Source organism: Ruegeria sp. CDSA241 (genome assembly GCF_059611265.1).
Map to the genome: position 1 here is coordinate 54,264 of NZ_JBXWPF010000007.1, position 55,554 is coordinate 109,817.

The 55,554-nt window shown below is 57.9% G+C and carries 58 protein-coding genes (2 of these 58 running past the window's edge); 37 read left to right on the forward strand and 21 right to left on the reverse strand.

The genetic code is table 11. From position 1 onward, the window contains the following. The 4 genes from AC2FJV_RS08130 to AC2FJV_RS08145 all read left to right on the forward strand — a co-directional run. Positions 1–149 carry the end of a hypothetical protein gene (locus AC2FJV_RS08130; protein ID WP_142637143.1) on the forward strand. The gene continues 340 nt to the left of window position 1, outside the view, so 149 of the gene's 489 nt are visible here — the last part of the coding sequence; its start codon lies off the left edge, out of view; its stop codon occupies positions 147–149. Between the two features lie 109 nt (positions 150–258). Beyond that, positions 259–876 (forward strand): ribonuclease HII, encoded by a 618-nt coding sequence (gene rnhB / locus AC2FJV_RS08135; RefSeq protein ID WP_496694180.1) that lies wholly within the window; start codon positions 259–261, stop codon positions 874–876. A 106-nt stretch (positions 877–982) separates the two neighbouring features. Continuing rightward, a complete protein-coding gene (locus tag AC2FJV_RS08140) occupies positions 983–2,086 on the forward strand; it encodes a site-specific DNA-methyltransferase (protein WP_142637139.1) in 1,104 nt (367 codons plus the stop codon). Between the two features lie 145 nt (positions 2,087–2,231). Then, positions 2,232–3,614, forward strand: a complete 1,383-nt coding sequence (locus tag AC2FJV_RS08145) for an adenylate/guanylate cyclase domain-containing protein (protein WP_496713343.1) — start codon at positions 2,232–2,234, stop codon at positions 3,612–3,614. 84 nt (positions 3,615–3,698) lie between these two features. Here AC2FJV_RS08145 and AC2FJV_RS08150 read toward each other — a convergent pair whose 3' ends face one another. Next, positions 3,699–4,835 (reverse strand): alkane 1-monooxygenase, encoded by a 1,137-nt coding sequence (locus AC2FJV_RS08150; protein ID WP_496677844.1) that lies wholly within the window; start codon positions 4,833–4,835, stop codon positions 3,699–3,701. A gap of 58 nt (positions 4,836–4,893) precedes the next feature. Then, on the reverse strand, positions 4,894–5,949 hold the full coding sequence (mutY, locus tag AC2FJV_RS08155; protein ID WP_496713345.1) for an A/G-specific adenine glycosylase: 1,056 nt from the start codon (positions 5,947–5,949) through the stop codon (positions 4,894–4,896). An 81-nt stretch (positions 5,950–6,030) separates the two neighbouring features. Between mutY and AC2FJV_RS08160 the strand changes: the two genes are divergently transcribed. Further along, a complete protein-coding gene (locus AC2FJV_RS08160; protein ID WP_496713347.1) occupies positions 6,031–6,537 on the forward strand; it encodes a DUF721 domain-containing protein in 507 nt (168 codons plus the stop codon). 14 nt (positions 6,538–6,551) lie between these two features. Then, complete coding sequence (locus AC2FJV_RS08165) at positions 6,552–7,214, forward strand: DsbA family protein (protein WP_271949636.1); 663 nt, start codon at positions 6,552–6,554, stop codon at positions 7,212–7,214. Between the two features lie 36 nt (positions 7,215–7,250). Here the strand turns inward: AC2FJV_RS08165 and lpxK are convergent, their stop codons facing one another. Genes lpxK through AC2FJV_RS08185 form a run of 4 tightly spaced genes read right to left on the reverse strand, consistent with a single transcriptional unit; the run spans position 7,251 to position 11,601 of the window. Next, positions 7,251–8,249, reverse strand: a complete 999-nt coding sequence (gene lpxK, locus AC2FJV_RS08170) for a tetraacyldisaccharide 4'-kinase (protein WP_496694175.1) — start codon at positions 8,247–8,249, stop codon at positions 7,251–7,253. After that, complete coding sequence (locus AC2FJV_RS08175) at positions 8,236–9,471, reverse strand: 3-deoxy-D-manno-octulosonic acid transferase (protein ID WP_496694174.1); 1,236 nt, start codon at positions 9,469–9,471, stop codon at positions 8,236–8,238. Before AC2FJV_RS08175 ends, lpxK begins: the two co-directional genes overlap by 14 nt. After that, complete coding sequence (locus tag AC2FJV_RS08180; RefSeq protein WP_142637123.1) at positions 9,468–10,268, reverse strand: inositol monophosphatase family protein; 801 nt, start codon at positions 10,266–10,268, stop codon at positions 9,468–9,470. The genes AC2FJV_RS08175 and AC2FJV_RS08180 overlap by 4 nt, the downstream gene beginning before the upstream one ends. Continuing rightward, entirely contained in the window at positions 10,255–11,601 is a 1,347-nt protein-coding gene (locus AC2FJV_RS08185) for a TldD/PmbA family protein (protein ID WP_496694173.1), read from the reverse strand. The genes AC2FJV_RS08180 and AC2FJV_RS08185 overlap by 14 nt, the downstream gene beginning before the upstream one ends. A 164-nt stretch (positions 11,602–11,765) precedes the next feature. Here AC2FJV_RS08185 and AC2FJV_RS08190 point away from each other — a divergent pair, with 164 nt between their 5' ends. Beyond that, complete coding sequence (locus tag AC2FJV_RS08190) at positions 11,766–12,500, forward strand: FkbM family methyltransferase (protein WP_496689934.1); 735 nt, start codon at positions 11,766–11,768, stop codon at positions 12,498–12,500. A 35-nt stretch (positions 12,501–12,535) separates the two neighbouring features. On the opposite strand, the gene AC2FJV_RS08195 is transcribed toward AC2FJV_RS08190, so the two are convergent. Further along, positions 12,536–14,065 (reverse strand): DUF2125 domain-containing protein, encoded by a 1,530-nt coding sequence (locus AC2FJV_RS08195; RefSeq protein ID WP_496713349.1) that lies wholly within the window; start codon positions 14,063–14,065, stop codon positions 12,536–12,538. A 139-nt stretch (positions 14,066–14,204) separates the two neighbouring features. Between AC2FJV_RS08195 and AC2FJV_RS08200 the strand changes: the two genes are divergently transcribed. From AC2FJV_RS08200 to AC2FJV_RS08210, 3 genes are read left to right on the forward strand one after another with little or no spacing between them, the layout of a single operon-like run. Beyond that, on the forward strand, positions 14,205–14,948 hold the full coding sequence (locus AC2FJV_RS08200) for an SDR family oxidoreductase (protein WP_271949652.1): 744 nt from the start codon (positions 14,205–14,207) through the stop codon (positions 14,946–14,948). Continuing rightward, the gene (locus tag AC2FJV_RS08205; protein ID WP_271949654.1) at positions 14,945–15,553 is read left to right on the forward strand and encodes an enoyl-CoA hydratase/isomerase family protein; all 609 of its coding nucleotides are present in this window, start codon (positions 14,945–14,947) and stop codon (positions 15,551–15,553) included. The genes AC2FJV_RS08200 and AC2FJV_RS08205 overlap by 4 nt, the downstream gene beginning before the upstream one ends. Next, positions 15,550–16,287 (forward strand): VOC family protein, encoded by a 738-nt coding sequence (locus AC2FJV_RS08210; protein WP_496713351.1) that lies wholly within the window; start codon positions 15,550–15,552, stop codon positions 16,285–16,287. The genes AC2FJV_RS08205 and AC2FJV_RS08210 overlap by 4 nt, the downstream gene beginning before the upstream one ends. Here the strand turns inward: AC2FJV_RS08210 and AC2FJV_RS08215 are convergent, their stop codons facing one another. Then, on the reverse strand, positions 16,288–16,584 hold the full coding sequence (locus AC2FJV_RS08215) for an HNH endonuclease (protein WP_496713353.1): 297 nt from the start codon (positions 16,582–16,584) through the stop codon (positions 16,288–16,290). A gap of 47 nt (positions 16,585–16,631) precedes the next feature. Between AC2FJV_RS08215 and AC2FJV_RS08220 the strand changes: the two genes are divergently transcribed. Then, complete coding sequence (locus tag AC2FJV_RS08220; protein ID WP_496713355.1) at positions 16,632–17,804, forward strand: TIGR03862 family flavoprotein; 1,173 nt, start codon at positions 16,632–16,634, stop codon at positions 17,802–17,804. Here AC2FJV_RS08220 and holA read toward each other — a convergent pair. The 4 genes from holA to AC2FJV_RS08240 form a co-directional block, all read right to left on the reverse strand. Then, complete coding sequence (gene holA / locus AC2FJV_RS08225) at positions 17,801–18,829, reverse strand: DNA polymerase III subunit delta (RefSeq protein WP_496702708.1); 1,029 nt, start codon at positions 18,827–18,829, stop codon at positions 17,801–17,803. The genes AC2FJV_RS08220 and holA overlap by 4 nt on opposite strands. Continuing rightward, positions 18,826–19,329, reverse strand: coding sequence for an LPS assembly lipoprotein LptE (gene lptE, locus AC2FJV_RS08230; protein ID WP_142637105.1), 504 nt, complete (start codon positions 19,327–19,329; stop codon positions 18,826–18,828). Before lptE ends, holA begins: the two co-directional genes overlap by 4 nt. Then, positions 19,316–21,973, reverse strand: a complete 2,658-nt coding sequence (gene leuS, locus AC2FJV_RS08235) for a leucine--tRNA ligase (protein WP_496713357.1) — start codon at positions 21,971–21,973, stop codon at positions 19,316–19,318. The genes lptE and leuS overlap by 14 nt, the downstream gene beginning before the upstream one ends. A gap of 71 nt (positions 21,974–22,044) precedes the next feature. Then, positions 22,045–22,533, reverse strand: a complete 489-nt coding sequence (locus AC2FJV_RS08240; protein ID WP_142637277.1) for a DUF3576 domain-containing protein — start codon at positions 22,531–22,533, stop codon at positions 22,045–22,047. A 283-nt stretch (positions 22,534–22,816) separates the two neighbouring features. Here AC2FJV_RS08240 and AC2FJV_RS08245 point away from each other — a divergent pair, with 283 nt between their 5' ends. Together AC2FJV_RS08245 and AC2FJV_RS08250 are read left to right on the forward strand one after the other, a co-directional pair. Further along, positions 22,817–23,851 (forward strand): porin, encoded by a 1,035-nt coding sequence (locus tag AC2FJV_RS08245; RefSeq protein ID WP_496713359.1) that lies wholly within the window; start codon positions 22,817–22,819, stop codon positions 23,849–23,851. A 102-nt stretch (positions 23,852–23,953) separates the two neighbouring features. Next, the gene (locus AC2FJV_RS08250; protein ID WP_496713361.1) at positions 23,954–24,613 is read left to right on the forward strand and encodes a YggS family pyridoxal phosphate-dependent enzyme; all 660 of its coding nucleotides are present in this window, start codon (positions 23,954–23,956) and stop codon (positions 24,611–24,613) included. On the opposite strand, the gene AC2FJV_RS08255 is transcribed toward AC2FJV_RS08250, so the two are convergent. Further along, entirely contained in the window at positions 24,597–25,097 is a 501-nt protein-coding gene (locus AC2FJV_RS08255; protein ID WP_496694165.1) for a L,D-transpeptidase family protein, read from the reverse strand. The two genes, AC2FJV_RS08250 and AC2FJV_RS08255, sit on opposite strands and share 17 nt — an antisense overlap. Beyond that, positions 25,094–26,188 carry a GTP cyclohydrolase II gene (ribA, locus tag AC2FJV_RS08260; RefSeq protein WP_271949672.1) on the reverse strand — a complete coding sequence of 365 codons (1,095 nt, stop codon included), beginning with the start codon at positions 26,186–26,188 and terminating at the stop codon, positions 25,094–25,096. The genes AC2FJV_RS08255 and ribA overlap by 4 nt, the downstream gene beginning before the upstream one ends. 163 nt (positions 26,189–26,351) lie before the next feature. On the opposite strand from ribA, the gene AC2FJV_RS08265 reads away from it, so the two are divergent. The 6 genes from AC2FJV_RS08265 (at position 26,352) to AC2FJV_RS08290 (ending at position 30,360) form a co-directional block, all read left to right on the forward strand. Then, the gene (locus tag AC2FJV_RS08265) at positions 26,352–27,038 is read left to right on the forward strand and encodes a response regulator transcription factor (protein WP_142637092.1); all 687 of its coding nucleotides are present in this window, start codon (positions 26,352–26,354) and stop codon (positions 27,036–27,038) included. Positions 27,039–27,266: 228 nt separating this feature from the next. Next, positions 27,267–27,659, forward strand: coding sequence for a GFA family protein (locus tag AC2FJV_RS08270; RefSeq protein WP_281995419.1), 393 nt, complete (start codon positions 27,267–27,269; stop codon positions 27,657–27,659). A gap of 71 nt (positions 27,660–27,730) precedes the next feature. Continuing rightward, a complete protein-coding gene (locus AC2FJV_RS08275) occupies positions 27,731–28,519 on the forward strand; it encodes an exodeoxyribonuclease III (RefSeq protein WP_142637090.1) in 789 nt (262 codons plus the stop codon). A 75-nt stretch (positions 28,520–28,594) separates the two neighbouring features. Continuing rightward, positions 28,595–29,509, forward strand: a complete 915-nt coding sequence (gene trxA, locus AC2FJV_RS08280) for a thioredoxin (protein WP_281995418.1) — start codon at positions 28,595–28,597, stop codon at positions 29,507–29,509. 27 nt (positions 29,510–29,536) lie between these two features. Beyond that, positions 29,537–30,178, forward strand: coding sequence for an LON peptidase substrate-binding domain-containing protein (locus AC2FJV_RS08285; protein WP_142637086.1), 642 nt, complete (start codon positions 29,537–29,539; stop codon positions 30,176–30,178). Beyond that, complete coding sequence (locus AC2FJV_RS08290) at positions 30,175–30,360, forward strand: Trm112 family protein (RefSeq protein ID WP_142637084.1); 186 nt, start codon at positions 30,175–30,177, stop codon at positions 30,358–30,360. The genes AC2FJV_RS08285 and AC2FJV_RS08290 overlap by 4 nt, the downstream gene beginning before the upstream one ends. Here AC2FJV_RS08290 and AC2FJV_RS08295 read toward each other — a convergent pair. Next, positions 30,357–31,583 carry an FAD-dependent monooxygenase gene (locus AC2FJV_RS08295; RefSeq protein ID WP_496713416.1) on the reverse strand — a complete coding sequence of 409 codons (1,227 nt, stop codon included), beginning with the start codon at positions 31,581–31,583 and terminating at the stop codon, positions 30,357–30,359. The two genes, AC2FJV_RS08290 and AC2FJV_RS08295, sit on opposite strands and share 4 nt — an antisense overlap. A gap of 89 nt (positions 31,584–31,672) precedes the next feature. On the opposite strand from AC2FJV_RS08295, the gene AC2FJV_RS08300 reads away from it, so the two are divergent. The 4 genes from AC2FJV_RS08300 (at position 31,673) to AC2FJV_RS08315 (ending at position 37,829) form a co-directional block, all read left to right on the forward strand. Continuing rightward, entirely contained in the window at positions 31,673–33,001 is a 1,329-nt protein-coding gene (locus AC2FJV_RS08300) for an amidase (protein ID WP_496713418.1), read from the forward strand. 107 nt (positions 33,002–33,108) lie between these two features. Next, positions 33,109–34,290: an aminotransferase class I/II-fold pyridoxal phosphate-dependent enzyme gene (locus tag AC2FJV_RS08305; RefSeq protein ID WP_496713363.1), complete on the forward strand. Its 1,182-nt coding sequence runs from the start codon at positions 33,109–33,111 to the stop codon at positions 34,288–34,290. A gap of 14 nt (positions 34,291–34,304) precedes the next feature. After that, the gene (locus AC2FJV_RS08310) at positions 34,305–37,193 is read left to right on the forward strand and encodes a DNA translocase FtsK (RefSeq protein WP_496713365.1); all 2,889 of its coding nucleotides are present in this window, start codon (positions 34,305–34,307) and stop codon (positions 37,191–37,193) included. A 39-nt stretch (positions 37,194–37,232) separates the two neighbouring features. Next, a complete protein-coding gene (locus AC2FJV_RS08315) occupies positions 37,233–37,829 on the forward strand; it encodes a LolA family protein (RefSeq protein ID WP_142637078.1) in 597 nt (198 codons plus the stop codon). Between the two features lie 12 nt (positions 37,830–37,841). On the opposite strand, the gene AC2FJV_RS08320 is transcribed toward AC2FJV_RS08315, so the two are convergent. Both AC2FJV_RS08320 and AC2FJV_RS08325 read right to left on the reverse strand, forming a co-directional pair. Next, positions 37,842–38,423, reverse strand: coding sequence for a transglycosylase SLT domain-containing protein (locus tag AC2FJV_RS08320; protein WP_142637077.1), 582 nt, complete (start codon positions 38,421–38,423; stop codon positions 37,842–37,844). 60 nt (positions 38,424–38,483) lie between these two features. Then, positions 38,484–39,365: an AEC family transporter gene (locus AC2FJV_RS08325; protein WP_496713367.1), complete on the reverse strand. Its 882-nt coding sequence runs from the start codon at positions 39,363–39,365 to the stop codon at positions 38,484–38,486. An 80-nt stretch (positions 39,366–39,445) separates the two neighbouring features. On the opposite strand from AC2FJV_RS08325, the gene hspQ reads away from it, so the two are divergent. After that, positions 39,446–39,772: a heat shock protein HspQ gene (gene hspQ / locus AC2FJV_RS08330; RefSeq protein ID WP_142637073.1), complete on the forward strand. Its 327-nt coding sequence runs from the start codon at positions 39,446–39,448 to the stop codon at positions 39,770–39,772. 34 nt (positions 39,773–39,806) lie between these two features. On the opposite strand, the gene AC2FJV_RS08335 is transcribed toward hspQ, so the two are convergent. The 3 genes from AC2FJV_RS08335 to AC2FJV_RS08345 form a co-directional block, all read right to left on the reverse strand. Continuing rightward, the gene (locus AC2FJV_RS08335; RefSeq protein ID WP_142637071.1) at positions 39,807–41,384 is read right to left on the reverse strand and encodes a gamma-glutamyltransferase family protein; all 1,578 of its coding nucleotides are present in this window, start codon (positions 41,382–41,384) and stop codon (positions 39,807–39,809) included. Between the two features lie 212 nt (positions 41,385–41,596). Next, entirely contained in the window at positions 41,597–42,037 is a 441-nt protein-coding gene (locus AC2FJV_RS08340) for an ATP-binding protein (protein ID WP_496694160.1), read from the reverse strand. A gap of 32 nt (positions 42,038–42,069) precedes the next feature. Continuing rightward, the gene (locus AC2FJV_RS08345; RefSeq protein ID WP_142637067.1) at positions 42,070–42,408 is read right to left on the reverse strand and encodes an STAS domain-containing protein; all 339 of its coding nucleotides are present in this window, start codon (positions 42,406–42,408) and stop codon (positions 42,070–42,072) included. A gap of 100 nt (positions 42,409–42,508) precedes the next feature. On the opposite strand from AC2FJV_RS08345, the gene AC2FJV_RS08350 reads away from it, so the two are divergent. The 3 genes from AC2FJV_RS08350 (at position 42,509) to AC2FJV_RS08360 (ending at position 44,804) form a co-directional block, all read left to right on the forward strand. Further along, positions 42,509–43,681 carry a thiolase family protein gene (locus AC2FJV_RS08350; RefSeq protein WP_142637066.1) on the forward strand — a complete coding sequence of 391 codons (1,173 nt, stop codon included), beginning with the start codon at positions 42,509–42,511 and terminating at the stop codon, positions 43,679–43,681. 73 nt (positions 43,682–43,754) lie between these two features. Next, a complete protein-coding gene (locus AC2FJV_RS08355; protein ID WP_271949692.1) occupies positions 43,755–44,222 on the forward strand; it encodes a GAF domain-containing protein in 468 nt (155 codons plus the stop codon). Positions 44,223–44,279: 57 nt separating this feature from the next. Continuing rightward, a complete protein-coding gene (locus AC2FJV_RS08360; protein ID WP_142637062.1) occupies positions 44,280–44,804 on the forward strand; it encodes a GNAT family N-acetyltransferase in 525 nt (174 codons plus the stop codon). A gap of 39 nt (positions 44,805–44,843) precedes the next feature. Here the strand turns inward: AC2FJV_RS08360 and AC2FJV_RS08365 are convergent, their stop codons facing one another. Then, positions 44,844–45,113 (reverse strand): DUF1294 domain-containing protein, encoded by a 270-nt coding sequence (locus AC2FJV_RS08365; RefSeq protein WP_142637060.1) that lies wholly within the window; start codon positions 45,111–45,113, stop codon positions 44,844–44,846. Between the two features lie 117 nt (positions 45,114–45,230). Here AC2FJV_RS08365 and AC2FJV_RS08370 point away from each other — a divergent pair, with 117 nt between their 5' ends. From AC2FJV_RS08370 to rarD, 10 genes are all read left to right on the forward strand, one after another. Continuing rightward, on the forward strand, positions 45,231–45,800 hold the full coding sequence (locus AC2FJV_RS08370; protein WP_142637059.1) for a helix-turn-helix domain-containing protein: 570 nt from the start codon (positions 45,231–45,233) through the stop codon (positions 45,798–45,800). Beyond that, positions 45,800–46,423, forward strand: a complete 624-nt coding sequence (locus tag AC2FJV_RS08375) for a LysE family translocator (RefSeq protein ID WP_281973074.1) — start codon at positions 45,800–45,802, stop codon at positions 46,421–46,423. The genes AC2FJV_RS08370 and AC2FJV_RS08375 overlap by 1 nt, the downstream gene beginning before the upstream one ends. A gap of 5 nt (positions 46,424–46,428) precedes the next feature. Beyond that, positions 46,429–46,809 carry a GFA family protein gene (locus AC2FJV_RS08380; RefSeq protein WP_142637055.1) on the forward strand — a complete coding sequence of 127 codons (381 nt, stop codon included), beginning with the start codon at positions 46,429–46,431 and terminating at the stop codon, positions 46,807–46,809. Positions 46,810–46,824: 15 nt separating this feature from the next. Then, entirely contained in the window at positions 46,825–49,275 is a 2,451-nt protein-coding gene (locus AC2FJV_RS08385) for a GcvT family protein (RefSeq protein ID WP_496713369.1), read from the forward strand. 19 nt (positions 49,276–49,294) lie between these two features. Next, positions 49,295–49,771, forward strand: coding sequence for a cupin domain-containing protein (locus AC2FJV_RS08390; protein WP_142637051.1), 477 nt, complete (start codon positions 49,295–49,297; stop codon positions 49,769–49,771). Positions 49,772–49,773: 2 nt separating this feature from the next. Continuing rightward, the gene (locus AC2FJV_RS08395) at positions 49,774–50,826 is read left to right on the forward strand and encodes an alcohol dehydrogenase family protein (protein ID WP_496689918.1); all 1,053 of its coding nucleotides are present in this window, start codon (positions 49,774–49,776) and stop codon (positions 50,824–50,826) included. Positions 50,827–50,838: 12 nt separating this feature from the next. Beyond that, a complete protein-coding gene (locus AC2FJV_RS08400) occupies positions 50,839–51,729 on the forward strand; it encodes a homocysteine S-methyltransferase family protein (RefSeq protein WP_142637049.1) in 891 nt (296 codons plus the stop codon). Positions 51,730–51,740: 11 nt separating this feature from the next. Further along, complete coding sequence (locus tag AC2FJV_RS08405) at positions 51,741–52,715, forward strand: GlxA family transcriptional regulator (RefSeq protein WP_496713371.1); 975 nt, start codon at positions 51,741–51,743, stop codon at positions 52,713–52,715. A gap of 89 nt (positions 52,716–52,804) precedes the next feature. Then, positions 52,805–55,258 (forward strand): GcvT family protein, encoded by a 2,454-nt coding sequence (locus AC2FJV_RS08410; protein WP_496713373.1) that lies wholly within the window; start codon positions 52,805–52,807, stop codon positions 55,256–55,258. A 142-nt stretch (positions 55,259–55,400) separates the two neighbouring features. Continuing rightward, positions 55,401–55,554, forward strand: partial view of an EamA family transporter RarD gene (gene rarD / locus AC2FJV_RS08415; protein ID WP_496713375.1) — the 5' portion only. Its footprint extends 749 nt past the window's final position; only the first 154 of its 903 coding nucleotides appear in the window; its start codon is at positions 55,401–55,403; the stop codon falls past the right edge of the window.

The following is a 55,554-nucleotide window of genomic DNA, read 5'->3' on the forward strand; positions in this document are numbered from 1 at the left end:
TGGGGACGCGCTGCCTGGATAAGCACTACAAATACGCCAATAGCCTGCCCAAAAAGTGCAAGGTCGGTTTCTGGAATGGCAATAAGGTCAAGCGGGCCTATGAACCCGCCTGCCTGCGCCAACAGGGATACCGCGTCGTTTACAAGTAACACGGTTCGAGCAGGAGTGGTGCCTTAGAAGCATCACGTCGGAGAGGGCAGCGATTGCTGTCCTCTCTTTTTTCTTGCGCAATGGGGGAAAACAGGATTTTCCCAAAACATGACCACACCGGATTATGAGATTGAAAAAGCCGCGCTTGCGCAGGGATATCTGCGGATTGCCGGCGTCGATGAGGTTGGGCGGGGGCCGCTGGCCGGTCCTGTTGTGGCTGCTGCAGTGATCCTGAATCCTGCGGACATGCCCGAAGGATTGAATGATTCAAAGAAATTGTCGGCCAAGCGCCGGGCCGCATTGGATACTGCCCTGCGTGGCTGCGCCGAATTCGCGGTGGCCGAGGCTTCGGTGGCCGAGATTGATGAGCACAACATCTTGCGTGCCTCGCATCTGGCGATGGAGCGCGCGGTGGCGGCGCTGGATCCCCCCCCGGATTATCTGTTGATCGACGGAAATATGATTCCGCGCGGACTGGCCATTCCGGCGCAGGCAGTGGTCAAAGGCGATGCCCATTCCGTGTCGATCGCCGCAGCTTCGATCCTTGCCAAAAACTGGCGCGATCAACTGATGGTGGATTTGGCGCAACAGCATCCGGGATACGGCTGGGAGACAAATGCCGGTTATCCGTCAAAACAACACAAGGATGCGCTGCGAAATCTTGGTGTGACCCCTCACCATAGAGTTTCGTTCAAGCCCGTCCACAATATGTTGTATCAAGAGTAAATCGTAAGCCGCTGATTCAAAAAAGAAATTGACGGCGAATCGTCTTTGACTCATCCTTGTCTCAACCAAATGAGCGCATAAGCGCCGTGGAACTTGAGGCAGCGATATGACAACGACTACCAAAAAGGGCGCGACAGCGCTCCCTGTAAACACGATCCTATCCGGGGACTGCATCGAAGTGATGAACAGTCTGCCCGAGGCTTCGGTTGACCTGATTTTTGCCGATCCCCCATATAATCTGCAGTTGAAAGGGCAACTGCACCGCCCCGATAACAGCCAAGTGGATGCAGTCGATGATCACTGGGACCAGTTTTCCAGCTTTGGCGTCTACGACCAGTTCACGCGGGAATGGCTGAAGGCGGCCCATCGCCTGCTGAAGCCCAATGGCGCGATCTGGGTGATTGGATCGTATCACAACATTTTCCGTGTTGGGTCTGCGTTGCAGGATGCTGGGTATTGGATCCTCAACGATGTAGTTTGGCGCAAATCGAACCCGATGCCAAATTTCCGTGGCAAGCGGTTCACCAATGCGCATGAGACAATGATCTGGGCCTCCAAGCGTGAAGGGGCGAAATACACCTTCAACTATGAGGCACTGAAAGCGTTGAACGAAGGCGTCCAGATGCGCAGCGACTGGGTGCTGCCGATCTGCACTGGCCATGAACGGCTCAAGGATGAAAACGGCGACAAGGCGCATCCGACACAGAAACCGGAATCATTGCTGCACCGCGTGCTGGTTGGATCAACCAATCCGGGTGACGTTATTCTGGACCCGTTCTTTGGCACCGGGACTACAGGGGCCGTGGCCAAGATGCTGGGTCGCGAATTCATCGGGATTGAGCGCGAAGAAAGTTATCGCAAAGTGGCCGAAAAGCGCATCGCGAAAGTGCGTAAATTCGACCGCGAGGCGCTGGAGGTCAGCGCCAGCAAACGCGCCGAGCCACGCGTGCCCTTTGGCCAGTTGGTCGAACGCGGCATGCTACGCCCGGGCGAGGAACTCTATTCCATGAACCAGCGTCACAAGGCCAAGGTCCGCGCCGATGGGACACTGGTGGGGCAAAATATCAAGGGTTCGATCCATCAGGTTGGTGCCCATCTCGAGAATGCGCCCTCCTGCAACGGCTGGACCTACTGGTGCTTCAAGCGCGACGGCAAAACCGTGCCGATCGACGTCTTGCGTCAGCAGATCCGGTCCGAGATGCACAACTGATAGACCAATACCGCCGGTGCCTGTGGCCTGACACAAGGCACTAAGCCTTGCCCCGCCGATCAACGGCGGGGTCTTTTGTTTCTTTCCCTGATGAGTTCCGATATGAGCCTATTGAAGCAATCGGCGCAGTGTAGGAGCTTTCGCAATGTCGGACACAGCAGCCAGCGAACCTCGGGCTAGGCGGTTCTTTTTCACCCGTCCGAACGAAGTAGAAATCGAGAATAAATACACCGAAGCTGCGCTGGAACGGCACAAGCGCGAGGGGCTGGAGCTTGCTGTCCGGGCCCGCTGGATCGCAATGGGTCTGACTGGCCTTTTGCTGATCTACCTGAACCCGCATTGGGAGGTCCTTTGGTATCATTTCATCCTTTTGCTGATTTGCGCAAATGGTTGGATGATCCGACGGGCAGGCCGTGTGGGGCAATCTCGGACAGAGTTGCTACTAATCTTTGTTGACCTTTTGATTATGACTTTGGGGATGATCATTCCCAACCCGTTCAGCGATGATGTGCGCCCGTTGGCGATGCAATTCCGGTTTGACAACTTTCAGTATTTCTTCGTCATTCTTGCAGCAGGAACCATGGCCTATTCCTGGCGCACGGTGATTGCCATAGGCACATGGACTGCAATAATCTGGACTACCGGATGGGTGATCGCCTGGTGGGTTGCGGTTCCGATCCCCGGCATAAGTGAGAAAGTGGCCGAGGCCTTGCAGGGGTATCCGGATGTAGCCGAGATGTTGGATCCAAATAGTTTCAGATCTTCGATCCGAATCCAGCAAGTGATTGTGTTCCTGATGGTGGCGGTGACGCTGGGCGTGTCGATGCGGCGGCTCAATCATTTGCTGATGACCAATGCTGGGTTGGAACGGGAACGAGCGAACCTGTCGCGATATTTCTCACCAAATGTGGTGGAGGAACTGAGCCAAAATGACGATCCGCTCAAACAGGTGCGAAAAGAGAATGTCGCAGTGCTCTTCATCGATATTGTGGGGTTCACCAAATATGCGGCGGGTCGTGATCCTTATGACGTGATCGAGGTGCTGCGTGGATTTCATGCTAGGATGGAGGCCGAAGTGTTCCGCCATCATGGGACATTGGACAAGTACTTAGGCGATGGTCTTATGGCAACTTTCGGGACCCCGGTGACGACACCGTTGGATGCGACCAACGCGGTATCCTGCGCGCGCGGCATGGTGACTGTGATTGACCGGTGGAACATAGAACGTAGACGTGCCGGAGAGCCCGAGATTCATGTTGGCATCGGTGTCCATTATGGCTCGGTTGTTCTGGGGGATATTGGTGCCAACCGTCTGGAATTTGCTGTGATCGGTGATGCGGTAAATGTCGCTGCGAAACTTGAGGCAATGACCCGCGAGCTGCAGGCCCGGATCGTGCTGAGTGATGCGGTGCGCCTGCAGCTTGAGCAGGAAGGGAGCAGTGCCTCCGAACTGACAGCCGAATTTACCGAAAACAAGGGCCACCCTGTGCGCGGTGTCGAATATCCGATGGATATCTGGGTGATGTAGCTCAGGGCTCTCTGGCCGATGGACCATGCATCAAAAACGCAGGGCCAGTCGTTGGGCCGGGCAGCGCGCCGAGGCGCGCTGCGGTCAGGACCCTGGCATCGGGTTTTGTGACTTGTTGTAGGGTTGCCAGTCTGTGACTTCGGGGTAGTACCGGCGCCGCCAATCCCGCACACGGGGGTTCATGACACGCCGCCAGAGCGGTGGGATCATCGCGGCGATCGTCATCACTGGGTATCCGTAGGGCAGTTGTGGTGCGGTGTTCTGATCGTGATGTTGAAGCAGTGGAAATCGACGGTTGGGTTTGTAGTGATGGTCCGAGTGGCGCTGTAGATTGATCAGCAGCCAGTTCGACGCTTTTTGCGACGCGTTCCACGAATGACAGGGCAGGACGTGTTCGTATTTCCCCTGGCCCAGATATTTTCGGGTCAGCCCGTAATGTTCGACATAGTTCACCAGTTCAAGCTGCCAGATGGCGACGCCGGCCTGAATCAGGAACAGGACAAGGCCGGACCATCCTCCAATCAAACCTGCCAGGGTCAGCATACCACACTGTAACATCCAATACCGCCAGAACGGGTTTGCGCGGTCAGTCCAGGGTTGGTTCTTGCGCGCCAGTTTCTCGCGCTCGGCATGAAAGGCGGAGGCCAGGCATTGCCACAGAACACGCGGATAGAAGCGATGAAAGCCTTCGTTGTATCGTGCTGTTACCGGATCGCGCGGGGTTCCGACATAGCGGTGGTGAACCAGCAAATGTTCGGACCGGAAGTGCGAGTACAAGACCATGGCCAGCAGGATGTCGCCAAGCCCGCGCTCCAGTCGGCCCTTCTGGTGCATCAGTTCGTGGCTGTAGTTGATTCCAATCGTCCCCGAGATCACACCCATGCCAAAGAACAGGCCGATCTTTTCTGGTGAAGACAGGTGAGAGCTGTGCGTCACATACCAAAGCAGCCCGTAAAGGGTCAGGAACTGTACCGGAACCCAGGCTTTGGTCAGCAGGATATACCAGCGCAACATGCTGTCCGGCGTATCTGGGTCCGCATTTTCGAGGTCGAGCCCGGTGAGCTGATCCAGCGCGGCAAATATCCACCATGTTGAAAGCGGCACCAGCAAGACCCACCAGCCACCCACAAAGGCCGTGGCCCAAATCAATGGAATCAGCAAAAACGAGACCCAGAATGGAAGGGTGGATTGCCAGCGAGTCAATGTTTCAGATGCGATCATCAAAAGCTCCGGTCGACGCGGGACAGACTATCCGTAGGTCGTGTTTCAGCATAATGTGTTACTGGTTGCGCCAGAGGTCAAATGCCTTGCGCATGACCGTCGGCAGATCGCTGGGCCGAAAGGCATGTTTATCAAGCAAGATCATGTCCTCCGGTGCCGCACCGGGCGGTAAAGAGGTTGCCCAAACCTGCAGGATCAGGTGGAAATGCGTGAACGTGTGGCGCACTTCGCCCGGTAGAACGCGCCAGTCCGCCGCAAACGGCGCGGTGTCAGACGGCGCATCGGACCATTCGGATCCCGGCCATCCCAGCATACCGCCCAAAAGCCCTTTGTCTGGGCGGCGTTCAAGCAACATCGCCCCGTCCGCTGTCTGGGTGATGTAGACATGGCCATAACGTGTGGGTTTTGGCTTTTTCGGTGTTTTGCGGGGCAGATCGGCCTGGGTACCCGCCGCGTGGGAGCGGCAACGCGTGCGCATTGGACATATCCCGCATGCCGGGGATCTTGGGGTGCAGACAGTCGCACCCAGATCCATCACGGCCTGTGCATAGTCGCCCGGACGCACCGCTGGGGTCAATGCAGCTGCCCGTTGCTTGAGTTGTGGTTTTGACCCCGGCAGCGGATCGTGAATGTCGTATAGGCGGGCCATGACACGTTCGACATTGCCGTCCAACACGGTTTCCGGACGATCAAAGGCAATGGCTGCAATCGCGGCGGCTGTATACGGGCCTATGCCCGGCAGGTTTAGCAGCTCATCGTGTGAGTCGGGAAAACAGCCATCATGACTTTCAGCCACAACGCGCGCGCATTTCAGCAGATTGCGGGCGCGGGCATAATATCCCAGACCGGCCCATTCTCCCATGACCTGCTCGTCAGGCGCTGCGGCCAGTGATTCAACTGTCGGCCACCGGGATGTGAACCGCAGGAAATAGTCGCGCACCGCTGCCACAGTTGTCTGCTGTAGCATGACTTCGGACAGCCAAACCCGATAGGGGTCAGGACGCATTCCGGAAGACCTATCGGCAGGACCGATGCGCCATGGCATTTCACGGGCATTGCGGTCGTACCAGGCCAGCAACTCATTGCTGAAGTCAATTTCGTGGGTGTCACGCAAGTTTTACATATCTCCTTGTCGGGTTTCGCTGGCGCCCGGTGTTCTGCCCTTTACAATAGAGAGACAGGAGTTGGAAACCAGATGCAGCCCAGACGTTCTTCGACACGCGGCTTTAAACGTACTGCGACATTGCTGAACGGCCAGATCAGGCGCGCCGGGGAAAGCCGGGGATTCGCCGTTTCACGCCTGTTGACCCATTGGGCCGAGATCGTCGGACAGGATGTGGCCTCGATCGCGCGGCCGGTTAACGTGGGCTATGGCAAGGGCGGTATGGGGGCCACGCTGACGGTGCTGACCACCGGTCCGCAGGCGCCGATGCTTGAGATGCAAAAGGAACAGCTGCGCGGCAAGGTGAATGCGGTTTATGGCTATAATGCCATCAGCCGGGTGCGCATCACCCAGACAGCTCCGACAGGATTTGCCGAGGGGCAGGCCAGTTTCGACCACAAGCCGAAACAGGCGAAACCCACAATCAAACCAGAAATCATAGCCGAGGCAGACCGGGCCGCGCAGGGTGTCCATGATGGCGATCTGCGCGCAGCCCTTGAACGTCTGGGCCGTAACGTTTTATCCAAGCAAAAATGCTGAGAAAGGGCTGATTCATGAGCCGTATTGCAACCGGAATCTGCGCCGCCATCGCCATAGCCGCAGGCGGCTATTGGCTGACGCAGTCGAATTCTACTCCGTCCAACCCGCTGGTTGGCAGCGCCGAGGCACAACAGACCGATCTGGATACCTCGACCATCATCGAAATGGTTCAGGGCTCGGCGGATGCGCCGGTCGAGATCGTCGAATATGCGTCCTACACCTGCCCCCATTGCGCGACCTTCCATCAGGGGACGTATAAAGAGCTGAAGAAGAACTATATCGACACCGGCAAGGTCAAATTCACCTACCGTGAGGTGTATTTTGACAAATACGGACTTTGGGCCTCGATGGTCGCGCGCTGCGGCGGCCCCGAGAAGTTCTTCGGCATTTCTGATCTGATCTACAAGGATCAGTCCAAATGGACTCGCGCCGGAGGACCTGCGGAAATCGTGGACGAGCTGCGCAAGATCGGACGTTTGGCCGGAATCAGCAACGACCAGCTTGATGCCTGCCTGCAGGACGGAACGCGTGCGCAGACGCTGGTGGCCTGGTATCAGGAAAACGCCGAGCGCGACGACATCAGAGCAACCCCATCCTTTATTGTGAACGGCAAGAAGGTCGACAATCAGTCTTACGAAGAATTCAAAAAGCTGATCGACGCCGAACTGGGCAGCTAAATCCAAACACGACCGGCCTGTCAGGGCCGGCCGCCTTCAGGGCGAAGGCGCGACCTGCAGTAGCAACTGTTTGACCCGGTCGCCCTCGTCCATATTCAGCCGGACGGGCAGGGTGATGACTTTGCTGCGAAAGGCGGCTGGCAGGCGGACCGCATCTTTTTCCGTCGTGACCATCTGAGCGCCGAGCAGGTGTGCTTCATTCTCTAGCCGTGTCATCAGGGCCGGTGTCAGGGGCTGGTGATCGTCCAGCGCTTCGGCCCGCAGCAATTTGGCGCCCTGTTGGCGCAGGGTGGCAAAGAACTTCTCCGGATGGCCGATACCGGCAAAGGCGAGAACCGGCGTGTCCGTCCAATCCATTCCTGTCTGCAGCGGTTCGACCGCACCGGTCGCATGTGGAACCGTCAGATTTCCCCCCCAGCGGGCGGCGAACTGTGTCTGCGCGTCTGTACCGCCCAGCGACAGCACCAGATCGGCCCGTTGCTGCCCCACATCGACCGGTTCCCGCAGTGGACCCGCAGGCAGGCACAATCCGTTGCCGAACCCCCGCTCGGCATCCACCACGATGACCGAGAAATCCTTGGCGACCGAGGGATTCTGAAACCCGTCATCCAACAGGATTACGGTTGCCCCGGCCTGGGCTGCGGCTTTTGCGCCCTCGGCGCGGTCCTTGGCCACCCAGACATCCGCAAATGCGGCCAGCAGCAGCGGTTCATCCCCGACTTCTGCGGCCGTATGTTTGCCAGGATCGACGCGCACAGGTCCTGTCAGTGCGCCGCCGTGGCCTCGGGTGACAACATGGGTCTGATGCCACGCGTCCCGCAGCTGTTCGATCATCCAGATCACGGTTGGTGTTTTGCCGGTCCCGCCTGCATTCAGGTTTCCAATGCAGATAACGGGGACGCCTGCGTTGAAACCTGTTTCCGAGGCCAGCCTGCGGGCTGTCGCCGCCGCATAAACCCGTCCCAATGGGGACAGCAGCCGGGCCCTGAGGTCCAACTGATCCGGAGCGGTGTTCCAAAAGTCAGGTGCCCGCATCGTCGGTGCTCCGTTCGTCCAGATAGTCCTGTACCAGTTCGATCAGCTGATCTGATTGCGGCGCGCCGTCGGTCACGATCTGCCAGCCTGCCAAAGCCATATCCGCCGCGCGGTCAGGCGCAAGTAACTCTACCACGGCATCCCCAAGTTCGGTTGCGGTTCTGACCGTCAAAGCGGCGCCTGCCTGGTCCAGCTGATCGTAGGCTGTCTGATGCTGGTCAACATGTGGGCCATGTATGACAGCCGATCCCAGGGCGGTCGCACCAAACGGATCCTGTCCCCCGTCGCCCCGTTCGAGCGAGTTGCCGATAAAGGACACTGCCGAAACACGGTACCACAAGCCCAAATCCTCTGGGTCCGAGGACAAGACGACCTGTGTGGTATCTTCAATCATGCCGCCATCGTCCCAGTTGATGCAGCGCAAGTCCATGGCTTCGAGCCGCCGATGCAGTGGGGCGGCTTCCTGTATGTCGGCGACATGCAGGATTAAGGTCAACCGGGGCAGCATCCGCATGGCCTGACGGTGGGCGCTGAGGACCGAGATGAACTCTTTATCCTTCACCCAGGCCGCAAGCCATATGGGTCTGCTTGAAAAGGCGTGATTGGTTTCGATCAGTTCGTCTTCGGGCCACGGAGAAGGGTTCGGACTTATCAGCAGAGGAGGCGCCTCGCTGACCTTGGTGAAGGCGATTCCCAGTTTGCGGATCTGCCGGGCCGTTTCGTTGCTGGTAGCCAGAATTCGTTGAAAGCAATCGAGAGTGTACCGGCTGATATCGGGCAGCCACCGGGTCCCACGCGCGGTGTTCAGGTCGATTTCAGCTTCGATCAGGATCAACGGCACTTCGCGCTCGTGGGCACGGGTAATCACATTGGGCATCAGCCCGCCGCCAACCCAAATGCCAATATTCGGGCGCCAATGGTCCAGAAACACCCGCGCGGCGCCGGTTTGTTCCGAAGGTAGGTTCACAAGTATGTATTTCGCGCAGTCCCACTGACTCAGGTCCGCTTCGGGTGGGGCCGACAGGACAACCGACAGGCCCAGGCGCGACTGCAGCAGTCTGTGGCAGAAATCCATCATCGCGTGAAGGCGACCCGGGTTGGCAATGTGAATCCAGATCAGATCTCCTGATGGTCGGGGCACATAGGGTTGGTCCCCGTTGCCGGGTACGCCCCACGAAAGCACGCGATAGGCCGCCAGACTAAGGGATCGCGGTTTGCTCATGGCGCAATGCCCGCACTGTCTGGGTCAATCTGATCCGCCAGTTGCCGGTGCAATGGCGGGTTTGCCGCGATGACACCATTCAGGCGCGGATGTGGGTTGTTAAGGCGCAGTGGGGCGCCAAGCCGGTCCGTACATATGCCACCTGCCTCTTGGACGATCAAATCCCCTGCCGCGATGTCCCATTCCCAGCTGGGGCGCAGTGTCAACATTCCGTCAAAGCGACCCTGCCCGACCAATGCCAACCGATAGGCAAGCGACGGGCGATAGTTTCGACGGAATTGAGGAACCCGGCCCTGACACCAGTGCCGGCTGTCCAGATTGGGTTTCGCGGCCAGGATCTCGGCCGTCGTGATGTCTTGGGTGTCCGATACGACAATCGGCGCGCCGTTTAGTGTGGCCCCTTGGCCCTTGGCCGCCGCATACAACAGGTCACGCAAGGGCAGGTAAATGACCGCCGCCGTCACCTGACCGTGTTCCGCCACAGCCAGAGAATGCGCCCAGGTCGAGGAACCTTCGGTGAAGCTACGGGTGCCGTCGATCGGGTCAATGATAAAAACCCGGTCCCGGGACAGGCGGTGCTGGGTGTCTTCGGTCTCTTCGCTGAGCCATCCGTAACCCGGTCGGGCAGAGGGCAAACGCTGTTCGAGCATCGCGTTCACGGCCAGATCAGCCTCGGTCACCGGGCCTGCGCCATCGGGCTTGTCCCAGCGTTGTGCTTTTGACCCGGAATACCGGGTTGCGATCTTTCCGGACTCGCGCGCGGCTTCAATCAGCAGGGGCAGGTCAGTTGCCGGCAAGTGTCATTCCCTCGATCAGCAGCGATGGAACCACGCGCGACAAATAGGGGCGGGCGTCATTGGCCGGAATGATCCGCAGCAGCATATCGCGCAGGTTCCCGGCGATGGTGCATTCGTTGACCGGGTGGGTAATCTCGCCATTCTCGATCCAAAACCCCGAGGCACCACGGGAATAATCCCCGGTATTGGGGTTGATGGTCGATCCGATCATCGACGTGACCAACAATCCAGTACCCATATCGCGCAGCAGCTCTGCACGGCTGCGCTCGCCCTGAGTCAAGCTGAGGTTCCAGTTGCTTGGGGACGGAGGCCCAGACACGCCCCGCGTAGCATTTCCTGTCGAGGCCATCTTGAGCTTGCGTGCGCTGGACAGGTCCAATGTCCAGCCCGTCAATACACCGTTTTCGATGATCGCCCGGCGTTGTGTGGGCAGGCCTTCGGCATCAAAGGGGCGCGACCCGGACATGCGCCGGCGATGTGGGTCTTCGATCAGCGAAAGATGTTCCGGCAGAACCTGTTGTCCAAGACAATCCGACAACCAGGACGAGCCGCGCGCGATGGAGATACCGTTGCTGGCGCCCAGAAGATGCCCGATCAACGAAGATGAAATCCGTTCATCGAACAGAACCGGATAGACGCCTGTTGCAGGCTTGCGCGCGCCAACCTGCGCAACAGCACGTTCGCCTGCGGTCCGGCCAATCTGGTCCGGGTTGCGCAAATCGCTTTGGAAGGTGCGGCTGTCGCCGTCATAATCGCGCTCCATTCCGGTACCTTGGCCCGAGATCGCTACGCAGGAGGTAGACCGGCTGCTGCGCTCATACCCGCCGGAAAAGCCGTTTGTGGCTGCCAGATGCACCCGATGGGTACCATAGGCGGCCGCGGCGTCCGAAACCTGTGAGACGCCTTCAACCGCCAGCGCCGCAGATTCCGCCGCCAGCGCATCATTCAGAAGATCTTCAGCAGTGGGCTCCGGCGCGGGATCGCACAGTTCCAATGCCTGAATGTCCCAATCCCGGATCAACTGAGCCTCATTCGCCAGGCCGGTAAACGGGTCTTCGGGGGCTTCGCGGGCCATAGCGACGGCGCGTTCGGCCATGGCTGTCAGAGTTTCGGACCGGCTGTCTGAACTAGAGACGATGGCCTGTCTTTGGCCCAGAAACACCCGCAGCCCCAGATCGGTACCCTCGGACCGTTCGGCGGCCTCAAGCGCACCGGATCGTACCTCGACCGAGACCGAAGACTCCTCCAGCACAATGGCATCCGCGGCCTCGGCCCCGGCCTTACGAGCCGCATCCAGCAGGTGTTGGCTGATCTCTTCGGGTGTGCGCATCATGTGGCCTCCGGTCTTGTTTCTTTGGACCTATCGTCCGCCCGTCCGTCCCGCAAGACCTGCGGTCATTTTCGGGGTTTTGCAGAAAGGCCAGAAAGGCGAATTTCGCATGTGGCTGCAATAATTCCGCTGTTTTGTCCGTAGCCGTAGGTTAGTAGTTGATCCAAGTGGATGAGAATGAGACGACTGGGCAGGAAGAACGGGCAGGCCAGAACATGCAGAACAATCTATCGCTGCGCGGGGTTACGATCCCCGATGATCCGCAGATCATTACGCCTAAGGTCAAGCGTTCAATCCTGGCCGAGCGTTACGAAAAAGACGAAGTGACCGGTCTGCCGAAATTCATCGACGCGAAGGATCGAGTGGTAGAGCTGGGCGCTGGGATCGGCTTCATCTCGTCCTATCTGGTGACACAACTTGGTGTACGCCACGCAAAGTGCATCGAGGCGAACCCGACGCTGTGTGAATTCATCGGCCGTGTCCACAAGGCAAATGACATTGCGAATGTCGAGGTGGTGAACGCGGTTGCTCTCGGCGATACACGGGTTCCCGGAACCGCCCGATTTTACATACGTGAACCGTTCTGGTCCTCATCTCTGGACCCTGATCCGGACTATGTCAGTGAGGTCAGCGTGCCGGAACGTCCTCTGTCAGAAATTCTGCGGGACTTTGAAGCCAACGTGCTGATCGTCGATATCGAAGGGGGCGAGAAGTTTCTGTTCGACGGGGTCGATCTTGTGAATGTCCAGAAAGTCTATCTTGAGGTCCACACCCGTAAGATCGGATTGCATGGGATCAAGGCTTGTTTCGATCATCTTTCGGCACTTGGGTTTGCCTACGATCAACGTGTCAGCAGCGGTGGGTCGGTGCTGTTCCGGCGTGTTCGCCGGCGCTCGTCGTAAAAGGGAAGGCAGCCGGGCCGCCTTCCCTGTTTCTTTTATTTGATGCGCTGTCCATTGGCCAGAATTTGACCATCTTCCTTGAACTCGATTGTCGAATTCAGCGTGTCGGGCTCTTCCCCTGGCACTGCCATGAGACCCATCATCATTCGCGCGCCCATTGCGTCTTGCTCGGCAATCAGACCCATACCGATCAGAGTGTCGATCAGGGCATTCGCTCCAACCAGTTGCAGGTTCGCAACGCCAGCGGGCGTCGGCAGACCGCCCAGTTCCTCAGTGTTGGAATTGTCGAAGGTGAAGTCGCCATCGCCGGACAGTTCCGCACCGACCATAGAGACCAGCAACTCGTTGATTGTCAGAGAGTGCAATTCACCCGGCGCTTCGTCCGCAAACTCAAGCGCCTCTACGGCCTCGGGGTCAAAGAAGTTGGTCAGCACTTTGGCCGTACCGGAAAGGTCCAGCGCAATCGTGGCCGGATCGCGTGGCAGGGCGGCTGCGGGGTCAAAAATGCTCCACAGTACGTCTGACATAGTGAAGTCCGTCAAGTTTATCGCCAGCCCAAAGGGTTGAATCTCTTCGGATTCCTGTACCGGGAATTCGAACTTGAAACCGCCACTTTCCATGGCAATTTCGATTGGAAAGGGCAGTTCCGCCGTAGTTACAGCAATCTTGGCGCTGTTTTGTTCGACGTCATAAGCAATTCGGTTCGCGTCGATGCTGCCGGAAAGCCGTCCACCTTCGGATTCGCTGGCCATCGAAAAGTCTTCGCCTTCGCTGCTGCCCGCCATCGAAGACTGGCCCGATCCGTAAGTAAAGAGACCCGAGAAGGCAAAGCCAGCGTCATAGAATGCCTGCGGGTCAGAGAAATTGAAATCTGAAGGGATAATGCTGGTGCCGTCGAAGGCCAGATCGCCAAGCGTGCCGTCGAATTTCCCGGCGTCTTCGCTTTCGGGATCCTGAAATGCCAAGCTGTAGGTCATCTCTGATGCGGTAAAGCTTTGGTCGATATCGCGGTTTTCGCCGATCTTCATTTGCGAGCTGCCGCTCACATCTGCCATTTCAAGGTAGCCACCAACCACTTCGGGCGGCAACGTTTCACCGTCGACTTCGATGTTACCCAGTTTGATTCCAAGGCTGTCTGCAGAGTAATCGTAAGTCACATCATCCGGATCGCCAGAGACGGTCATAACAAGCCCGCTGTGGACGTATTCGATATCGACTGTAAATGACTCGTCCTGACCATCGACATTGCCGGTGACGGTCATGGGGAAACTTTCCGGGACACCAATATTGACGCTACCGTCGCCATTGTCGGTGAGGGTCATTTCAGGCATGGCCATGCTGAACGATCCCTCTTCTTCCGGGAGGTCCATCGACATCGTCAGGTTTTCGATGGTGATACCATTGCCGGTATCTGTCTGGTCACCTGAAACAGTATAGCCCATCTGCGCCAGATAGGACTGCCAGTCATCCCAGACTTCCTGTGGAGTAACGTCGGCAAGCGCCCCCTGCGAAATGACAGTGTAGGCCAGAACTGCGCCGCAGGTGCGGCGGAGAAAAACGGACATCATAGAACCCTTCTTGATCAAATTTGCGCGCATGGTGATGCCGGTGGCGGCGGGCGTCAAGGGGGAAGGGCTGGACCCATTCCCCGTTCGCAGGATAGAGGTTCATTAATTCTCAGGACAATGGAGGTACTGGAACCTTATGCAGGGGAAAACCGTACTGATCACTGGGGCCAGTCGCGGCATCGGGGCCGAGGCAGGGCGCGTATTTGCCGCAGCAGGGGCTAATGTCGTGCTAGTGGCGCGTAATCGGGATCAAATTCAGGTACTGGCGTCGTCGCTTGGTGAAAACGCTATTGCACTGGCCTGCGACGTCAGTGACTTCGCCCAGGTCGAGCTGGCCGTGGCAGAGTGCGTAAACAAGTTTGGCGGGCTGGATGTTCTGATAGGCAATGCTGGTGTCATTGACCCGATTTTCCATTTATCCAGCGCCGATGTCGCGTCCTGGGGTAAAGCGATCGACATCAACCTCAAGGGCGTATTTCATGGAATGCGCGCCGCGCTGCCGGTCATGCGTGCCGCGGGTGGCGGCACTGTCCTGACGGTCTCTTCCGGTGCGGCGTCGAACCCAGTCGAGGCCTGGAGCCATTATTGCGCCTCGAAGGCAGGGGCCAAGATGCTGACGGAATGTCTGCATCTTGAAGAATCCTCCCATGGGATCCGCGCCATGGGCCTGTCGCCCGGCACGGTTGCAACCGATATGCAGCGGGTCATCAAGGCCAGCGGGATCAACGCCGTCAGCCAGTTGGATTGGACCGATCATATCCCCGCCGATTGGCCGGCGCGGGCGCTGTTGTGGATGTGTTCGTCAGACGCGGATGAGTTTCTAGGCACCGAAATTTCGCTGCGACGTGAGGATATTCGGCAAAGGGTTGGATTGACGTGATTGAATTGAACAAGGCGGACGGGCTGTGGACAGTCACGCTCAACAACCCCGACAAGGCAAATGCGCTGACCGGTGCGATGCTGACCGAGCTGTGCGAGATTGCCGAGGCCGCGACCGGCGCAAGTGCGCTGATCCTGACCGGGGCTGGCAAAGTGTTCAGCGCCGGCGCCGATCTGGAAGAGGCGCGCGCCGGCCTGGCGACCTCGGATCTGTGGGAGCGGTTGTCGGCTGCTATCGCCGCGTTACCCTGCCTGACGGTTGCCGCACTGAATGGAACGCTGGCTGGTGGGGCCAATGGCATGGTTCTGGCCTGCGATATCCGCATTGCCGTACCGGAAGCCAAATTCTTTTATCCGGTGATGAAGCTGGGTTTTCTGCCACAACCCTCTGATCCCGCACGCATGGCGGCCCTGATCGGTCCGGCTCGGACAAAGATGATCTTGATGGCCGGGCAAAAGATCACTGCGGATGAGGCTTATGCCTTTGGGCTGGTCGATCGCGTGGTTGCACCTGAAGACCTGATGCAGACCTCCCTTGATCTGGTGGCTGACAGCGTCGCCGCCAATCCTGAAATTGCGACCGGTATCGCGCGGTTATGTTCATGAGGTTGTCTGCCCTGCGTCTGCGCGTGGCTGACACGGATCGTCTTGCCGAGTTTTACGGGGATGCAATGGGTATGACTGCACGCCGGCATGGCGCAAGCCTGCGATTGGGATATGTCGGGCAGGATGCCGATCTGCTTTTGATGCCGGGCGGCGGCGGGTACACACATGATCGGGGCCAGAGATATTGGAAGATCGGCATCACCCTGCCGGATGTTGATCTGGCTGCCGCTTTTTTGCGCGAAAAAGGCATCGAGGTTTCAGAGCCGGACCAGTTTCTGGATATCGGCTATATGTGCCACCTGACTGATCCCGAGGGTTTCGTGATCGAACTGCTGCAACACGATTTCCGTGGCAATCGCCCGGACGGTATCGCCGATCCCAAGACCCCTTTCGCGGATGCGCGTATTGGACAGATCACCTTGCGCACCGGGAATATCGCGGCCGAGGATGCCTTTTGTCGTGCACAGGGGATGCAGCTGCTATCTGTGCAGGATGTGGCACAATATGGGTTCGATCTGCACTTTTATGCTTTCACTGACGAGGTTCCCCCTAATGCCGACCTTTGGTCTGTTGAGAACCGCGAATGGCTCTGGAAACGCCCCTATACCACGCTTGAGTTTCAGCACACCGCCGGGGCCGCGTTTGTTCGGACTCCCGATTTCCGCGGGCTCGAGATGCAGGGCCTGGCCCAGCCCGGCCATGATGCCTTTGGCGACCCGGTCCTGCCAGGTTGATCACTGGCCACGCCGTTTTCCTGGCACTTTCGATCGAAACCCGGCGGGGCGTTTGCGGACCCAGTTTAGGAATCTCTCAAGACGAGGGTGGGTGCGCAAAGCTTCAACCGTGTTGAAATCCCGCGCCAGTTCCGCTTCGGTCAGGGTGGCGTGGATCTCTTTGTGGCAGATCACATGCAGAAAAACCGTGGGACCGCCCTTGCCCCCTTTCAGTTTTGGGATCAGATGGTGCTGGCTGCCGTTCCCATCGGGGATCGGCCGGTCGCAGAGGGGGCAGATCGGGTCGCGGTCGGTCATATCAGCGTAACGTCGCGCCGCAGGGCGCAAAAGGCAAGAGGACAGCAATGGCACAAGCCGTCGTGATCGGAGGCGGGCCAGCGGGCCTGATGGCGGCGGGTGAACTGGCCGCCGCAGGTCATGATGTGCTGGTGGCCGAGGCCAAACCCTCGGTCGCCCGAAAGCTTTTGATGGCGGGCAAGTCCGGCCTGAACCTGACCAAGGATGAATCGCTGGAAACATTCCTGTTGTCTTATGGCCCCGGTGCTGAGTGGCTGCGCCCCATGCTGGCGGAGTTTGATGCCACCGCCGTTCAGGACTGGGCGCGCGATCTGGGGCAAGAGGTGTTTACAGGCTCAACCGGGCGGGTGTTTCCAAAGGCGATGAAGGCCTCACCTCTGTTGCGGGCTTGGCTGGGGCGTCTTGATGCGGCTGGTGTGCAAATCAAAACCCGATGGCGGTGGACCGGATGGAACGGCGATGCTCTGGAATTCGATACTCCGGAAGGTCACCGGCAGATTGAGGCTGACACGACGATTCTGGCCATGGGCGGCGCAAGCTGGGCGCGATTGGGATCGGATGGAGCTTGGGCCCCACTGTTGCAAGGGGCGGGTGTCGACCTGTCGCCATTTGCCCCGGCGAACTCGGCCCTGTCAGTGGATTGGAGCGCACATATGCAGCCGCATTTCGGCGCTGCGATCAAATCCGTTGGGTGGACTGCCGGGGATGTGATCAGTCGCGGCGAGGCGACGATTTCATCCAAAGGCCTTGAAGGCGGAGGGCTCTATTCCCTGACGCCCGCTTTGCGAGAAGGTGCGCCGTTGAGTGTTGATCTGGTTCCCGATCTGGATGCAGCTACCTTGCAGCAGAAAATTGCAGCCAAGAAATCCAAGACGACGCAGTCGCAATGGATGAAGAAATCTCTGCATCTGTCTCCGCAAAAGATCGCTCTGTATCACGAGATGAACAGGGGAAGCGGTCTGAGTGTCGAAACGTTGAAATCTCTGCCCCTCAGCCACGCGGGGTTGCGGCCAATGGATGAGGCAATCTCAACCGTTGGAGGTGTTCGGCAAGGCGCTTTGGACGAAGGGTTGATGCTGAAATCCAGGCCCGGAATGTTCTGCGCCGGCGAGATGCTGGATTGGGAAGCTCCGACCGGTGGCTATCTGCTAACTGCCTGTCTGGCGACAGGGCGATGGGCTGGGCGATCAGCTGCAAACTGGCTGGCGCGGACCGCTTAACGCGACTTTGCCAGCATCGCCAGACGGATCATGGCACGTTCGACCAAAGCCATGGCTGGGGCCGTTTGCCCAGCTGACCGCAATGACAGATCCGTATCAGTCAGAACGGTCAAAGCGGTCTGCAGTTTGGGTGCTCCCCATCCCTGTGCTTGTCGCAGAATACGATCACGCCGCTTTCCATAGACGGGTGGGCGCAACTTGCCGACGCCCTGTGCCGCACCACCGGGATCGGCGGCACAGGCGTAAAGCGTTCGAAAGTGCCGGGTTGCTCCGATACACAGGCTGACCGCATTTGTACCTTGCGATTGCAGCCGTCGTATCAGCGGGCTAATCTCTCCGGCTCTGCCTTCGGCGACCACGTTCAGGACATCGTCCAGAGCGGCCTCGGTCGAGCTGGGTGCACAGGCCTCGATATCTTCGAGAGCCAATTCAGTATCGTCTCCGCGCTTGTAAAGAGACAATTTTTCAATGGTTTGCGTAAAGTCCCCGGGGCTGATGGCCGTGGCAAGTTCGGTGATGGCCGACATTGCATCCGGTGGAATGTTATTGACTCCGGCCTGTGCCAGAACCCGTTCAACCTCGGCCCTAGAGGGCGGATCGTCATAGATCCCAACGGCATAGGCTGCGGGATGCAACTCGAATGCCTTACGGATCTTTGAGCTGGGTTTGAGCTGCCCGGCAGTCACGATGATCTGAGCGTCGCCCGTTGCCCAATCCTCGAATGCGGTAATGATGGCTGGGGCGGCGACATCAGTTGCATCTTCGACGAAAACTGCACGTGGGCCGGGGAAGAACCCGACAGCCTTGACCGCGTCCAGCAACAGTGCCGGTTCCCCGCGCAGATCACCACCTGGCATTCGGGTCAGGCGCATTTCCTCTTCGGCGCCTTCTCCCAGCAGGGCTGACAAGACCTGTTGCCGTTTCAAGGCCACACGCATCGCATCGGATCCGTAAATCAACAACCCTGCCTTGCCCGCGTCCGGTTTGGCGAAATACCCCTCAGCCTCGCGCGGGCTGAGCTTCATTGGGTCAGGCCCGGTGCTGCATAAAGGCGGTTCACGATTTGATCGGACAGGATGATCATCAGCCGCTCGGTCGCGTCACGTTCGTCCGCAAGCGTTGAGACGGTTGAGCCTGCAGCGGAATAGCCCACGAAATCATGGACATTTCCTGATACCAGAATCCGCCCGGTTTCAGCGGACCTGAGGGAAAATTCCGCGCGCCCTTCGATTGTATACCGGTTCGTCTCGTTGGTAGTCGTGATCGCTGCAGATTGCGTGGCCGTAGCAACCTTAACATCCAGATCATACAGCTTTTGTGCGCTCGCATCCCGGCCCAGCCGCTGTTCCAAATTCTGGACAAGCAAATAGCTTTCCACGGAATTTGGCTCAGTTACAGCAACTTTACCATGCAATGCTTCACCTGTTCCGCCCGGCGCGTAAACGGGTTGGAACCCGCATGCGGCCGCCAGCAAGCAAGCAGCCAGCGGCATCAACAAAAGGCTTCTGCGATTAAACAACGACATTCACGATCCGACCTGGAACAACGATCACTTTCTTCGGCGCGGCACCGTCCAGTGCCTTTTGCACAGCTTCGGTGCTGAGCGCGATTTTTTCAACCTCTGCCTTGTCCATATCTTTTGGAACGCTGATTTCCGCGCGGCGTTTGCCGTTGATCTGGATCGGCAGGGTTACAGTGTCATCGACCAGCATAGCTTCGTCCGCGACAGGCCAGGGGGCTGTTGCGATCAAACCTTCGCCGCCCTGATGCGCCCAGATATCTTCGGCCAGATGTGGTGTCATCGGCGACATCAACTGTGCCAGCGTCTTTATCGCCTGCTTTTGGGCCGCTGCACCCGCTTTGGATTTTGCCAACGTATTGGTAAACGCATAGAGCTTTGCAATGGCGGCATTAAAGCCGAAGCTTTCAACACCAAGCGTCACATCATGGATGGCTTTGTGCATCTCGCGCAGCAGGTCTTGATCCCCGTCGCCTTTTGCCTCGGGGTCCATCGCGCCGATCTTGTCGCAGAGGTTCCAGACACGGTTCAGGTGCTTGAATGCAGCCTCTGCGCCTGATGCTGTCCACTCCACATCCCGCTCGGGCGGTGAATCGGATAACACGAACCAGCGCGCGGTATCCGCGCCGAAGGCCGAGATAATGCTGACCGGGTCGACCACGTTTTTCTTGGATTTCGACATCTTGGCCGAGGGGATTATTTCGACAAGGCGGCTTGGATCTTTCATTTTTGCGATAATCGCGTTTTCGCCAAAGCTAACGCTTTCGTCGTAGTCTTCCTTCAGAACGCCACAGTATAGATTATCCCAATTGCCTACGATTACTTCCTCCGGAAGATGAAACTTTGTATATTTCTTTCCACGCAGGATTTCGTTCGGATCATTTTCAGGAACGACCCTTGTCGTCTGATAAATCTCATGCGTGACCATGCCTTGGGTAAACAAGGCATCAAAGGGCTCGATGGCCTTTTTCGGCAAATGGCCAGTGATCTGCATCGCCCGCGCAAAGAAGCGGGAATAGAGCAAGTGCAGGATAGCGTGTTCGATGCCGCCGATATATTGATCGACATTCATCCAGTATTCAGCCTCGGCCAGATCGGTCGGGGTTTCCGCGTGCGGAGCCGTAAAGCGGGCGAAATACCACGACGAATCGACGAACGTATCCATCGTGTCGGTTTCTCGCTTGGATGGCGCACCGCAAGACGGGCAGGCGCAGTCGCGCCAGGTCGGGTGGCGGTCCAGAGGATTGCCCGGTTTGTCAAAAGTGACATCGTCGGGCAGGCGGATCGGCAAGTTTTTTTTCTTTTCGGGCACCACGCCGCAGGATTCGCAATGCACCACGGGAATCGGGCACCCCCAATAGCGCTGACGCGACAGACCCCAATCGCGCAGACGGTATTTGGTAACGCCTTCGCCCCAGCCCGCTTTTTCGGCGAAATCGACGGTGGTGTTGATTGCGTCATCACCCGTGGCGTCGGTCAGCCCGGCAAAATGGTTTACCCAGCGGACTTTTTCGGTTTTCGGCGGAACGAATGCGGTTTTGTCGACCGGCGTGTCATTATCAAGCGCAAAGAACGTGTCGACGACGGGCAAACCGTACTTACGGCAGAAATCCAGGTCGCGCTGGTCGTGGGCCGGGCAGGCAAAGATGGCGCCGGTGCCGTAATCCATCAGGATGAAATTGGCGATCCAGACCGGCAGCTCCCAATTCGGATCCAGCGGGTGTTTGACCTTGATACCAGTGTCATAGCCCAGCTTTTCGGCGGTCTCTATGGCCTCTTCCGTGGTGCCGCCCTTGCGGCATTCGGCAACGAACTCAGCAACTTCGGGGTTTTCGGCCTCAAGTTGCTTGGCAATCGGATGGTCCGGCGAGATGCCGACGAAAGACGCCCCCATCAGCGTATCGGGGCGCGTTGTATAGACGGTGATTGGCTCACCACTATCGACGCGTTCAAAGCCAAACTGCAATCCACGCGACTTGCCGATCCAGTTTTCCTGCATCAGGCGCACTTTTGCCGGCCAGTTCTCCAGCGTGTCCAGCGCATCCAGCAATTCCTCAGAGTAATCGCTGATCTTGAAGAACCATTGCGTCAGCTCGCGCCGTTCAACCAATGCGCCCGAGCGCCAGCCGCGCCCGCCTTCGACTTGTTCATTGGCCAGTACGGTCATATCGACCGGGTCCCAGTTCACCACTGCGTTCTTGCGGTAAACCAGACCGGCCTGCAGCATATCCAGGAACAGCGCCTGTTGCTGGCCGTAATATTCTGGGTCACAGGTGGCGAATTCGCGGGACCAGTCGATGGACAGGCCCAGAGGCTTCATCTGGCTGCGCATGTCGGCGATGTTGCCATAGGTCCAGTCTTTCGGGTGACCACCAATAGCCATCGCAGCGTTTTCTGCAGGCATCCCGAACGCGTCCCATCCCATCGGGTGCAGCACGTTATGGCCGGTCGCAAGCTTGTGGCGCGCGATTACGTCGCCCATCGTATAGTTGCGCACATGTCCCATATGGATCCGGCCAGACGGGTAGGGGAACATTTCAAGCACATAGTATTTCGGCTTGTCCGCCTTGTGGTTGGCGGTGAAGATTCCGGCCTTGTCCCAGGCCTCTTGCCATTTTGCTTCGATTTCTGTGGCCGAATAGCGCGACATCGTGCGGTCCTTCGTAATGAAAACGCCGGGCATGAACCCGGCGTGGTAATATTGCGATTTGAAGCGGGTTGCTAGAGCTTGTTGTCCGCAATGCGCAGCTGACGGGCGCGGGACAGGATTGCATCTTCGATTGCGCGTGTGGTTGCCGCGCTGACCGGTGCACCCCCGCTGGTCTGCAGCGCAACCGACAAGGATCGTGCCGCCAGGGCGGGATCGCTGATGTGAACCGTGGCCCTGTATTGCCGTCCACCACCCGGAGGCGTGCCGTAACCTGTTACGATTACACCGGTAAAGGGATCGACTTCCTGCACAGGCAGAAAGTTAAGGACATCCAGCGAGGCAGCCCACAGATAGCGGTTCACATTGGTAACCTGCTCGGCGTCTGCGGTGTTGAATACATCCCAGATCGTTGAGCGATTCGGATCGTTCAGCTCACGCTCGTCCGAGCGACCGCCATCCACATTGAGTGGCGTTGCACTGGGTTCTGCGTTGCGATTCTGTCCGCAAGCCGACACCGCGGCTGTCACTATGATCAAACCGAAAATTGTCTGCAGGCGCATGTTGGACAGGTTCCGTTTCGTTGGTTTTAGGTTATTCACGTTACTCCTAGACAAGGTCTGGTTCGTCAACAAGCTTAATCTTGTCACATCCAGAGCAGGCTTCGGGGTTGATTCAGTGGGCAAATCAGACTGTGGCATCCTTGCACCAATTCTAGGCCAATGCGCGTCAGTTTTTATGCCAAGCTTGCGTGACAGGGGCAAAAAGGGCGAAACGGTTCCCGTGCTGAGACATGTGCCTAAGCACGTGTCGAGTTAAAAAACTTTTGAAACCGAGGGAAACAAGATGAAAAAAGTTCTCTTCGCATCGACCGCACTGATTGCAACCGCAAGTGTTGCAGCGGCCGAAGTTAAGTTCAGCGGCTACGGCCGTTTTGGTATTGGTTATCAGGAGGACCGCACAGCGGCCACCACCACCACTACCACCACCACTACTGCAAGTAGTGCAACTGTTCAGAACGTTAACGTGTTCGCGAACGACACTGACGACGCAATCCTGGTCTCGCGCTTCCGCTTGAACATCGACGGCACAGCCGAAACCGATGGCGGCGTTGAGTTCTCGGCTCGTGTACGTCTGCAGGCTGACGAAGACTCGTCCACCGGCGAAGCCAACTCGGCTGGCCTGAACGGCGCGCGCTTCTCGGTCATCTACGGTGGTCTGCGTGTTGACGCCGGCAACGTTGCTGGTTCTTTCGACAACTTGGCAAACTACTACGGTAACGAGCCTGGCCTGGAAAACTTCATCGGTCAGTATTCTGCCGTTGACTATAGCTTCCTGGGTTACTCGTCGACCGGTTCGGGTTCGAACGCTGTGTTCTTCCAGTACGCAGTTGGTGACTTCGCCTTTGGTGCGTCGTACGACCAATCAACTCTCTTTAACGGTGGTGGCAGCACAACCGACGCGGATCGTTGGGACGTAAGCGCGACTTACACATTCAACAACATCACTGCAGCGCTGGCCTATGGTCAAACTGACGCGGGCACTGGTGGCGACGATCCAAGCCTGCTGGTCTTCACCCTGGGTGCAGAATTCGGCGACTTCTCGGGTACGCTGTTTGTTGCTGACGATAAAACCGAAGTTGACGCCACCGACGGCACTGCTTGGGGTGTATCGGGTGCCTACAATGTTGGCGCAGCGACCACTCTGACCTTCGCCTACGGTGACGGTAACGCTGATGCGGACACGCAGCAGTACGGCATCGGCGCCATCTACGACCTGGGTGGCGGTGTATCGCTGCGCGGTGGTGTAGGTGTCAGCGACTGTGACGTCTGCGACGACTCGACCACACGTGCCGACTTTGGTGCACAGTTCAACTTCTAAGTTGATCTGAGCCGCAAGGTTTAAGGGCAGGTCTTCGGACCTGCCCTTTTCTTTTTGTCCGACATAGTGTTTTTCTTCGCCCATAACTGATCGAGGACCCAAATGTCGCTGCAAGAAATATCTGCCCGGATAACCAAAGCCGAAACTGCCTCGGGGCGGGACGTCGGGGCCGTGAAGCTGATCGCCGTGTCAAAGGTTCAGCCGAATGAGCGTGTAGCGGAAGTGCTTGCTTTAGGGCATCGCTGTTTCGGTGAAAACAGGGTTCAAGAAGCCGTCGGAAAATGGCCGGAATTCAAGCAGCAATATCCAGATGTCGATTTGCATCTGATTGGCCCCCTGCAATCGAACAAAGCCCGCCAGGCGCTCGAGCTGTTCAGCACGATCCATTCCGTTGATCGTCCGAAACTGGCCAGCACTCTGGCCCGGCTTGCGCAAGAGGTCGGCACTTGCCCGGACCTGTTCATTCAGGTCAATACCGGTGAAGAGGATCAAAAGGCAGGAATTCTGCCCACCGAGGCGGATGCATTTATTGCCGATTGCCGCGGGCTCGACCTTCCGATTCAGGGCCTGATGTGCATTCCGCCTGTCGAGGAAGAGCCATCTCTGCATTTCGCCTTGCTTGCCAAGATAGCTGAACGCAATGGTCTGAAAGGGCTATCCATGGGGATGAGCAGCGATTTCGAGCAGGCCATTGCACTTGGCGCTACCCATGTGCGCGTCGGCTCGGCCATTTTCGGTGAACGAGTTAAGCCTGAGGGATAATCAACCGCGTGCCTGGCTCGATTCGACGTGCGATCCACCGCAGATGGTCGCGCCGAAAGGCAACGCAGCCTTCTGTAGGAAAACCGGGCCGTCGCCATTGATGCAGGAAAATTGCTGAACCGCGCCCAGCCACCGCATTGGGCCAGTTCCAGTCAGTGATCAGAACCAGATCGTAAAGCGGGTCCGCGCGGCGGAGTTTTTCGTGGCTGAAAGGATAAGGTGCGCTGACCATATGATTGTACTGCGTGTCTTGCACATCATCTGACCAGAGGTCCTGAGGACCGATTGGGATGGCCCAAGGCGACGGTCTTGCGAGCCGGTCGGGCCGGTACAGCATACCAACGATGTTGAGACAGCCGGTCGGCGTGGCGCCGTCCCCCTCACGCTTGCTGTTGCTTAACCCACCTTTCCCGATCGAACAGGGGAAATACCCGCCGCGAAAACGAACGCCGTGTCGGGTTAGAACCAGATCTGCGGGTGTCACAGCAAATGTCCCGACTTGGCTGCTTTGGTGGCCAGATAGTCGCGGTTATGGGCAGTTTCGCCGACTTTCAGCGGGACGCGCTCGGTGACGGCGATGCCGGTCTTCTCCATCATCGCGATCTTGGCGGGGTTGTTGGTCAACAGCCTTACGGAACTGAAGCCGAGCAATTTCAGGATGTCCGAGCCCAGACGGAAATCGCGCTCGTCATCCTCGAACCCGAGACGGTGATTGGCCTCGACTGTATCGAACCCTTGATCCTGCAGGAAATAGGCGCGCATCTTGTTGGCCAAGCCAATCCCGCGGCCTTCCTGATTCAGATACAGAAGTACTCCTGCCCCTTCAGACCCCATCTGGGCCAGGGCCCCACGCAGTTGTGGCCCGCAATCACATTTCAAGCTGCCCATCAGATCACCGGTGAAGCAGGCCGAATGCAGCCGAGCCAATACCGGTTTGCTGCGGTCGGGGCGGCCGATCTCTATTGCGTAATGTTCCTCGCCGCCATCTTCAGGGCGAAAAACGTGCAGGCGCCCGGCTTCGGATACCTCCATCGGCAGTCGGGCGGCCACGACCTCATTCAAAAGGCTTCGATCCGACAGATGTGGCGCGGCGCGGGTATGGTCAATACATGTCAGGCCATGTGCAGTAGCGAAGGTTCGACCATCTTGAACAGGAACAACGATTGCCGCCGGCAGAAGGTGGGCTGACTTGGTCAAAGCAATGGCAATGCGATGCAGATTGGCGTTGCCCTGACGCTCTGTCATCAGTGGGCCTTTCATAGGCGCGTTCAGATCGTCCGAGGGATCGGCCACCGCCTGCACCCAGGCAACATCGGCATCTGCCGGAACGATCACACGCGCCAGGTCACCGTCATAGGCCCGTGCCTTTAATGTCTCGGCCCGTCGGACAGTCACTGCGACTACAGGATCGCCACCCAGACCTTGCAAGTCGGCAAGCCGCTGTGCGCTCAGCGTTTCCGACGCAATGGCCAGTACGCTAAAGCCGGTGTCATCCGTCAGGGCGACCGGCAAGCCCATGCGCAGGTCAGCCCGTGCCCGAGCAAGCAGTTCCGAGATATCCGGGATAAGACTCATCTATTGTTACCCTGTAACGATCAGCCCTTCATGTAGCCTGATCAAAAGGAAATGTGAAACAATTCCTCATCCTGGGACACGAGGGCGTGAAACGGTTGCAGCAAACCTTGTTGATTGCATCTTTCGCGCGCAAGTGGTGGAAAAGGGCTTAGGAGGACCGGATATGGCACAGCTAAAGAAAATCCTGCTAGTGGATGATGATGAGGATCTGCGCGAAGCGTTGAGCGAACAGCTCGTGATGACCGAGGATTTTGATGTATTCGAAGCGTCGGACGGGGCATCAGCCATGGAGCGGGCTCGCGAGGCGATTTACGATCTGGTCATTCTGGATGTTGGCTTGCCCGACACGGATGGGCGCGAGCTGTGCCGCCTGATGCGCAAGCAAGGTGTGAAAAGCCCGATTCTGATGTTGACCGGTCATGACAGTGACGCGGACACCATCCTGGGTCTGGATGCCGGTGCCAATGACTATGTTCCCAAGCCGTTCAAGTTTCCGGTTCTTCTGGCACGTATCCGTGCACAGCTTCGCCAGCATGAACAATCAGAAGACGCGGTATTTGTGCTCGGGCCTTATACTTTCAAGCCGGCGATGAAGATGCTGATCACCGACGAAGACCGCAAGATTCGACTGACCGAGAAGGAAACCAATATCCTCAAGTTCCTGTACCGGTCCGCCGACGGTGTCGTCGCCCGTGACATTCTGCTGCATGAGGTCTGGGGCTATAATGCCGGTGTCACCACACATACGCTGGAAACTCATATCTATCGCCTGCGTCAGAAGATCGAGCCCGATCCATCCAACGCGCGCCTTTTGGTCACAGAATCGGGTGGATATCGCTTGGTATCGTAACTTGATGTGGATTGACTTGGATCAAAGTGATACCCTGTAGACATCTTTAAGTTACTCCCAACCCGTACATGTCCGGGTAATGACATGTACCTCCCTGTTGGACTGCCGGGCCTGATGGCCCGGCCTTTTTTGTTTGTGCTGCAAAATGTTTTGCGGCTCCTAGCGGATTGCGACAAAGTATATGTTCATGTAATGTTCTATTTCTGGAGTGCAAAATTGGAGGCGAAAGTGATTCATGGAAGTTGCCTGTGTGGCGCCGTAAAATTCCAACTTACCAGTGAACCTTCGGTTATGGGAACATGCCATTGTTCGCGTTGTCGGAAGGCAGGTGCAAGCACTGTTGTCTTCGTCAAGAAAGATGATGTTGTTTGGCTGGACGGTAAGGACCGAGTTGTCACTTACCAACCTGAACCGCCCTATAAATATGGCAGGTGTTTCTGCGATACCTGTGGGACGTCGTTTGGTGAAATTCTGGCTGATGCGGACAGTTTTCCGATTGCGGCCAATGCGCTGGACACTCCGTTTGATCTGAAAGTCCAGTTTCACGAATCCGTATCTGAGAAACCGCATTGGTACGAGATTTGCGATGATGCGCCCCAATCCTCAGGGCATCCGTCCTGATAATTTCTTTTACGATGGTACCTGTGAAAGCACCGCGTTAGGGTGCGCCAACCGCGACAGAGGAATTCCCTATGCCTTTTACTCTTGCCACATGGAACATCAACTCGGTCCGCCTGCGCGAGCCTATCGTGCTGAAATTGTTGCGCGAAGAGGCGCCGGATGTTCTGTGCCTGCAGGAATGCAAGTCTCCGGTGGACAAGATCCCCACCGAAGGGTTTGCCGAACTGGGTTACACTCACATGGTTGCGCGCGGGCAAAAGGGCTACAACGGCGTTGCGATCCTGTCTCGCCTACCGATGGTCGAGGCGGGCGACATGGATTTCGCAGATCTCGGCCATGCGCGCCATATCGCGGGGCGGCTGGAAAACGGCGTGACGATTCACAATTTCTATGTCCCTGCGGGCGGTGATGTGCCGGATCGTGAGGTGAATGAGAAATTTGGCCAGAAGCTGGATTACCTGACCGATATGCGTGACTGGTTCCACGCGGAAAAGCCGGAAAAATCCATTCTGGTTGGTGATCTGAATATCGCTCCGCGTGAGGATGATGTCTGGTCGCACAAACAGTTGCTCAAGGTCGTTTCGCATACACCGGTCGAGGTCGAGGCTTTGGCCGAAACGCAGGACGCAGGCGGTTGGGTCGATGTCACCCGGCAGGACATCCCCGAAGGGCAGCTTTATAGCTGGTGGTCCTATCGCGCGCGGGATTGGGACGTGGCCGACAAGGGGCGGCGGCTGGATCACGTCTGGGCGACCCCGGATATCTCGAATGCAGGCCATTCCAGCCGCGTTCTGCGCAACGCGCGCGGGTGGGAAAAGCCCAGTGATCACGCCCCGGTCTTTGCGACCTTTGACGTCTGACGTAAAACTCTGCCCTTGGTTTCCGGGTCAAGCGACTGCATATAGAGCGCAAGTTTAATCGAAAGAGTGACAGCCATGGACCTTCTGAACGGCGCAGACACCCCCGCCACCGATCTGATCAAGGACGGGACCGAAGCCACTTTTATGGCGGATGTGGTCGAAGCCTCGCAGGACGTGCCGGTCATCGTAGATTTCTGGGCGCCGTGGTGCGGCCCATGCAAAACGTTGGGCCCGCTGTTGGAAGAGGCTGTGACCGCCGCCAAGGGTGCGGTCAAGATGGTCAAAGTCAATGTGGACGAAGCACAGATGATCGCTTCACAGATGCGCGTTCAGTCTATCCCGACCGTGTATGCCTTTCACAAAGGCCAACCGATCGACGGATTTCAGGGCGCAGTGCCCGGATCCGAGATCAAAGCATTTGTAGATCGCGTGATCGAGGCGACAGGTGGCGAAAGCCCGGGTGGTCAACTGGACGATGCTGTCGAGGCTGCCGAGGAAATGCTGACCGAAGGTGCCGCAGCGGATGCCGCTCAGACCTTTGCTGCCATTTTGGGTGAGGATCCGAACCACGCCACCGCTTATGGTGGGCTGGTACGCGCGCATATCGCCACTGGCGATTTGGAGCAGGCCGAGGCAATTCTGAACGGGGCCCCGGCGGAGATTTCCACATCGCCAGAGCTTGAAGCCGCAAACGCACAATTGGAACTGGCCAAGCAAGCTGCAGATGCCGGCCCGGTGGCCGAATTGACCGCAGCGGTTGAGGCCGATCCTGACAATCATCAGGCACGGTTCGATCTGGCGCAGGCCCTGCATGCCAATGGCGAGGTTGAAGAGGCGGTGGCGCAGCTGCTGGAAATGTTCCGCCGTGACCGTGAATGGAACGAAGGCGCGGCCAAGTCTCAGCTGTTCACGATATTTGATGCGCTCAAACCCAATGATCCGATTGTTCTGAACGGGCGGCGCAAGCTCAGCTCGATGATATTTGCCTAATTCTGGATCAGGGCTACACTCGGGTACATGATGCATCCCGCTGATCTGCCGGAAACGGTATCCGTTTTCCCTTTGCCCGGGGCGCTGTTGCTGCCCCGATCGCGCTTGCCGCTGCATATATTTGAGCCGCGCTATCTGCAGATGCTGGACGACGCTTTGAAGACCCAGGAACGGTTGATCGGGTTGGTTCAACCGAATCCCTGTCAAAGCAACGAAAACAAGCTGCACCAAATTGGCTGCGCGGGGCGGGTGACGCAGTTTTCCGAAACTGAAGACGGCCGCTATCTGATCACTCTGACTGGCATCTCCCGGTTCCGTATTCAGGCCGAGTTGGATGCATTTACCCCATACCGCCGTTGTAACGTGACCTGGCGCGGGTTTGACCGTGATCTTGGCAAGGTCGAGCACGACGAGGGGTTTGATCGGGTGGGGCTTTTGAAGCTGTTGGAAAAGTTCTTTTCGTCGCGAAAGTTGTCGGCTGATTGGGATATGTTGAAAGACGCGAATGATGAACTGCTTGTGAATTCGCTGTCGATGTTGCTGGATTTTGATCCGGAAGAAAAACAAGCCTTGCTAGAGGCTCCCTGTTTGCGCACCCGGCGCGAGACTTTGGTGACACTGATTGAATTCGCCATGCGCGGCGGAGCGAATGAGGAAACACTACAATGACCACCGTTGAACACGCTTTTGACCGCCACATGCTTGAGGCGCTAATTTGTCCGAAGACGCATACAACGCTGCATTATGACGCTGAAAAGCAGGAACTGGTGTCAAAAGCGGCGGGTTTGGCCTTTCCGATCCGCAATGGCATTCCTGTCATGTTGGTGGATGAGGCGCGCGAGCTGGACTAGATCGCCCGACCCTGCAGTAGTTTTGGCAGGTCCCCAGTCAGGCCGGCGGCCTCGCGCACGAAACCGCGACGCAGGCCGGGTAGTGACCCGACGACGCCCATCCCGATATCCCGTCCGATCCGTAGTAGAGGATTGTCGTTGGAAAACAGTTTGTTGAACATATCCGTCGCCATCGCCAAAGACGCGGTATCAAACCGTCGCCATTCCTGAAAACGCTCCAAAACCAGTGGCGAACTAATATCTTCCCCGCGCCGTCCGGCCAGGGTCAGCACCTCGGCCAGGGCGCCCACGTCGCGCAGGCCCGCATTCAGGCCCTGGCCTGCAATCGGGTGCATTCCATGGGCTGCGTCTCCGACCAGTGCCATCCGTTCTCCGATGAAAGAGTTGGCGATGGTCAGGTTCAACGGATAGGTAAACCGATCTCCGGCCAGACGGATTTCGCCCAGGAAATCGCCGAATCTGGGGCGCAGGACCTGCAGATAGTCCTCCTCGGGCAGCGCGTTGATGCGCTTGGCCATTTCTGTTCGCTCGCTCCAGACGATAGAGCTGCGATTGCCGGTCAGAGGCAGAATGGCCAAAGGGCCGGGTGGCATGAAGAACTGTTGCGCGATGCCGTGATGCGGCAAGTCATGTTCGATGGCGCAGACCAGCGCGGTCTGCCCGTAATCCCATCCTGTGCGTTTGATCCCGGCACGTTCCGCTGTGCCGCTGCGACGCCCATCGCATCCGATCAGCAGCGCACCCTTGACGACCGCGCCATCATCCAATGTCAGGCTGACGCCTGTTCCCGAGGTCTGCTGTGACACTACCGTCTTGCCGCTGATCTGGGTAATGGCTTTTTCCGCGACCATCGCGTCCAGAAAGGCACGGCGCAGGTGGCGGTCTTCGACCATAAAGCCCATCGGACCTTCTTCGATCTCGGCATGGTCGAAATGCATGAAAAACGGCGACGGGCCAGCGCCTGCATGGCCATCGGTGACCTTGATTTCGAGCATTGGCTGGGCGTGTTTGGCAACCCGTGTCCAAACCCCAATCGCCTCTAGCAGGCGCTGCGAGGCCAGGGCCAACGCATAGGCTCTGCCGTCAAAAGCCGCATTTTTGCGAACCTTTTCGGCCAGCGCGTCAATGACGGTAACTCTGTGCCCTGTTTGTGCCAGTGCCAAAGCCAAAGCGGGGCCATTCAGGCCGCCGCCGACGATCAGGATATCCGAGCTCTGTTCCATGCTGCGCACTATGCGCGCCCATTCGGGATTGTCCATGTGCGGTCCTGTCGCTACCGTCGCTGGGAATGCAGAAATCGAAGGGGGCAGTGATGCAGGATTGGTTGTCGATGACGGCTTGTGATCTGGGTCGGGGCATTGGCATGGGCCAGATTGACCCGGTTGAACTGACAGAGACCTTTCTGACTGCGATAGCAGCCCACCCGCATCGCGACCGTATCTATGCCCGCGTGACCGAAACGCGCGCCCAAGCCGAGGCTGAGGCGGCGCAGGAACGGGCCAAGCTGGGATTGCGCCGATCATTGTTGGATGGGGTGCCGATCAGTTGGAAAGACCTGTTCGATACTGCCGGGACTGCCACCGAGGCAGGAACGGCACTGCTGAAAGACCGGGTTCCCAAAACTGATGCAATCGTGCTGCGAAATGCCAGTGCCATGGGCGCTGTATGCCTTGGCAAAACCCATATGAGCGAGCTGGCTTTCTCGGGTCTGGGCCTGAACCCGATCACCGGAACACCGCCCTGCATCGATGATGAGGACGCGGTTCCCGGAGGATCATCTTCGGGGGCTGCGGCATCCGTGGCTTGGGGGTTGGCAGCTTGCGCGATCGGCTCGGATACCGGTGGGTCAGTGCGGATACCGTCAGCCTGGAACAATCTGGTCGGGCTGAAAACCACTGCCGGGCGGGTCAGCCTGGAGGGTACAGTCCCGTTGTGCCTGCGGTTTGATACCGTTGGACCGCTGGCCCGCTCGGTCGAAGATGCGGCCCATATGCTGGCCATGCTGGAGGGCGGGACGCCAGCTGATTTGCGCGGAGCCAATCTAAAGGGGCGTCGTTTCGCGGATTTGCAGACTGTCGCCAAGGATGATTTGCGCGCAGAGCCGCGTGTCGCTTACGAGGATGCCCTGGATCGGTTGCGTGAGGCCGGTGCAGATATCCTGCCTCTTGAGGTCCCTGAACTGACCGACGCGATGGGGCTGTCGGGGGTTCTTTACACCACCGAAGCCTATGGCCTGTGGCGCGATGTGATCGAGGCCAACCCAGATGTGATGTATCCCGAAATACTCGAACGGTTCCGTGCTGGACGAAATGCTTCGGGCCCCGATTATGTTGCAGCCTGGTCAAGGCTGAAGGCGTGTCGCGGTGCATGGGACGTGGCCACTGCCGGGTTTGACGCCGTTTTGGCCCCAACTGCACCGATCCTGCCGCCCAATCTTGAACGGCTGATGAGCGATCATGACTATTACGTCACCGAAAACCTGCTGGCTTTGCGGAACACCCGGATCGGCAACCTCATGGGGCTGGCAGCGCTGACCTTGCCGACCGGAAAACCGGGCTGCGGGCTGATGATGATGGGTTATCCGGGGTCCGAAGAGGCGCTTTTGCGGCTTGGTTCCGCGGCCGAGGCCGCATTGGCCTGAATGCCACAATCCCCTGATTCGACACCTCTTTGTCTGGACGAAGCCCCGCCCGGCCTGTAACCTGCTTGAAAACGGGGCGAAATGATCCCGATATTGAGGCAGTAGTTATGAATTTCCCCGAGCGGTTTTCGAACCTTCCGGAATACGCATTCCCGCGCCTACGCACCCTGTTGGATCATCACCAACCGGGCGGTGAAGTGATTCACATGACCATTGGTGAGCCGATGCACGCATTTCCTGCCTGGGTCAGCGATGTTATCGCGGAAAACGCTGCCGGGTTTCAGGGATACCCGCCGAATGAGGGCTCGGCCGAGCTGCGCGGCGCGATTACCGACTGGATTGCACGCCGCTATGGCGTCACGATGGACCCGGACACGCAGGTTATGGCCCTGAACGGGACGCGCGAAGGGCTGTATAACGCCGCCATGGCGCTGTGCCCCGAACAGAAATACGGACAAAAACCGGTCGTTCTGTGCCCGAACCCGTTCTATCAGGTCTATATGGTTGCCTCGATCTCGGTCGGGGCTGATCCGGTTTTTGTCCCGGCCATGGCGGCCACAGATCATCTGCCGGACTATGCGGAATTGCCCGCGGATGTGCTGAACCGCACCGTTGCCGCTTATATCTGCTCACCAGCCAACCCGCAGGGCGCAGTTGCCACGCGCGAATATTGGGCCGAGTTGATCCGGCTGGCTGAGACATATGATTTCCGTATCTTCGCCGATGAATGCTATTCCGAGATCTACCGCGACACAGCGCCTACAGGTGTCCTGTCTGTCGCGCAGGAGCTGGGCGCAGACCCCGAACGGGTCACCTTGTTCAATTCACTGTCAAAGCGGTCGAACGTGGCCGGGTTGCGGTCAGGTTTGATTGCAGGCGGGCCGGAAACGATCAAGCGGGTCAAGCAGTTGCGCAATTATGCAGGCGCGCCATTGCCGCTGCCGTTGCAGGCCGCCGCCGCAAGGCTCTGGGCCGATGAGGCGCATGTGGACGAGAATCGCGCGCTCTATCAGGAAAAATACGCCATCGCAGACCAGGTGTTTGCAGGCATCCAGGGCTATATGCCGCCCGAGGCAGGGTTCTTTCTGTGGCTGCCGGTCGAGAATGGCGAGGAAACCGCATTGAAACTGTGGCAGCAGACCGGAGTTCGGGTGCTGCCGGGGGCATATCTTTCTCAAGGTGATCCGGGGCAAAACCCGGGCGAGCAATTTATCCGGGTCGCTATGGTGGCCCCAAAAACAGAGATGCGGCAGGGGCTGATCACGCTCCGCGACTGCATTTATTCGTGAGGTACGAGGGCAAAATGGCATCATATAACGCGCGCAACCGCGATCCATTGCTGGACAGCACGACTCAGGCCGCCATCGAGAGGCGCAGCAAAGAGTTGATCGGCATCGCCCTGATCCTACTTGGGGTGGCTTCGGCGGCAATGATCTGGTCCTACACACCGGATGACCCGAACTGGATGGTGTCGACGGATGCACCAGTGCAGAACTGGATGGGTCGTGTTGGTGCCTCGATCGCGGCGCCATTGTTCATGATTGTCGGTTGGGGCAGTTGGAGCATCGCGTTGGTGTTGATCGGCTGGGGTGTGCGTTTTGCCGGGCATTTCGGTGAAGATCGTGCCGTCGCCCGCCTGATATTTGCACCGATCTGGATCGCCATTGTCTCGGTCTATGCGGCGACATTAGTGCCGGGTGAGGCTTGGCGCGTAACGCATAGTTTTGGTCTGGGTGGATTGTTTGGGGATACGGTCATGGGTGCCTTCCTGACCTTGTTGCCCATATCCTCGCATTTTATTGTCAAGCTGATGTCTCTGGCGATGGCTATTGGGATGCTGACGCTGGGCGTGTTTGTTCTTGGTTTCACCAAGGACGACGTGCGCAAGGGGTTCCGCGCCTTCCTGCTGGGGCTGGTCATGTCCTATGACATACTGATGAATCTGCTGGGCCGTGGGGCTGCCGCAACAGCGGAGGCTGCGCGCGAACGTCGTGCCCAATGGGACGAACGCAAGACGGCCCGCGCCGAAGGGGCCGTGTTCGACGACGAGATTGCGTTTGCGGCCCCTGTTTTCGACGAACCACTTCTGGAAGCGCCCGAACCGGTAAAGACCGGCCTTCTGTCGCGCATTCCTGATCTGATCCGCCGCCCGGACCCCATGCCCGAACCCGAGCTGATCGACCGTGAACCTGTCGCGGGTTACGAGGATATGCCGGGCGAGGACCGTATCCGTTCAAAGATTTCTGCCGCCGTGCGCAACCGTAAGGTTGCAGTCGGAGAGATGGCTCCTGAGCCCGATCCCGACCTGCCGCTGACCAAAGGGCGGGGCCGTGGACCTGATCCGTTGATCCTGAATGCAGGGCCTGCGGACGATCTGCCGCCAGAGCCGCCAGTGACATCAACCGGGCTGCCGCCCGAGCCGATGCTGTCAGCGCAGCCTGAAACAGAATGGCAGGAACCGCTGCATCAGGATTTTGCGCCCGAGCCGGATTTCGATGACGAGGCCGTTTTCGAGGATGACGCCGATGAGATGCCGCAAGCCCGCCCGGCGATGAAAATCCCCGTGGCCGAGCCGCGCAAGCCGGTGGTTGCTCAACCCGTGCGCCGCACCCCGCCACCCTCGCGCCGGGCCCAGGCCGAGGCCCAGCCCGCGTTGTCGTTCGAAGAAAAGCACTCCGATTTCGAACTGCCTCCGCTGGGCCTGCTGTCTAACCCCTCCAGCATTCAGCGCCATCACCTGAGCGATGAGGCCCTGGAAGAGAATGCGCGGATGTTGGAAAATGTGCTGGATGACTATGGCGTCAAAGGTGAGATCGTCAGCGTCCGCCCCGGTCCGGTTGTCACCATGTACGAACTTGAGCCGGCTCCGGGTTTGAAAGCCAGCCGTGTTATTGGTCTGTCGGATGACATTGCCCGCTCGATGTCGGCCCTCTCGGCGCGGGTTTCGACCCTGCCGGGCCGCTCGGTCATCGGGATCGAACTGCCCAATGAAAACCGTGAAATGGTGGTACTGCGCGAAATCCTTTCGAGCCGTGACTTCGGAGACGGCAATCAGGCGCTGCCTTTGGCGCTGGGCAAGGATATTGGCGGTGAATCCGTTGTGGCCAATCTGGCCAAGATGCCCCACCTGCTGATCGCGGGGACCACCGGTTCCGGTAAATCGGTGGCGATCAACACGATGATCCTGTCGTTGCTGTATAAGCTGACGCCGGATGAATGCCGCCTGATCATGATCGACCCCAAGATGCTGGAATTGTCGGTCTATGACGGCATCCCGCATCTGCTCTCACCCGTGGTGACCGACCCGAAGAAGGCGGTTGTCGCCTTGAAATGGGTCGTGGGAGAGATGGAGGATCGCTATCGCAAGATGTCCAAGATGGGCGTGCGTAACATCGCCGGCTATAACGGCCGCGTGAAAGACGCGCTGTCCAAGGGCGAAATGTTCAGCCGCACGGTCCAGACCGGTTTTGACGACGAAACGGGTGAACCGATGTTCGAGACCGAGGAATTCGCACCCGAGTCGATGCCCTATATCGTTGTTATTGTCGACGAGATGGCCGACCTGATGATGGTCGCTGGCAAAGAGATCGAGGCCTGCATCCAACGTCTGGCGCAGATGGCGCGGGCCTCGGGTATCCACCTGATCATGGCCACGCAGCGCCCCTCGGTCGATGTGATTACCGGCACGATCAAGGCGAACTTTCCGACCCGGATTTCCTTCCAGGTGACGTCAAAGATCGATAGCCGCACCATTCTTGGTGAAATGGGCGCCGAACAACTGCTGGGTCAGGGTGACATGCTGTATATGGCGGGTGGCGCGAAGATCACACGTTGCCACGGTCCGTTTGTCTCGGATGAAGAGGTCGAGGAAATCGTCAACCATCTGAAGCAATTCGGCCCGCCGGATTATATGAGCGGTGTGGTCGATGGACCGACCGAGGAAAAGGCTGATAATATCGACGCTGTTCTGGGTTTGAACACCGGGGGCAACACCAATGGCGAAGACGCCCTTTACGATCAGGCCGTGGCGATTGTGATCAAGGATCGCAAATGCTCGACCTCGTATATCCAGCGGAAACTTGCCATTGGCTATAACAAAGCTGCGCGTCTGGTTGAGCAGATGGAGGACGAAGGCATTGTTTCATCGGCGAATCACGTCGGAAAACGCGAAATCCTGGTGCCAGAGCAATAGGATATTTAATAACAAGGGCAGAGCGCTTATCTGGGTCTTATGAAACAGATTGCTTTTGCCCTTGCACTGACACTGGCCACACCCGCCGCCTGGGCTGCGGACAAGTTGCCGCTGTCGCAGATATCGAATTACCTGAATGGTCTGAAAACTGTCGAGACGACATTTACACAGGTCAATGATGATGGCTCACTGAGCACAGGAAAGCTGTGGATCGCACGGCCTGGAAAGATGCGGTTCGAATATGACCCGCCAGACAGCGCCGTTGTGTTGGCACGCGCTGGCACCGTTCAGATTTTCGATCCGAAATCCAATCAACCGCCCGAGCAGTATCCGTTAAAGCGAACACCTCTGTCTCTGGTTCTGGCACGGAATGTCGATCTGGGTCAGGCTAATATGGTGGTTGGGCATGACTTTGACGGAACGGCCACTGTCGTGACAGCACAGGACCCGAAAAACCCTGACTCCGGTCGAATTGAGCTGATGTTCACTGGCGATCCGGTTGAGCTGCGAAAATGGGTGATCCACGATAATGCAGGCGGACAGACAACGGTTCTGCTGGGACAGCTTGATACCGAAAAAAATCTAAGCAGCAGCCTGTTTTCGAACAAGAACAGAAGCGGGTCAGGCAATCGCTGACCCGCTGTTTGTTCAGTAACGACAGCCTGACAGTTGCGCCTGGTACATCCGGGCGCGCGCATCCACATCATTGGCCACGTTCAGCAACCACGTCTTGCTGTAATGGCTGCCGCGGGCATAACCGGTATGGCCTTCATGATAGGCCAGATACTGATTGCGCGTGTCGCTTGGCTGGATGCCATTCCGCTCATAGCTTTTGTTCATGTACCAGCCGATGAAATCCGAAGCGTCGCGGATACGGTCCCGCTTGGCCCGGCGTTTGCCGGTTTCGCGCTGATACTCATCCCATGTCCCGTCCAGCGCCTGGCTGAAGCCATAGGCGCTGCTCTGGCGGCCCATCGGGATCACACCCAGAACATATTGATGCGGTGTGCGCGCATCGTGTTTATAGCGGCTTTCCTGATAGATCGTCGCCATCTGAACGTGAACGGGGATGCCCCATTTCCGTTCGGTGCTTTTGAACGCCTTGATGTATTCCGGCCGTTCACGTGCAATGCTGCATGCATCATTCAGCTTGCTGGGCGGTTGTTTGGAACCACCCCCGCAGGATGCCAAAAGCAGCACCCCGAAGAGTACGATAAGAATTCTGCTCATGTGCCTCGTGCCTTTTTTCTTCATTCTAGCGCAGATTGAGCGATTAGGAAATCACAATCGCTACAGAACAATAGCTAGAATTATAGGCAAAGCGCCGACGGACATCAGGGTTGAGACCATAACCAGCCCGGCAACAGCGTCGGAATCCGCCTCGAACCGTTCGGCCAGCAGGTATGAGGTTACGGCAACCGGCGTACACATCTGCACCACTAGAACGCCGAACGCGACGTTATCCAGATCAAACCCTTTTGCGATTGCCCATGCCAGGGCAAAACACACGATCAGTTTCAACGCCGATAGCCAGACCGCTTGCCCTAGCTTTCTGGTGGTCAGCCGCGCAATCGCAACACCAAGCGTGATCAGCATCATCGGAATCGCCATCTGTCCCAGCAGGTCCAGCGTATTGGTCACGAAGACAGGTGTTTGCCAGCCCTGCCACAGAAACAGCGCCCCCAGCAGAGTAGCCCAAACCATGGGTTCACGTGCTACCTTGCCGAAAGCGCCTTTTCCCGCCACCAGGTAGATCCCGTAAGTAAAGGAAAACAGGGCGGTAACGGCCAGAAATATCACCGCGAAACCCAAGCCTGCCTGCCCAAATGCAAAAATGGCCAGAGGCAGGCCCAGATTCCCCGTGTTGCCGAATATCAGCGGCGCCAGATAGGTGCGCCTTTCCAGCTTGCTGGCCCGGACAAATACGCCAAATGCGACCGCCAGCCCGACATGGCCTGTGATGGCGGCCAAAGTGAACCGGGTCAGCTCTCCGGGCGGGATCTGGGTTTGCATCAGGGCCACGAAAATCAGGCTGGGCACGGCGAGCGTCACCGCAAGGCGGGTCACAAATTGCAGCCTGTATTCAAAGCCAAGTTTGACCCAGGCAAACCCGATCCCCGCCAAGAGGAAGACCGGGGCCACGATTTCGAGTACTGTCAGTAAGAGGTTCACAGACTGTTTCCCATTATTTTAGATCAATGATTGGCATTCCTATGAGGAAACGGGTAGTAAGACCTTTGGGGGCAAACGTGATGCTAAAGACACAAGCAAAGTACCGGCTGGGCCAAGTCGTCCGCCACAAAAAACATCCCTTCCGAGGGGTGATTTTTGACGTGGACCCAGAGTTTTCAAATACCGAAGAATGGTATCAGGCCATTCCCGAAGACAGCAGGCCGATCAAGGATCAGCCGTTTTATCATCTGTTGGCGGAAAATGACCAATCCTTCTATGTTGCTTATGTTTCTGAACAAAATCTGATTGCCGACCAGTCCGGAGAACCGGTCGAGCATCCGGATATCCCCGATATGTTTGGTCCGTTTGAAAACGGCGCATATCCGTTGCATTTCCATTTGAACTAAAAATGGAAGCGCGGGTGAAACCGGGCCCATACTGTCAATAACCAAGCGCGCACCCATCTTTTCGCGGATCGCTTGCGCCTTGCAAAACGCCGCTCTTCTGGATTCGGATCGCTTGAGCCCCGCCAAGAGGTGTTTCTGAAATCAGAACTTTGTGGCCGATTTCAGATAATTGTTGCGCGACCTTCCGCGAAATTCCGCGTTCCAGTTTCAAGACAGGTCCGTCTGCAAAGGCCCGCGGTGCGTCTATGGCCTGCTGCAGCGCAAACTCATCGTCAGTTAGCAGCGAGACCAGCTTTGCATGTCCTGTGGGCTGAAAGGCACCACCCATCACGCCGAAGGGCATCAGGATTTTGCCTTTCTGTTTCAACATGCCGGGAATGATCGTGTGCATCGGGCGTTTGCCGCCGCCAAACTCGTTCGGATGGCCTGATTGCAACGTAAATCCAGACCCGCGGTTTTGCAGCAGAATGCCGAATTTCTCAGAGGCGATACCCGATCCAAAGCTATGAAAGATCGAATAGATCAGCGATACCGCCATCCTGTCCCTGTCGACCACCGTGATATAAACCGTGTCCTTGTGAATGGCTTCGGTCAGTGGGGCAGCAGCGGGCATGGCATGGTTTGGATTGATAAGCTCTGCCAGCCGATCGGCTGTTGTCTGGTCCCAAAACCTGTCTGCGTGTGTCGTATGATCCGGATCGGCGATGAACCTGTTGCGGGCATCGTAGGCGAGTTTTGAGGCTTCGGCCTCGATATGCAGACGCTCTGCGGATAGCGGATCCATGGATCCGAGGTCAAAGTTCTTGAGGATATTCAGCAGCAAAAGGGCGGTTGCACCTTGGCCATTGGGCGGATGTTCCAGCAGGTCCAAGCCACGATAGTGCCCTGCGACCGGAACTGTGGGTGTGGCAGCGGTCGCGTCCAGATCTTCTGCTGTGTGTACCCCGCCCATGGCCGTCAGGGTCGAGATAATATCTTCGGCGACCTCGCCCGCGTAAAACGCCTTTCGTCCGTATTTGGCGATTCTGCGCAGCACTTCTGCCTGCCCGGCGGACCGGAACATGTCTCCGGTCTTTGGAACGTCTCCTTTCAGCAGATAGTGGTTCCTGGCTGCCCCCTGCAACGTGTTAGCACCCGGGCCCCAATCAAAAGCCACACGTGGGGCGACCGGCACGCCCTGGTCTGCATAGCGGATGGCGGGTTGCAGGATGGCGTCCAGCCCTAGTTTGCCCTCGGTTTCGGCCAGCTGGCAGAACGCCTCGACCGCGCCGGGAATGGTGACCGCATCCGGTGTATTGAGCGGAACTGCAGTCAGTCCCTTATCGCGCAAGCTGCCAGCGTTGGCTGCTGCCGGTGCCCGGCCAGAGCCGTTGAGGGCCCGAACCTCATCTTCTCCGGCGCGGTTGTACAGAACAAAGCAATCTCCGCCCAGGCCGGTCATTTGTGGTTCGCAAAATCCCAAAAGCACTGCCCCGGCGATGGCTGCGTCCATCGCGTTGCCACCTTGCTGTAGAATGCCAAGGGCCGCTTGGGCTGCCAGCGGGTGAGATGTGGCGCACATCCCTTCGGTCGAAAAAACTTCGGATCTGCCTGGTGCCTGAAAATCCCGCATTGCGCTGCCTTCCCGTGTGATCGCGCAGAAGGTATCGCGCGTCCGGGTATTGTCCAGTCAAATCAAAGGGGAAGTTCCTCGGCATCGTTCACTGGGTGGGGGCTGTGACATACGATGCCGAGGGAAGCTATCTGAGCTACAGTTAAGACTTTGATCTTTGTTTGCGGCGCTACAATGGTTCGAAAAGGGCCTTATTGTGACGTTTTATAGCCCTAATCCGGGTCGAGAAAACTGAATCGCAGTGACAACCGGTTGCAGCCTTCGCTACGGTCATAGCGGATTTCACTGGTCAGTTGGTGGATCAGAAACCATCCAAATCCCCCCTCGGGCAGGTCTTCACGTCTTTCCCCCAGAGGTGCAGGTGCACCTTCTGGTACGCGAAAGCCAGGAAGGGGATTGCCGGTATCCGAGATGAGGATTTCCAACCAGTTCTGATGCAGGCGGCAGTGTACCTTTACGCTGGCGGGCGTGGTTCCGGCATAGGCGTGTTCAACGACATTGTTAATGGCTTCGGCCAGGGCAATTCTGACATCAGCCGCTTTGTGTGCAGGCAGCCCTTTGGACGACAGTGCCTGGCTCAACTTGGCAATGCCAGAGCTTGCTTCGACCTCGGTCGCAGCGAAGCTCAAATCGAAACTGATGCCGTTACACATTAGCCTTGCGCCTGTTCAGTTTCTCCTTGTGTTCAATCCGGCGCACCGGACAGTGCGTCATCCATCGTTGGGTAAAGCTTGAACACTGTGTCCATGCGCGTAAGACGAAACACCTTTTCCACAAAAGGCTGAAGACCTGCCAGATCCAGGCGCCGTTCAGCCCCGAGTTGTTTCATGGCTGCGACAATGGCGCCCAAACCACTGGAGTCAATGAATTCGACACCGCTGAGATCCAGAACCACGCGCACAGCCCCACCTTCGGTTTCCGTGCGCATGTTTTCTTTGAACTGAATGGCCATTGCGGCATCAATCCGGTTGGATTGTACAGTAATTATTTGAATATTGTTGGTCGTAGTACTGGACAGGCCCATACGTGACGGTCCTTTAACTGAAATCGCTCGTAGAAATACGCTAGACGGGAATTCTTACCATTCGGTATCCATTGAATGACAAGAATTTAGGAGCGCCCAGATGAAGCAAGTTGTAATCGCCGGAGCAGCACGTACCCCGATGGGTGGATTTCAAGGAATGTTCGATGGTGTTTCTGCCGCCGATCTGGGTGGAGCCGCGATCCGGGCCGCGCTGCAGGGTGCCGGTGCTGAAACGGTTGACGAAGTACTGATGGGCTGCGTTCTGCCAGCCGGTCAGGGTCAGGCCCCTGCACGTCAGGCTGGGTTTGCAGCCGGTTTGGGCCAAGAGGTCCCGGCAACGACGCTCAACAAGATGTGCGGATCAGGGATGAAGGCTGCGATGATGGCCTTCGATCAGATCGCATTGGGCCATGCCAACACAATGATCGCAGGCGGGATGGAGAGTATGACGAACGCGCCCTACCTGTTGCCCAAAATGCGTGAGGGTGCGCGCTTGGGGCACGCTCAGGTCGTCGACCACATGTTTCTGGACGGGCTGGAGGACGCCTACGACAAAGGTCGTCTGATGGGCACTTTCGCCGAAGACTGTGCCGAGGCGTTCCAGTTCACCCGCGAAGCGCAGGACGAATACGCCCTGCAGTCCCTATCCAACGCGCTGGCCGCGCAGGACAGCGGCGCGTTCGACGGTGAAATCACTCCGGTAACCGTCCGTACAAGGAAAGGCGAGGTCACGCAGTCCGCGGACGAGCAGCCGAAAACCGCCCGCCCGGAAAAGATACCTTCGCTGAAACCGGCTTTTCGCAAGGGTGGAACGGTGACGGCGGCCAACGCGTCGTCGATCTCTGATGGGGCGGCAGCTCTGGTTCTGGCGTCAGCTGAAGCCGCCGAAGCGCAATGCCTCTCGGTTCGGGCGCGCATTCTGGGTCATTCCAGCCATGCGCAGGCTCCGGGATTGTTCACGACTGCGCCAGTTCCCGCTGCGCAAAAGCTTTTGGCCAAAATCGGCTGGTCCAATGATGATGTGGATCTGTGGGAAGTAAACGAAGCCTTTGCCGTGGTGCCGATGGCATTCATGCATGAGATGGGTCTGACGCGTGACAAGGTAAATGTGAATGGTGGTGCATGCGCTCTGGGTCATCCTATCGGCGCTTCGGGAGCGCGTATCATGGTCACCCTGCTGAACGCGTTGGAAAAGCGGGATCTGAAACGCGGCGTGGCGGCGATCTGCATCGGTGGTGGAGAGGGGACTGCAATCGCGATTGAGCGCGTTTGACGCGGGGCCGATTCCACCATAGGTCCGGTGCTGTAGAACCTGTTTACAAGATCACTGACCGGACCCGCTCCCCATGACCGTTGATTACGATACGCTGACCAAGACAATCGTCGCCCTAACCGCAGGCGAGACAGATCAAGTTGCTCTGATGGCGACAATCGCCTGTGAGGTTCATCACGCCGATGATCGGTTTGACTGGACGGGGTTCTATCGCGTAACAGATCCGGGCATTTTGAAAATCGGCCCCTATCAGGGTGGTCACGGGTGTCTGGTTATTCCCTTCGGGCGCGGTGTCTGTGGTGCCGCGGCGCGGACCGGAAAGGTACAGTTGGTGGCGGATGTGCATGCGTTTCCAGGTCACATCGCCTGCGCCTCGTCTACGCAGTCCGAACTGGTGCTTCCGGTGCGCAATGCCTCGGGCGAGGTCATCGCGGTTTTTGACATCGACAGTGACCAGCCTGATGCGTTCACGGATGAGGACGCAGAAAAGCTGTCTGCCATATTGTCAAAGGCGTTTTCGGGCGAGTTAAGAGGGGCCTGACGCAAAATCAGCCCGTCTGTTAGACTGGAATGGATACTAATTGCGACTGGCCAAGGCATGATCCCGGACCAATTCACCACAGAGCGGCTTGCCGTCTGCCACTGGCAAGTGGAAGTCTCTGAAGCTGGTCGCCTTTCAGCGTTGACGGCCGAGTTGGCAACCGTCCTGACACCAGCGGTTCTTGAGCCCCTGCCGCCTTCGATGCAGGTCGAAGAAACGCCCAGCGGGATGACCGACTGGATCGCGGCACGCAAGACCGAAAGCGATGTTCTTCTTGTTCGGCTAAGGCAAAATAATCAGCTGATCGGACTGCTGATACTGGCCTCAGAACCCGAAGATCAGGCCGCACCAGCCATTCACCTTGGATATCTGTTTGCCGAACGAGCCTGGGGCTGTGGCTATGCAACCGAACTTGTGTCCGGCTTTATCGCGGCCTGCGGCACGAGCCGCGCCATTCGGTTTTTGGCCGGGGTCGAGCACAGCAATCCCGCCTCTGCCCGTGTGCTACAGAAATCGGGGTTCACGCGATCCTCAGCTCACTCCACCGACGATACCGATATGTATGTCTGCGACATTTCCTAGATCCCATCGGGATCTTACGTGGCTTGCGGATCAAGCCAACTACAGAATGTCTGTGATTAGGAAATATGCCAGCCCGACCTGAGTCGCAAAGATCGCAAACAGCGACAGGGAAAACCGGCCTTTTCGGGACTTGTGATTGAAAATCCAACGCCCGACCAGCGCACCGGGACTGCCGCCCAGTGCCGCCAGCCACAATAGCCTGCGTTCCGGAACCCGGCTTTTTCTGCGTCTGGCGCGCAGCTTGTCCCAGCCAAAGGCCAGCAAAGTCAGGCCGTTGATGACCCACAGGTATATAACCGCAATCCACATAGCTGACGGATAGCTAAATGCGTCGATTTTCCCAAGTGAAAAAATGCTTGGAATTTTCACCGATTCGCGGCATCGTGAAAAACACGAGGAAAATTTCACCAGATATCGGAGAGTTCGGTGAACAGCCAAGCCCCCCACAGTGCAACGCTCGGAGCCGACATTCGCGCATTGCGTAAGGCGCGTGGGTTGACGCTGACCGAGATCGCAGAGCGGTTGAACCGGTCGGTCGGATGGCTCAGCCAGGTTGAACGCGACAAGTCCGAACCGTCAATTTCAGACCTGCGTCAGATCGCGGAATGTCTGGGTGTGCCGATGTCCATGCTGTTCGCCCATTCTGCCGCCCCCGCCAATGAACAAGGCTATGTCGTGCGCGCCGGGTCGCGCCGCCCTATGGGGTCGGGCGAAGAAGGTCTGATCGAGGAACTGCTGTCACCCGATCTGACTGACGATTTTGAGATGGTGCATTCCACCTTTGAGCCGCATTCCAAGATGCAGAATCCGGCGGACCGCCCCACGCAAGAGGTTGGCTATGTGATTTCCGGTCAGTTGAATCTGACCATCGGCGCGCAAAGCTTTTCGGTTGGGCCCGGTGACAGTTTTCGGATCAAGAACGAACCCTATATTTGGGCGAACCCTCATGATGAGCCTGCTGTGGTCATCTGGGTCATCGCACCTCCGGTGTACTGATGAGTTTCGAGGCCTGGACCATATTCGCGCTGTTCTGGGTGGTGTTTGTAACCACACCGGGGCCTAACGCGGTGAACTGTATCTCGAACGGGATGAGCCTGCCCTTCGCAAAAGCGATGCTGGGTGTCTTGGCGATCCTGACCCAAGCCAGCGCCTTTTTGGTTTTGTCGGCGCTTGGGGTGACGGCCTTGATCGCGGCCTCACCCACCGGATTCTTCATCGCCAAGCTGGTGGGCGCAGGGTTTCTGATCTGGCTGGGTGTCCGAGGCTGGAAGGCTGCAGCAAATCCCGCCCCTATTTCCGAACGCCCTGCACGGCATGTCTATCTGCACGCGCTGGCCGTCGCGACAATCAACCCCAAAAGCGTCGCGGGTTATCTTGCTGCATTCTCGCAATTCGTGCAGCCGGATGTGCCGATCTGGGAGCAAATGTTGGTCATCATGCCAACGGCGCTGATCATCACAACGCTCAGCTACATCGGGTTCACTCTTCTAGGTGCGCTTATGGGGCGGGCCGCGCTGGGGGCCGTGTTCAACATCTGGGTGCGCCGGGTCATGGCCACCTGTTTCATCATTTATGGCGTGTTGCTGGGCACCACCAGCGCGCCAGCAGCAAGGGGATAAGCGAAATGCATACAGGTTCCTGTCTGTGCGGCTCGGTTGCGTTCAAGATCGAAGGCGATCTTCCTGCCGCCTCGGCCTGCCATTGCGGTCAATGCCGCAAACAGTCGGGTCATGTCTGGGCCTCGACCTCGGCCCATCAAGACGACATCACCTTCACCGCCAGCGATACGCTGAGCTGGTTTCGTGCTTCCGACATCGCCCGTCGGGGATTTTGCAACGCCTGCGGCTCTTACCTGTTCTGGCAGCATAAGGACGAAGATCGGATTGCCATTGCTATGGGGGCGCTGGATGCACCCACCGGACTGACCCTCGCCCGCCATATATTTGTGGCTGACAAAGGCGATTACTACGACATCACGGACGATCTGCCTCAAGAGGCACAGTAACAGGGACTGAAAGACATGAGTGATTTTCCGACAAAAGCCCGCGTGGTTATTATCGGTGGCGGAGTGGTGGGGACATCGTCCCTGTATCATCTGGCCAAAAAGGGCTGGACCGACTGTGTTCTGCTGGAGAAAAACGAGCTGACCGCCGGGTCGACCTGGCATGCAGCTGGCAACGTGCCGACCTTTTCGACCTCTTGGGCGATCATGAACATGCAGCGCTATTCGACCGAGCTTTATGCGCGGCTGGGTGAAGAGGTCGACTATCCGATGAACTATCACCAGTCCGGCTCAATCCGGTTGGCCCATTCGAAAGAGCGGGTGCAGGAGTTCGAGCGGGCAATGGCGATGGGCCGTTATCAGGGCATCGAGATGGAGATGTGGACACCCGAACAGGCCAAAGAGCATTACCCGTTCCTGGAAACTCATGACCTTGAGGGTGTTCTGTTCGACCCGACCGATGGCGACATCGACCCGGCGCAGTTGACCCAGGCACTGGCCAAGGGTGCGCGCGACATGGGGGCGAAGATCCTGCGTTTCTGCCCGGCCACGGGTGTGACCCAGAAGGAAGACAAGACCTGGATCGTGCATACTGACAAGGGCGATATCGAAGCGGACCACGTGGTCAATGCCGCCGGGTATTACGCCCAGCGTGTGGGTGAATGGTTCAAGCCCTTCGGCGGTCGCACCGTTCCGGCCATGGTGATGAGCCACCAGTACCTGCTGACCGACGAAGTGCCCGAGATCGAGGAATGGTCCAAGGCCAATGGCGGTAAAAAGCTGCCGCTTCTGCGCGACGTGGATATCTCCTATTACCTTCGGCAGGAGAAGAACGGATTCAACCTCGGCCCCTATGAGCCCAACTGCAAGGGCCACTGGATGACCGAGGATGATCCGATGCCCGAGGATTTCAGTTTCCAGCTATGGAATGATGATCTGGACCGGATCGAAGACATCGTCACCGACGCGATGGAGCGGGTGCCGCTGATGGGGACCTCGGGCGTGGGCCGGGTGATCAACGGACCCATCCCCTACGCGCCGGACGGGCTGCCGCTGGTTGGCCCGATGCCGGGCGTGACCAACGCGTTTGAGGCGCATACCTTTACCTTCGGCATCGCGCAGGGCGGTGGTGCCGGCAAGGTGCTGGCCGAATGGATCGTCGATGGCGCAACTGAGTGGGATATGTGGGCCGTCGATCCGCGCCGTTACACCGATTACACCGATCAGGATTACTGCAACCAGAAGGGGCTTGAGGTCTATGGCAACGAATACGCCATGCATTTCCCGCACCATGAATGGCCCGCCGCGCGCGACAAAAAGCTGTCGCCTGTCCACACCAAGGTCAAGGAATTGGGCGGCGTGATGGGGCCCTATAACGGCTGGGAACGCGCCAACTGGTTTGCGCAACCGGGCGACGATACCTCTGAAGAAGCGACCCATACCTGGGGCCGTTCGGGGCCATGGGAGAAGCGGATCAAGGAAGAGTGTGAGGCTGTCCGTGATCATTGCGGCGTATTGGACTTGCCCGGATTTTCGCGTTTCATCGTAAAAGGTGAGGGTGCCGCCGAGGCGCTGCGGTCGCTGGTTACCGGCGGTTTGCCGAAGGTGGGTCGCATCAACCTGGTCTATATCTCAGATGGTCGCGGCCGGATCCTGACCGAAATGTCCTGTATCCGTCTGGGCGATGACGAGTTCGTCATGATCACGGCCGCTACAGCGCAATGGCATGACCGCGATATCCTGTCCGAGGCAATGCCCACTGGCGTCACCGTCGAGGATGTCACCACCACTCGTGACACGCTGATCGTGACAGGTCCAAAATCGCGCGACATTCTGGCGGGGCTGAGCGATGCGGACCTGTCCAGTGGCTGGCTGACCCATCAATCGGCCACGGTTGCAGGTCAGCCCGCATTCCTGATCCGCGTCTCGTTTGCAGGAGAACTTGGCTGGGAGGTTCACGCGCTGAACGACCATATGCCCGCGATCTATGGCGCGATCCTTGACGCTGGTGCCAAACCGTTCGGGATGTACGCCCTGAACTCTCTGCGCATCGAAAAGGGTTATCGGGCTTGGAAAGGCGATCTGTCCACTGATTACTCTCTGTTGGAAGGCGGGTTGGAACGGTTCGTCAAACTTGACAAACCGCAGGACTTCCCCGGCAAGGCCGCGATCCTGAACGAAAAGCAGCAGGGCGTGAAAAAGGCGTTTGCCACTATGTTGGTTGAGGCAGGTGACGCGGATGCGCCCTACATGTCCTGTATCTGGCACAACGGCGAGATCGTTGGCGAAACCACCTCGGGCGCTTGGGGGTATCGCGTTGGCCAATCCATTGCGCTGGGCATGATCCGTCCCGAATTGGCGGTGGCAGGTACCGAGCTTGAAATCGAAATCTTCGGTGAGAAGCGACGCGCCGTGGTACAGGACGATAAACCGCTCTGGGATCCAGAAAACGAGCGGCTGCGCGCCTGATCGCCCGAAGGAGACCTGCATGAGCATGCGTTATTCAAAACGGGGGCCCGGAGAGGGCCTCAATTATGACTGGGAAAATGACCACACATTTGTGAAGGTTTCGACCCGGGATACTGATGGCGCCTATACGCTCATGGAAGACAATCTGAAGGCCAGCTTTGCGCTTGGCCTTCATCGCCATGAAACCCATGCTGAAAGCTTCTATTTTCTGGAAGGCGAAGTGGATTTCTATGTTGATGGCGACTGGCATCGCTGTGGGCCGGGCAGCACGATGCATGTGCCGCCCGGTGTGCCGCATGCCTGCCGCGTTGCTGGAAATGCACCTGCTAAGATGCTGATGATTTTCCAGCCTGCCGGTTTTGACGGATTCCTTGCTGAGCTGGCCAAGATGACCGAGGCGGACTTCGCCGATGAGGCGAAAATGGCCGAATTGAACGCGCGGTATGACATTGTCCCGATGGGCTCTGTGCCGCCTCATCCCGATGACGAGGTTTGATCATGACACTGCCTAAAACGATGTCCGGTGTATTCCTGACCTGTCACGGCGGGCCCGAGGCGCTGGAATGGCGTGACGATATACCCGTCCCAACCCCTGCGCCGGGGCAGGTTCTGGTCCGTGTGGCCGCAGCCGGGGTGAACAACACCGATATCAACACTCGTATCGGCTGGTACTCCTCGGATGTGACCGGCGCTACGGATGCGGTGGATCAAGAGGTCGAAGCCGGAGGCTGGGGTGGCGCGCTGAATTTCCCGCGCATTCAGGGCGGTGACCTGTGCGGCATCGTCGAAATCGCGGGGCCCGAGACCGGGTTCACCCCGGGCCAGCGCGTGACCTGTCCGATCAACCTGCCACGTCCGCGACCGGGCAACCCGACAGGCTTCATCGTGCTTGGGTCCGAGATTGACGGCGCCTTTGCGCAATATTGTCTGGTGCAGGCCGATGACCTTTACGATGTCAGCGCCTCACCCCTGTCCGATATTGAAATTGCCGCTATCCCCTGCGCCTTCGGAACTGCCGAGGCTTTGCTGACCCGATCCGCTGTGACTGCCGGGCAAAAGGTGTTGATCACCGGGGCGTCGGGCGGTGTGGGCCTTGCCGCCGTGCAACTGGCGGCGCTGCGCGGTGCCTCGGTTTGGGGCGTGACCGGTGCGGCCAAGGCCGAAGCGGTGAAAAGCCAGGGCGCGACCGCCACGTTCAACCGGGATGCGTCGCTGCCCACCGACATGTTCGACGTGGTCATTGACGTGGTGGGCGGACCTGCATGGGCTGACCTGATCCTGGCGCTGAAACCGGGCGGTCACTATGCCGTTGCGGGTGCGATTGCTGGCCCGATTGTTCAAGCCGATCTGCGGGATATCTATCTGCGCGACATTACCATTCACGGCAGCACCCATCAGCCGTTCGAAGTCTTCGGTCGCCTGGTCGAACTGATGAATGCGGGGCGGATCAAGCCCCTGATTTCAAAAACCTATCCGCTGAAAGACATTGCGACGGCGCAAGAGGACTTTCAGTCAAAAACGTTTCCGGGAAAACTGGTTCTGGTTCCCTGAGGAGGTTCATTGATGGCAGATATAACCCTTCTGGATGGGTCTATCGGACAGGAACTGGTCAAACGCAGCGGTGATGCGCCGACGCCTTTGTGGTCGACCCGGGTGATGATGGACCATCCCGAGTTGGTCGGGGATGTGCATGCGGATTATTTCTCACGCGGTGCGACTGTGGCCACGACAAATACCTATGCTGTTCACCGGTCGCGTCTGGACCGTGTCGGCTTGGGTGATCAGCTGCCAGATCTGATCGAGGCGGCCCTGTCGCAGGCCGAGCGTGCGCGCCCGGCGGGTAGGCGCATCGCTGGGGCTTTGGGTCCGCTTCTCGCCTCTTACCGGCCGGACCTGAATCCAGAGGTCGAAGAGGCGGCAGAGAAATTCACCGAACTGGTGGCGATGATGGCAGATCGCGTTGACCTGTTCCTGATCGAAACCGTGTCGTCGGTGCAAGAGGCCGAAGGCGCGTTGCGTGGAACGGAACAGGCAGACAAGCCGGTCTGGCTGGCGCTGTCCGTGATGGATGATGATGGGACGCGGCTTCGGTCGGGTGAGCCATTGTCGGGAATAGCATCTTTGGTTGATCGCTTTACGCCTGAGGCCGTGCTGATCAACTGCTCGCGCCCCGAGGCGGTGCCCGCTGCGCTGAATATTATCGCCACCTTCGGGCGTCCGTTTGGGGCATATGCCAATGGCTTCACCGGGATTACCCAGGAATTTCTACAAGACGCCCCAACCGTCGATGCGCTGCAACAGCGCCACGACCTTGGGCCGGATGAATATGCTGATCAGGCGATGGGGTGGGTGGCGCAGGGTGCAACTATCATCGGCGGATGCTGCGAAGTCGGTCCCGATCACATTCAGCGACTGGCAGATCGGCTGTGCGCTGCTGGCCACAGCATCGTCTGAAGGGGGTAAAGATGCGGCAACGACCAGATAGCTTGACCGACAAGGCGCAGATACATTTCGATGTTCTGGTCGCGCCGGGCTATGTGCTGTTGGAGCTTGCCGCATTGATTGAGGTTCTGAGGCTGGCCAACCGCGTCTGCCCCAACCCGCCCTTCAGCTTTACCTATCGGTCTCTGAAAGGTGGGCCCATTGCCAGCAGCAGCGATGCGACGGTCCAAACTGAACCCGTATCAACCCATCCCAAGGCGGATTATCTGTTTGTGATCGGAAATTCCGACCCTGACCACCCCGATCTGTCTATCGGACGGGTTGTATCGGACTATACGTTCCGAGGCGCTCAGGTCTTTTTGCTGGCCGAAGCTGCCAGCCGCTATATTGACGAATGTGGCACCGCAGACATGGCGACCCATTGGGAAAACGCCTCTTTCTTGAGTGAACGCGGGGCCCGGTTCGAGGCGAAGCTGTCGATAGCCACAGAACAGGGCCAAGTCGTGACCTGCGCAGGGATGGAGGCGACAACCGATGTTGCTTTGTCCGTGATCGGACGCCACATCTCGGGGCCTGCCAAGATGACGGTGGCCAATATCATGCTGCACGAAAATATCCGCGACTTTTCATCGATGCAGCCTTTCTCGGGGGCGCAACTGACAGCTACTGGGGACGCCAAGCTGGATCAATGTATCAAGCTGATGCAGGCCAATATCGAAGACCCCTTACCCATCCAGCAGATTGTCGAGGCATTAAATCTTTCGAACCGATCGCTTGAGCGAAAATTCAAAGCTTTCTTTGGCACCAGTCCAAACGGTTTCTATCGCGAGATGCGGCTGGCGAAGGCTAACAACCTGCTGCTGAACACCACGATGAGCGTTCGGGAAATCGGTCTGGCCTGCGGCTTTCCGAACGGTTTCTCCTCGGTTTACAAAAGCTTTTTCGGGGTCACGCCCTTTGTTCTGAGGCGCGAAAGACGGGCTGCGTCACATAGGTGAAAATCGCCTATAACATGACGCTTTTGGTGCATTTATTGCCGATCTTCCATGGCAACGTGCCCAAAACCTGATTCAGCGGAGACCTCAGGATGGTTGATCTTCCAAACAAAGCCCGAGTTGTCATCATCGGCGGCGGCGTCATCGGATGCTCGGTTGCCTATCATCTGACCAAGAAAGGTTGGAGCGATGTTGTGCTGCTTGAACGCAAGCAGTTGACCAGCGGCACCACATGGCATGCGGCGGGTCTGATCGCTCAGCTGCGGGCCTCGTCCAACATGACCAAACTGGCAAAATACACGCAGGAGCTTTACGGCGCGCTGGAAGAGGAAACCGGCGTGTCCACCGGGCTTAGACGCTGTGGATCGATTACCGTGGCACTGACTGAGGAACGCCGTGAAGAGATCTATCGCCTGGCTGCCATGGCACGTGCCTTTGGCGTTGAGGTCGAAGAGATTTCCAATGAGCGCGTCAAGGAAATGTATCCGCATCTGAATGTCGAAGACGTCAAGGGCGCGGTCTATCTTCCGCTGGACGGGCAGGGTGACCCGGCCAATATCGCGCTGGCCCTGGCCAAGGGCGCACGGCAACGCGGTGCCATTACCAAGGAACGGGTGAAGGTCACCGACATCACCAAACAGGGCCGTACCGTGACGGGCGTGGACTGGGTTGCCGATGACGGCAGCGGCTCGGGCCATATCGAATGTGATATGGTGGTGAACTGCGCCGGCATGTGGGGGCATGAGGTCGGCCGGATGGCCGGTGTGAACGTCCCGCTGCACGCCTGCGAACATTTCTACATCGTCACCGAAGGCATTGACGGACTGTCGCAACTGCCGGTTCTGCGGGTGCCGGATGAATGCGCCTATTACAAGGAAGATGCGGGCAAAATCCTGCTGGGTGCTTTTGAGCCCAATGCCAAGCCCTGGGGGATGAACGGCATCCCAGAGAGCTTTGAGTTTGACCAGCTGCCCGAGGATTTCGACCACTTTGAGCCCATTCTAGAAGCTGCGTGTAACCGGATGCCGATGTTGGCCGAGGCTGGGATTCATACATTCTTCAATGGACCAGAGAGCTTTACCCCCGACGATGCCTATCACCTCGGTCTCGCGCCCGAGATGGACAATGTCTGGGTCGCGGCGGGCTTCAACTCGATCGGCATTCAATCTGCGGGCGGTGCGGGCATGGCGCTGGCGGAATGGATGGATAGCGGCGAGAAACCGTTTGATCTGGGCGATGTGGATATCAGCCGGATGCAGCCGTTTCAGGGCAATAAGCAATATCTGTTTGAGCGTTCGAAAGAGACGCTGGGCCTGCTGTACGCCGACCACTACCCCTATCGCCAGAAAGCCACTGCGCGCGGTGTTCGGCGCACCCCGTTCCATCACCATCTGAAAGAGCAGGGCGCGGTGTTTGGTGAACTGGCGGGCTGGGAGCGTGCAAACTGGTACGCAAATCCGGGGCAGGAGCGCGAATACCAGTACAGTTGGAAACGTCAGAATTGGTTCGAGAACTCAGCTGCTGAACACCGCGCGGTGCGCGAGAATGTGGGCATGTACGACATGTCTTCTTTTGGCAAGATTCGCGTTGAAGGACCGGATGCCGAGGCGTTCATGAACTATATTGGGGGCGGCGATTATTCGGTGCCGAACGGCAAGATCGTCTATACCCAGTTCCTAAACCGCACCGGCGGGATCGAGGCGGATGTGACGGTGACCCGTCTGACCGAGACCGCCTATCTGGTCGTGACCCCGGCGGCGACGCGGCTGGCGGATCAGACCTGGATGATGCGCCATGTGGGTAGCTTCAACGTGGTCATAACCGATGTCACCGCTGGCGAAGGCGTTTTGGCCGTGATGGGCCCCAATGCGCGCGCTTTGCTGGAAAAGGTCTCGCCGGCGGATTTCTCGAACGCGACCAACCCCTTTGGCACCGCACAAGAGATCGAGATCGGCATGGGCCTGGCCCGCGCTCATCGGGTGACCTATGTGGGCGAGCTGGGATGGGAGATCTACATGTCCGCCGATATGGCGGGCCATGTGTTCGAAACGCTGCATGAGGCCGGTCAGGACATGGACCTGAAACTCTGTGGCATGCACATGATGGACAGTTGCCGGATCGAAAAGGGCTTTCGCCATTTTGGTCATGACATCACGTGCGAGGACAACGTCGTGGATGCCGGGCTTGGTTTTGCGATCAAGGTCGACAAAGGCTGTGACTTTATCGGGCGCGAAGCAGTGATTGCCCGCAAGGAAAGCGGGCCCAAAAACCGTCTGGTTCAGTTCCGCCTGACCGACCCGGAACCGCTGTTGTTCCATAATGAACCGATCGTGCGGGACGGGGAATATGTCGGTTATCTCAGCTCGGGCAATTATGGTCATACTTTGGGTGGCGCTATCGGTATGGGCTATGTGCCCTGCGAGGGTGAGAAGGCGGCGGATGTTCTGGGGTCAACCTATGAAATCGACGTGTGCGGCGTGAAGGTAATGGCCAAGGCATCGTTGAAACCGATGTACGATCCGAAATCCGAACGCGTCAAAGTGTAATCAAATTGTCGGAGCGCTGCGGCGCTCCGGCTTTGTTCTGGTCTCACATATCAAATATCCTGATGGGTTGCTTCACAGTTTTCGCGGTTCCCAAGTATGTCCGGGTTGCCGTAAAGACGACCGGTATTCCCGGAGATCCGCAATGGCTGACGCAACACCCACACAAAATGCCGATACGCCAAAAGGACTTGTTCTGGCGGTAACGGCCTATGTTTTGTGGGGTTTTTTGCCGTTATACATGAAGGCGATGGCCCATATCGCGCCGGTTGAGGTTGTGGCGCATCGTATCATCTGGT

Bases quoted from the DNA above. Each gene is read 5' to 3' on its own strand.
- AC2FJV_RS08220 (WP_496713355.1), top strand. From the start codon at position 16,632: ATGGCACAAGCCGTCGTGATCGGAGGCGGGCCAGCGGGCCTGATGGCG.
- AC2FJV_RS08150 (WP_496677844.1), bottom strand. From the start codon at position 4,835: ATGATCGCATCTGAAACATTGACTCGCTGGCAATCCACCCTTCCATTC.
- AC2FJV_RS08165 (WP_271949636.1), top strand. From the start codon at position 6,552: ATGAGCCGTATTGCAACCGGAATCTGCGCCGCCATCGCCATAGCCGCA.
- AC2FJV_RS08140 (WP_142637139.1), top strand. From the start codon at position 983: ATGACAACGACTACCAAAAAGGGCGCGACAGCGCTCCCTGTAAACACG.
- AC2FJV_RS08360 (WP_142637062.1), top strand. From the start codon at position 44,280: ATGATCCCGGACCAATTCACCACAGAGCGGCTTGCCGTCTGCCACTGG.
- AC2FJV_RS08385 (WP_496713369.1), top strand. From the start codon at position 46,825: ATGAGTGATTTTCCGACAAAAGCCCGCGTGGTTATTATCGGTGGCGGA.
- AC2FJV_RS08290 (WP_142637084.1), top strand. From the start codon at position 30,175: ATGACCACCGTTGAACACGCTTTTGACCGCCACATGCTTGAGGCGCTA.
- rnhB (WP_496694180.1), top strand. From the start codon at position 259: ATGACCACACCGGATTATGAGATTGAAAAAGCCGCGCTTGCGCAGGGA.
- hspQ (WP_142637073.1), top strand. From the start codon at position 39,446: ATGCTAAAGACACAAGCAAAGTACCGGCTGGGCCAAGTCGTCCGCCAC.
- AC2FJV_RS08195 (WP_496713349.1), bottom strand. From the start codon at position 14,065: ATGTCCGTTTTTCTCCGCCGCACCTGCGGCGCAGTTCTGGCCTACACT.
- AC2FJV_RS08285 (WP_142637086.1), top strand. From the start codon at position 29,537: ATGATGCATCCCGCTGATCTGCCGGAAACGGTATCCGTTTTCCCTTTG.
- AC2FJV_RS08315 (WP_142637078.1), top strand. From the start codon at position 37,233: ATGAAACAGATTGCTTTTGCCCTTGCACTGACACTGGCCACACCCGCC.
- leuS (WP_496713357.1), bottom strand. From the start codon at position 21,973: ATGTCGCGCTATTCGGCCACAGAAATCGAAGCAAAATGGCAAGAGGCC.
- AC2FJV_RS08295 (WP_496713416.1), bottom strand. From the start codon at position 31,583: ATGGAACAGAGCTCGGATATCCTGATCGTCGGCGGCGGCCTGAATGGC.
- AC2FJV_RS08320 (WP_142637077.1), bottom strand. From the start codon at position 38,423: ATGAGCAGAATTCTTATCGTACTCTTCGGGGTGCTGCTTTTGGCATCC.
- AC2FJV_RS08305 (WP_496713363.1), top strand. From the start codon at position 33,109: ATGAATTTCCCCGAGCGGTTTTCGAACCTTCCGGAATACGCATTCCCG.
- AC2FJV_RS08400 (WP_142637049.1), top strand. From the start codon at position 50,839: ATGGCAGATATAACCCTTCTGGATGGGTCTATCGGACAGGAACTGGTC.
- lpxK (WP_496694175.1), bottom strand. From the start codon at position 8,249: ATGCGGGCACCTGACTTTTGGAACACCGCTCCGGATCAGTTGGACCTC.
- AC2FJV_RS08390 (WP_142637051.1), top strand. From the start codon at position 49,295: ATGAGCATGCGTTATTCAAAACGGGGGCCCGGAGAGGGCCTCAATTAT.
- AC2FJV_RS08350 (WP_142637066.1), top strand. From the start codon at position 42,509: ATGAAGCAAGTTGTAATCGCCGGAGCAGCACGTACCCCGATGGGTGGA.
- AC2FJV_RS08410 (WP_496713373.1), top strand. From the start codon at position 52,805: ATGGTTGATCTTCCAAACAAAGCCCGAGTTGTCATCATCGGCGGCGGC.
- AC2FJV_RS08160 (WP_496713347.1), top strand. From the start codon at position 6,031: ATGCAGCCCAGACGTTCTTCGACACGCGGCTTTAAACGTACTGCGACA.
- AC2FJV_RS08345 (WP_142637067.1), bottom strand. From the start codon at position 42,408: ATGGGCCTGTCCAGTACTACGACCAACAATATTCAAATAATTACTGTA.
- AC2FJV_RS08185 (WP_496694173.1), bottom strand. From the start codon at position 11,601: ATGATGCGCACACCCGAAGAGATCAGCCAACACCTGCTGGATGCGGCT.
- AC2FJV_RS08405 (WP_496713371.1), top strand. From the start codon at position 51,741: ATGCGGCAACGACCAGATAGCTTGACCGACAAGGCGCAGATACATTTC.
- AC2FJV_RS08310 (WP_496713365.1), top strand. From the start codon at position 34,305: ATGGCATCATATAACGCGCGCAACCGCGATCCATTGCTGGACAGCACG.
- AC2FJV_RS08175 (WP_496694174.1), bottom strand. From the start codon at position 9,471: ATGAGCAAACCGCGATCCCTTAGTCTGGCGGCCTATCGCGTGCTTTCG.
- ribA (WP_271949672.1), bottom strand. From the start codon at position 26,188: ATGAGTCTTATCCCGGATATCTCGGAACTGCTTGCTCGGGCACGGGCT.
- lptE (WP_142637105.1), bottom strand. From the start codon at position 19,329: ATGTCGTTGTTTAATCGCAGAAGCCTTTTGTTGATGCCGCTGGCTGCT.
- AC2FJV_RS08365 (WP_142637060.1), bottom strand. From the start codon at position 45,113: ATGTGGATTGCGGTTATATACCTGTGGGTCATCAACGGCCTGACTTTG.
- AC2FJV_RS08355 (WP_271949692.1), top strand. From the start codon at position 43,755: ATGACCGTTGATTACGATACGCTGACCAAGACAATCGTCGCCCTAACC.
- AC2FJV_RS08250 (WP_496713361.1), top strand. From the start codon at position 23,954: ATGTCGCTGCAAGAAATATCTGCCCGGATAACCAAAGCCGAAACTGCC.
- AC2FJV_RS08200 (WP_271949652.1), top strand. From the start codon at position 14,205: ATGCAGGGGAAAACCGTACTGATCACTGGGGCCAGTCGCGGCATCGGG.
- AC2FJV_RS08240 (WP_142637277.1), bottom strand. From the start codon at position 22,533: ATGCGCCTGCAGACAATTTTCGGTTTGATCATAGTGACAGCCGCGGTG.
- AC2FJV_RS08145 (WP_496713343.1), top strand. From the start codon at position 2,232: ATGTCGGACACAGCAGCCAGCGAACCTCGGGCTAGGCGGTTCTTTTTC.
- AC2FJV_RS08215 (WP_496713353.1), bottom strand. From the start codon at position 16,584: ATGACCGACCGCGACCCGATCTGCCCCCTCTGCGACCGGCCGATCCCC.
- AC2FJV_RS08245 (WP_496713359.1), top strand. From the start codon at position 22,817: ATGAAAAAAGTTCTCTTCGCATCGACCGCACTGATTGCAACCGCAAGT.
- AC2FJV_RS08395 (WP_496689918.1), top strand. From the start codon at position 49,774: ATGACACTGCCTAAAACGATGTCCGGTGTATTCCTGACCTGTCACGGC.
- AC2FJV_RS08340 (WP_496694160.1), bottom strand. From the start codon at position 42,037: ATGTGTAACGGCATCAGTTTCGATTTGAGCTTCGCTGCGACCGAGGTC.
- AC2FJV_RS08210 (WP_496713351.1), top strand. From the start codon at position 15,550: ATGAGGTTGTCTGCCCTGCGTCTGCGCGTGGCTGACACGGATCGTCTT.
- trxA (WP_281995418.1), top strand. From the start codon at position 28,595: ATGGACCTTCTGAACGGCGCAGACACCCCCGCCACCGATCTGATCAAG.
- AC2FJV_RS08265 (WP_142637092.1), top strand. From the start codon at position 26,352: ATGGCACAGCTAAAGAAAATCCTGCTAGTGGATGATGATGAGGATCTG.
- AC2FJV_RS08300 (WP_496713418.1), top strand. From the start codon at position 31,673: ATGCAGGATTGGTTGTCGATGACGGCTTGTGATCTGGGTCGGGGCATT.
- AC2FJV_RS08275 (WP_142637090.1), top strand. From the start codon at position 27,731: ATGCCTTTTACTCTTGCCACATGGAACATCAACTCGGTCCGCCTGCGC.
- AC2FJV_RS08380 (WP_142637055.1), top strand. From the start codon at position 46,429: ATGCATACAGGTTCCTGTCTGTGCGGCTCGGTTGCGTTCAAGATCGAA.
- AC2FJV_RS08375 (WP_281973074.1), top strand. From the start codon at position 45,800: ATGAGTTTCGAGGCCTGGACCATATTCGCGCTGTTCTGGGTGGTGTTT.
- AC2FJV_RS08335 (WP_142637071.1), bottom strand. From the start codon at position 41,384: ATGCGGGATTTTCAGGCACCAGGCAGATCCGAAGTTTTTTCGACCGAA.
- holA (WP_496702708.1), bottom strand. From the start codon at position 18,829: ATGAAGCTCAGCCCGCGCGAGGCTGAGGGGTATTTCGCCAAACCGGAC.